This window comes from Xanthomarina sp. F1114 (assembly GCF_026410255.1).
Taxonomy (GTDB): Bacteria; Bacteroidota; Bacteroidia; order Flavobacteriales; family Flavobacteriaceae; genus Xanthomarina.
In genome coordinates, this window is sequence record NZ_JAPMLL010000009.1 from 1 (window position 1) to 57,671 (window position 57,671).

At 31.9% G+C, this 57,671-nt stretch carries 49 protein-coding genes, 3 tRNA genes and 1 other RNA gene (1 of these 53 running past the window's edge); 23 read left to right on the top strand and 30 right to left on the bottom strand.

What is annotated here, in order from left to right:
- Both OS188_RS08485 and OS188_RS08490 read right to left on the bottom strand, forming a co-directional pair.
- Positions 1-2,858, bottom strand: a 2,858-nt coding sequence (locus OS188_RS08485) for a SprB repeat-containing protein (protein WP_267148405.1), incomplete at its 3' end; no start/stop codon positions are given.
- A 31-nt stretch (positions 2,859-2,889) separates the two neighbouring features.
- Entirely contained in the window at positions 2,890-3,396 is a 507-nt protein-coding gene (locus OS188_RS08490; protein WP_267148406.1) for a hypothetical protein, read from the bottom strand.
- A gap of 475 nt (positions 3,397-3,871) precedes the next feature.
- Between OS188_RS08490 and OS188_RS08495 the strand changes: the two genes are divergently transcribed.
- The 4 genes from OS188_RS08495 to OS188_RS08510 all read left to right on the top strand — a co-directional run bounded on the left by OS188_RS08495 (position 3,872) and on the right by OS188_RS08510 (position 8,161).
- Positions 3,872-4,360, top strand: coding sequence for a SixA phosphatase family protein (locus tag OS188_RS08495; RefSeq protein WP_267148407.1), 489 nt, complete (start codon positions 3,872-3,874; stop codon positions 4,358-4,360).
- Positions 4,361-4,562: 202 nt separating this feature from the next.
- A complete protein-coding gene (gene ppk1 / locus OS188_RS08500; RefSeq protein WP_267148408.1) occupies positions 4,563-6,629 on the top strand; it encodes a polyphosphate kinase 1 in 2,067 nt (688 codons plus the stop codon).
- Between the two features lies 1 nt (position 6,630).
- Positions 6,631-7,533: a Ppx/GppA phosphatase family protein gene (locus OS188_RS08505; protein ID WP_267148409.1), complete on the top strand. Its 903-nt coding sequence runs from the start codon at positions 6,631-6,633 to the stop codon at positions 7,531-7,533.
- 100 nt (positions 7,534-7,633) lie between these two features.
- Entirely contained in the window at positions 7,634-8,161 is a 528-nt protein-coding gene (locus OS188_RS08510; protein ID WP_267148410.1) for a porin family protein, read from the top strand.
- A gap of 92 nt (positions 8,162-8,253) precedes the next feature.
- Here OS188_RS08510 and OS188_RS08515 read toward each other — a convergent pair whose 3' ends face one another.
- Genes OS188_RS08515 through OS188_RS08525 form a run of 3 tightly spaced genes read right to left on the bottom strand, consistent with a single transcriptional unit; the run spans position 8,254 to position 11,232 of the window.
- Complete coding sequence (locus OS188_RS08515) at positions 8,254-8,835, bottom strand: MiaE family protein (RefSeq protein ID WP_267148559.1); 582 nt, start codon at positions 8,833-8,835, stop codon at positions 8,254-8,256.
- 32 nt (positions 8,836-8,867) lie between these two features.
- Positions 8,868-9,443 carry a hypothetical protein gene (locus OS188_RS08520; RefSeq protein WP_267148411.1) on the bottom strand — a complete coding sequence of 192 codons (576 nt, stop codon included), beginning with the start codon at positions 9,441-9,443 and terminating at the stop codon, positions 8,868-8,870.
- Between the two features lie 40 nt (positions 9,444-9,483).
- Positions 9,484-11,232: a DNA polymerase III subunit gamma/tau gene (locus tag OS188_RS08525; RefSeq protein ID WP_267148412.1), complete on the bottom strand. Its 1,749-nt coding sequence runs from the start codon at positions 11,230-11,232 to the stop codon at positions 9,484-9,486.
- Between the two features lie 247 nt (positions 11,233-11,479).
- On the opposite strand from OS188_RS08525, the gene rnpB reads away from it, so the two are divergent.
- An RNA gene (gene rnpB / locus OS188_RS08530) (RNase P RNA component class A) lies at positions 11,480-11,859 on the top strand.
- 44 nt (positions 11,860-11,903) lie between these two features.
- Here the strand turns inward: rnpB and OS188_RS08535 are convergent.
- From OS188_RS08535 to OS188_RS08545, 3 genes are read right to left on the bottom strand one after another with little or no spacing between them, the layout of a single operon-like run.
- Positions 11,904-12,461: an RsmD family RNA methyltransferase gene (locus tag OS188_RS08535; protein ID WP_267148413.1), complete on the bottom strand. Its 558-nt coding sequence runs from the start codon at positions 12,459-12,461 to the stop codon at positions 11,904-11,906.
- Positions 12,461-13,282: a DUF3822 family protein gene (locus OS188_RS08540; protein ID WP_267148414.1), complete on the bottom strand. Its 822-nt coding sequence runs from the start codon at positions 13,280-13,282 to the stop codon at positions 12,461-12,463. The genes OS188_RS08535 and OS188_RS08540 overlap by 1 nt, the downstream gene beginning before the upstream one ends.
- Positions 13,266-14,000, bottom strand: coding sequence for a hypothetical protein (locus OS188_RS08545; protein WP_267148415.1), 735 nt, complete (start codon positions 13,998-14,000; stop codon positions 13,266-13,268). The genes OS188_RS08540 and OS188_RS08545 overlap by 17 nt, the downstream gene beginning before the upstream one ends.
- Before the next feature lie 123 nt (positions 14,001-14,123).
- Here OS188_RS08545 and OS188_RS08550 point away from each other — a divergent pair, with 123 nt between their 5' ends.
- From OS188_RS08550 to OS188_RS08570, 5 genes are all read left to right on the top strand, one after another.
- Complete coding sequence (locus OS188_RS08550; protein WP_267148416.1) at positions 14,124-15,551, top strand: ATP-dependent DNA helicase; 1,428 nt, start codon at positions 14,124-14,126, stop codon at positions 15,549-15,551.
- A 111-nt stretch (positions 15,552-15,662) separates the two neighbouring features.
- Entirely contained in the window at positions 15,663-16,391 is a 729-nt protein-coding gene (gene kdsB / locus OS188_RS08555; RefSeq protein WP_267148417.1) for a 3-deoxy-manno-octulosonate cytidylyltransferase, read from the top strand.
- A gap of 59 nt (positions 16,392-16,450) precedes the next feature.
- Positions 16,451-17,155, top strand: a complete 705-nt coding sequence (locus OS188_RS08560; protein ID WP_267148418.1) for an HAD family hydrolase — start codon at positions 16,451-16,453, stop codon at positions 17,153-17,155.
- A gap of 27 nt (positions 17,156-17,182) precedes the next feature.
- Positions 17,183-18,265 carry an iron-containing alcohol dehydrogenase family protein gene (locus tag OS188_RS08565; protein ID WP_267148419.1) on the top strand — a complete coding sequence of 361 codons (1,083 nt, stop codon included), beginning with the start codon at positions 17,183-17,185 and terminating at the stop codon, positions 18,263-18,265.
- A 1-nt stretch (position 18,266) separates the two neighbouring features.
- A complete protein-coding gene (locus OS188_RS08570) occupies positions 18,267-18,815 on the top strand; it encodes a 1-acyl-sn-glycerol-3-phosphate acyltransferase (protein WP_267148420.1) in 549 nt (182 codons plus the stop codon).
- A gap of 189 nt (positions 18,816-19,004) precedes the next feature.
- Here the strand turns inward: OS188_RS08570 and OS188_RS08575 are convergent, their stop codons facing one another.
- From OS188_RS08575 to OS188_RS08610, 8 genes are all read right to left on the bottom strand, one after another.
- On the bottom strand, positions 19,005-20,471 hold the full coding sequence (locus OS188_RS08575) for a carboxypeptidase-like regulatory domain-containing protein (protein WP_267148421.1): 1,467 nt from the start codon (positions 20,469-20,471) through the stop codon (positions 19,005-19,007).
- A gap of 115 nt (positions 20,472-20,586) precedes the next feature.
- Positions 20,587-21,306: a YebC/PmpR family DNA-binding transcriptional regulator gene (locus OS188_RS08580; protein WP_267148422.1), complete on the bottom strand. Its 720-nt coding sequence runs from the start codon at positions 21,304-21,306 to the stop codon at positions 20,587-20,589.
- Between the two features lie 145 nt (positions 21,307-21,451).
- Positions 21,452-21,742, bottom strand: coding sequence for a 4a-hydroxytetrahydrobiopterin dehydratase (locus OS188_RS08585; protein ID WP_267148423.1), 291 nt, complete (start codon positions 21,740-21,742; stop codon positions 21,452-21,454).
- Between the two features lie 54 nt (positions 21,743-21,796).
- A complete protein-coding gene (locus OS188_RS08590) occupies positions 21,797-22,639 on the bottom strand; it encodes a sugar nucleotide-binding protein (protein WP_267148424.1) in 843 nt (280 codons plus the stop codon).
- A gap of 28 nt (positions 22,640-22,667) precedes the next feature.
- Complete coding sequence (locus tag OS188_RS08595) at positions 22,668-23,582, bottom strand: glutaminase (RefSeq protein WP_267148425.1); 915 nt, start codon at positions 23,580-23,582, stop codon at positions 22,668-22,670.
- A 3-nt stretch (positions 23,583-23,585) separates the two neighbouring features.
- Positions 23,586-24,668: a glycine cleavage system aminomethyltransferase GcvT gene (gene gcvT, locus OS188_RS08600; RefSeq protein WP_267148426.1), complete on the bottom strand. Its 1,083-nt coding sequence runs from the start codon at positions 24,666-24,668 to the stop codon at positions 23,586-23,588.
- A 306-nt stretch (positions 24,669-24,974) separates the two neighbouring features.
- The gene (locus OS188_RS08605; RefSeq protein WP_267148427.1) at positions 24,975-25,787 is read right to left on the bottom strand and encodes an alpha/beta hydrolase; all 813 of its coding nucleotides are present in this window, start codon (positions 25,785-25,787) and stop codon (positions 24,975-24,977) included.
- A 76-nt stretch (positions 25,788-25,863) separates the two neighbouring features.
- Positions 25,864-26,382 carry a GNAT family N-acetyltransferase gene (locus OS188_RS08610; protein WP_267148428.1) on the bottom strand — a complete coding sequence of 173 codons (519 nt, stop codon included), beginning with the start codon at positions 26,380-26,382 and terminating at the stop codon, positions 25,864-25,866.
- A 121-nt stretch (positions 26,383-26,503) separates the two neighbouring features.
- Between OS188_RS08610 and OS188_RS08615 the strand changes: the two genes are divergently transcribed.
- Positions 26,504-28,081: an NAD(P)H-hydrate dehydratase gene (locus OS188_RS08615; RefSeq protein ID WP_267148429.1), complete on the top strand. Its 1,578-nt coding sequence runs from the start codon at positions 26,504-26,506 to the stop codon at positions 28,079-28,081.
- Between the two features lie 48 nt (positions 28,082-28,129).
- Here the strand turns inward: OS188_RS08615 and OS188_RS08620 are convergent, their stop codons facing one another.
- Positions 28,130-29,173 (bottom strand): TlpA family protein disulfide reductase, encoded by a 1,044-nt coding sequence (locus OS188_RS08620; RefSeq protein WP_267148430.1) that lies wholly within the window; start codon positions 29,171-29,173, stop codon positions 28,130-28,132.
- Positions 29,174-29,300: 127 nt separating this feature from the next.
- Here OS188_RS08620 and hutH point away from each other — a divergent pair, with 127 nt between their 5' ends.
- Entirely contained in the window at positions 29,301-30,809 is a 1,509-nt protein-coding gene (hutH, locus tag OS188_RS08625) for a histidine ammonia-lyase (protein WP_267148431.1), read from the top strand.
- Between the two features lie 5 nt (positions 30,810-30,814).
- Here hutH and OS188_RS08630 read toward each other — a convergent pair whose 3' ends face one another.
- Positions 30,815-31,186: a hypothetical protein gene (locus OS188_RS08630; RefSeq protein WP_267148432.1), complete on the bottom strand. Its 372-nt coding sequence runs from the start codon at positions 31,184-31,186 to the stop codon at positions 30,815-30,817.
- 112 nt (positions 31,187-31,298) lie between these two features.
- Positions 31,299-33,848, bottom strand: a complete 2,550-nt coding sequence (locus OS188_RS08635; RefSeq protein WP_267148433.1) for an ATP-dependent Clp protease ATP-binding subunit — start codon at positions 33,846-33,848, stop codon at positions 31,299-31,301.
- A 259-nt stretch (positions 33,849-34,107) separates the two neighbouring features.
- On the opposite strand from OS188_RS08635, the gene gyrA reads away from it, so the two are divergent.
- Positions 34,108-36,660, top strand: a complete 2,553-nt coding sequence (gene gyrA, locus OS188_RS08640) for a DNA gyrase subunit A (RefSeq protein ID WP_267148434.1) — start codon at positions 34,108-34,110, stop codon at positions 36,658-36,660.
- A 28-nt stretch (positions 36,661-36,688) separates the two neighbouring features.
- Positions 36,689-37,933 carry a tetratricopeptide repeat protein gene (locus OS188_RS08645; RefSeq protein WP_267148435.1) on the top strand — a complete coding sequence of 415 codons (1,245 nt, stop codon included), beginning with the start codon at positions 36,689-36,691 and terminating at the stop codon, positions 37,931-37,933.
- Between the two features lie 50 nt (positions 37,934-37,983).
- Here OS188_RS08645 and OS188_RS08650 read toward each other — a convergent pair whose 3' ends face one another.
- Together OS188_RS08650 and OS188_RS08655 are read right to left on the bottom strand one after the other, a co-directional pair.
- On the bottom strand, positions 37,984-38,733 hold the full coding sequence (locus OS188_RS08650; RefSeq protein ID WP_267148436.1) for a C40 family peptidase: 750 nt from the start codon (positions 38,731-38,733) through the stop codon (positions 37,984-37,986).
- 119 nt (positions 38,734-38,852) lie between these two features.
- On the bottom strand, positions 38,853-40,031 hold the full coding sequence (locus OS188_RS08655) for an acetyl-CoA C-acyltransferase (RefSeq protein WP_267148437.1): 1,179 nt from the start codon (positions 40,029-40,031) through the stop codon (positions 38,853-38,855).
- A gap of 128 nt (positions 40,032-40,159) precedes the next feature.
- On the opposite strand from OS188_RS08655, the gene OS188_RS08660 reads away from it, so the two are divergent.
- The 5 genes from OS188_RS08660 to OS188_RS08680 all read left to right on the top strand — a co-directional run bounded on the left by OS188_RS08660 (position 40,160) and on the right by OS188_RS08680 (position 42,885).
- Positions 40,160-42,208, top strand: a complete 2,049-nt coding sequence (locus tag OS188_RS08660) for an HD family phosphohydrolase (protein ID WP_267148438.1) — start codon at positions 40,160-40,162, stop codon at positions 42,206-42,208.
- Positions 42,209-42,307: 99 nt separating this feature from the next.
- A tRNA-Ser gene (locus tag OS188_RS08665) sits at positions 42,308-42,396 on the top strand.
- A gap of 26 nt (positions 42,397-42,422) precedes the next feature.
- Positions 42,423-42,497: transfer RNA gene (locus OS188_RS08670), tRNA-Pro, on the top strand.
- An 18-nt stretch (positions 42,498-42,515) separates the two neighbouring features.
- Positions 42,516-42,589: transfer RNA gene (locus tag OS188_RS08675), tRNA-Arg, on the top strand.
- Positions 42,590-42,630: 41 nt separating this feature from the next.
- Positions 42,631-42,885 (top strand): GIY-YIG nuclease family protein, encoded by a 255-nt coding sequence (locus tag OS188_RS08680; protein WP_267148439.1) that lies wholly within the window; start codon positions 42,631-42,633, stop codon positions 42,883-42,885.
- 129 nt (positions 42,886-43,014) lie between these two features.
- Here OS188_RS08680 and OS188_RS08685 read toward each other — a convergent pair whose 3' ends face one another.
- The 9 genes from OS188_RS08685 to tsaD all read right to left on the bottom strand — a co-directional run bounded on the left by OS188_RS08685 (position 43,015) and on the right by tsaD (position 50,342).
- On the bottom strand, positions 43,015-43,452 hold the full coding sequence (locus OS188_RS08685) for a 6-fold beta flower protein (RefSeq protein ID WP_267148440.1): 438 nt from the start codon (positions 43,450-43,452) through the stop codon (positions 43,015-43,017).
- Positions 43,453-43,655: 203 nt separating this feature from the next.
- The gene (locus OS188_RS08690; protein ID WP_267148441.1) at positions 43,656-44,315 is read right to left on the bottom strand and encodes an HAD family hydrolase; all 660 of its coding nucleotides are present in this window, start codon (positions 44,313-44,315) and stop codon (positions 43,656-43,658) included.
- A 37-nt stretch (positions 44,316-44,352) separates the two neighbouring features.
- Entirely contained in the window at positions 44,353-45,537 is a 1,185-nt protein-coding gene (locus OS188_RS08695) for a THUMP-like domain-containing protein (RefSeq protein ID WP_267148442.1), read from the bottom strand.
- Positions 45,538-45,544: 7 nt separating this feature from the next.
- A complete protein-coding gene (locus tag OS188_RS08700; RefSeq protein ID WP_267148443.1) occupies positions 45,545-46,636 on the bottom strand; it encodes an AI-2E family transporter in 1,092 nt (363 codons plus the stop codon).
- A gap of 22 nt (positions 46,637-46,658) precedes the next feature.
- Positions 46,659-47,183, bottom strand: a complete 525-nt coding sequence (locus OS188_RS08705; protein ID WP_267148444.1) for a TrmH family RNA methyltransferase — start codon at positions 47,181-47,183, stop codon at positions 46,659-46,661.
- Positions 47,184-47,189: 6 nt separating this feature from the next.
- The gene (locus tag OS188_RS08710; RefSeq protein ID WP_267148445.1) at positions 47,190-47,846 is read right to left on the bottom strand and encodes a DUF4159 domain-containing protein; all 657 of its coding nucleotides are present in this window, start codon (positions 47,844-47,846) and stop codon (positions 47,190-47,192) included.
- Between the two features lie 27 nt (positions 47,847-47,873).
- Positions 47,874-48,581: a 16S rRNA (uracil(1498)-N(3))-methyltransferase gene (locus tag OS188_RS08715; RefSeq protein ID WP_267148446.1), complete on the bottom strand. Its 708-nt coding sequence runs from the start codon at positions 48,579-48,581 to the stop codon at positions 47,874-47,876.
- Positions 48,581-49,210 carry a peptidylprolyl isomerase gene (locus tag OS188_RS08720; protein ID WP_267148447.1) on the bottom strand — a complete coding sequence of 210 codons (630 nt, stop codon included), beginning with the start codon at positions 49,208-49,210 and terminating at the stop codon, positions 48,581-48,583. Before OS188_RS08720 ends, OS188_RS08715 begins: the two co-directional genes overlap by 1 nt.
- 109 nt (positions 49,211-49,319) lie before the next feature.
- Positions 49,320-50,342 (bottom strand): tRNA (adenosine(37)-N6)-threonylcarbamoyltransferase complex transferase subunit TsaD, encoded by a 1,023-nt coding sequence (gene tsaD / locus OS188_RS08725; protein WP_267148448.1) that lies wholly within the window; start codon positions 50,340-50,342, stop codon positions 49,320-49,322.
- Positions 50,343-50,504: 162 nt separating this feature from the next.
- Here tsaD and OS188_RS08730 point away from each other — a divergent pair, with 162 nt between their 5' ends.
- The 4 genes from OS188_RS08730 to OS188_RS08745 all read left to right on the top strand — a co-directional run.
- Complete coding sequence (locus tag OS188_RS08730) at positions 50,505-54,842, top strand: translocation/assembly module TamB domain-containing protein (protein ID WP_267148449.1); 4,338 nt, start codon at positions 50,505-50,507, stop codon at positions 54,840-54,842.
- A 122-nt stretch (positions 54,843-54,964) separates the two neighbouring features.
- Entirely contained in the window at positions 54,965-55,951 is a 987-nt protein-coding gene (pfkA, locus tag OS188_RS08735) for a 6-phosphofructokinase (RefSeq protein WP_267148450.1), read from the top strand.
- Between the two features lie 65 nt (positions 55,952-56,016).
- Complete coding sequence (gap, locus tag OS188_RS08740; RefSeq protein ID WP_267148451.1) at positions 56,017-57,018, top strand: type I glyceraldehyde-3-phosphate dehydrogenase; 1,002 nt, start codon at positions 56,017-56,019, stop codon at positions 57,016-57,018.
- A 92-nt stretch (positions 57,019-57,110) separates the two neighbouring features.
- A protein-coding gene (locus OS188_RS08745; protein ID WP_267148452.1) for an N-acetylglucosamine kinase crosses the window boundary here: on the top strand, positions 57,111-57,671 show its 5' portion. The gene runs 312 nt beyond the window's last position; only the first 561 of its 873 coding nucleotides appear in the window; it begins with the start codon at positions 57,111-57,113; the stop codon falls past the right edge of the window.

Genomic DNA, 57,671 nt, shown 5'->3' on the forward strand with positions numbered 1-57,671 from the left:
CCATCACATAAAAGTGGAGCAGTAGGAGTTCCGTAATCTCCAGTAGCGTTACAACCACCAGATACAGTAAATCCGTCTAACCAAGTATTGAAAGCAGCATCTACAGCAGCTTGATCTGCATAGTCGCAAGCATCAGTAGTCATAGCAGTAGGAGCGTTAGCAAGAACTTCAGGTGAGTTTATTGTAATAGTTTGTGTATCTGTTGCAGTCGCATCACATGCATCTGTAACAGTAAATGTTCTAGTTACTACTAAAGGACAAGAACCAGACGAACTATCTTGGTAAGAAACACTTACTACATTATCATCTGTAATTGTTCCACCTTCGGCTAAAAACTCAGCCTCTGTAATTGTAATAATATTTTCATTATAAGGTAAGGATGTTAAATCTCCAGTAACAACATCTACTTCGGAGCATCCATCTACTTCAAATCCATTAGGAACGGTAATTATAGGCGTATCGTTTTCTTCTTCAAGAACTTCAATACTAGCTGTAGCTGTACAATTAGAAATTGTATTGCTAACTGTTACAGTATAAGTACCAGCCGCCAGGCCTGAAATATCCTGAGTCGTCGAATTAGCAGGATCGTCCCATGTATAGGTATAATCTTCGGAACCTCCTGTAACTGAAATATCTATTGCTCCAATAGTGGTTTCTAAACAAGTTGTTGGAGTAATGCTTTCTAAAGTAATTTCTATTTCGTCATAGACAGTTACTGTTATAGGTGTTTTTTCACCCACACATGTTGTACTAGGACCTTCAGCAACGTAATAAGTAAAAGTTCCAGCTGTACTTGTAGAAGGTGTTAAAGTTAATAAACCTGGTGTACTTGGATCGTTATCAGGATAGAAAAGAACTACATAATTAGGATCTGTAGGAGTTGCAGTCAAGTCAACAGCTGTTTCATTTAAACAATAAACAACATCTTCTGTAGTAGGCACTGTATTAACCTCAGTAATTTCAATAGTAAAAATATAACTACATCCTGTATCTCCTGGAGGTACTGCGTAGTACGTGCTTACCCCAATAGTTGCAGGAAAAGGATTGCTTGTAGTGTATTCTATAGAAGAATCTGTTACTGGATAAGAATCATAGAATCTAGATCCTGCAGGGAAGTTTCCAGACACAGCTGAAATAGGTATAGAATTATTATCAAAATCGCAATAAAAGAAGTCTCTTTGAACAGATACATCTGTACAGTTATCAATTATATATTGTGCAGAATTAATATCAATTTCGATAGGGTTTACATTAGGTTCACCTTGGCAAACACCTTCTAATTGATATCCTTGAATTAAAGGTAGACTGTAATCATTTCCAGAAACAACACCTGTTCCAGATATTTCGCCACCCACGATAACAATTTTAGGTGCACAGTCGTTATTAACTAAAATAGAACAATCTGTAGTGGTCGATATTTCAAATTGAATATCGGCCATAAGTTCCGAAGCATCTATAGGGTTTAATGGAAGATAAGAAATGTCCCAAACTACAGCACCGGTAGCCCCTTGATTTGGAGCAAAATATGGTGGTGACGCTTGAAATAATGGGTTGTATTCGTTATAGGTTATACTTCCCGGAACAAAATCTGCAGTATATGGAATAGGTATAATTAATTTACCATCTTCGATAGCTTCCGTACCAAGGTTTCTTATTTCTACACCATATTCAACAACATCTCCAGGTTCTACCACATACGGGCTAACAGGAGGCATTCCATTTATAGCATTTGTTGTTAATAAACCTTCAGATTCTGGGATATATGCATCTACAGAAAAAGTTATATTAAAAATAATATAGGTGTCTTGGGTTGAACCGTAACGGAACTGAGTTGATGTTTGGTTATTCCCTATTACACTATTGTTTAAATTGGGTACATCGAACATGGCAATATCTAAACCGGTATTATTATTTAAATTTGGATTTCTAGAATTACCACCAGTTTCTATAGAAGAGTTAAAGAAGTTTCCTGTATAGTTTCCTGAGTGATTTAAACTTTGGAATTGATTGTCAGATTGTCTTCTAATTTGAAAATAATCGCCAGAAATACTAACATCACCTTCACCGGCCATCATACCTAATCTAACATTTACATCACCATTTTGAACGGTATTAAATCCAGAAACGTTTAAAGTATGGTTAATAGACGTAGAACCTTGTACATAAGCATAACCATCAAAAACAGTTACGTCTCTCCAATTCATTTTAGAGTTTTCGTAAACAACAACCATTCCCCAGCCACCATAGTAACCAGTTCCTCCTCCAGAACCTTGGGTTAAAGCTATGTCGGCAACAAAATACTCACCTAATCCACCATTTCTTACAATATGCGTTACCTCTTTATAAGCAGCAAACATGTTACTGTCTCCAGGATATCTTATATCATCGGCATCGGCTACTATAGTTTGATAAGATTGATTAGGTCCTCTAAATTTAACAGTTCGTCTTTGAGTATTTGAAAAACTACTACTATTTCTACCGGTCCAATATAAACCAGCATAAACAATATTAGAACATTCAGGGTTTGCACCGTTTTCTGTTGACAGAGCAAGTGTTGAACTCGATGAGTTTGACGTATTTGGATCTCCATCTACATCAACAAATCTCATATCGTTAAAACCATTATCTCGTGTGTCTGAGTAATTAACCAATGTTAAGTTGGTATTACCAATCATAGTGAAGTCTCCCTTTACATTATATACCGTTTGCCCCGGGGTATAATCTGAGGTTCTTGGTGTAAAAGGAACTCTAACCTGGCTATAGCTCATAAAACTAGCGCTTAATAACACAACAGTTAATAAGATTAATTTTATAAACCTTTTGTTAGCTTGAAATTTAATAGCGTATAATTTTTTCATCTGTATAATAATTAAATATTATAATTTTTATTTATGAAGGATTAACAACTTTATAAAACACGGTTGTTACAGACTCAGCGTTTAATAAATAATTATTTATTTGTTGCTCTGTACATTCAAATAAGGATTTGATATAAATATATTTTAACGAAGAAAACCCGTTTAAACGAGAAAGGTCAAAGCGGGTATTTAAATCGGAAGGTCTACGTAGAATAATTGTAATTAGTTCTACTTGGTTGTATTGCGGATTTGCACCTTCTATAGCAGAAACAGAATTACCATCTAAAAGTTTAATAACTTTAGGAGAGTCTCCACCTGTGTTGTTAATTACTCGAGCGTTCTCGATATATACAGAAGGATTAAGACCATGCAATAAATTATCTGGTATATCAATAGAAGATCTTAAATTTCTAGTTTCATTTCCATCGTCATATATTCTGAGAATACGTTCTTGAGCAAAACTGACATTAAAAAATAAGAGGGAGAATACACAAACTGCAAGATAGTTTGAGAATGCTTGTTTAGTTAATTTTTTCATAATGAGTCAAGTTTAAATGTTTAAACCTTAAATGTTAAATATGTAAAATCTTAAGTTTTAACTTAATGTGTTAATAATACAACTATGTGTATGTTTACTGAGGGAAGTACATTGACGCATCAATGCATCATGGATTAAGTGTCTCTTTCGATTTTGGGTTAATTTTTAATAAATAGCTTACACAACAAATAAATAGCGATTCTTTATTGTAATCAAATATAAATGTTAAAGAACTCATAAATTCGATAAGAGGCTTTTTCAAAACACGTTGTCGATGAAAAAACATAATTAGCCGAACAGAATAATGCCCAAAATTTTGAAATTTATATACTGATAGAACTTTTTCTTACAGTTTGGAATGTTTGATAATTTAATTTTATAGTTTTATAATAGCTTAACTTGAGGATACCAAAATATATTATTTAACCGACAAAAGCAACACTTTGTCGATAATAAATGCTTTTAATCGTATAAAATGAAAAAATTAATACTTGTTAGACATGCAAAATCTTCTTGGAAAGAAGATGTTAAAGACCATGATCGTGGACTTAAGGCTAGAGGATGTACCGATGCAGAACTTGTTTCCTTAAAATTTAAGGAATATTCATTATTACCCGATAAAGTGCTTTCTAGTACCGCAAAAAGAGCGAAAACGACTGCTCAAATATTCAGTAAAAAGTTAAATTTAGATTCTGAGCTAATAGAGTTAAACAAAAATATTTACGACTTTTCTGGAGAAAACCTTATTAAAACCATAAAAGAGACTTCGGAGAATTATGACGTTATTATGGTTTTTGGGCATAATTTCGCTCTTACAAATTTTGTAAATACCTTTGGAGATATGCCTATTGAAAATGTACCTACTAGTGGTCTTGTAGTAATAGAGTTTCAAGTGGATTCTTGGAAGTTTATTTATAAAGGAGAAACTATTAAAGTAATATTTCCTAGAGATTTAAGACCATAATCTGTATAGTAAACGGAAAAATTTCTATAAACAAATATTTAAAATTACTTTTCTATTTAACTCTGGACATTACATTTATTTAAGACTATTTTATGGTCTCTATTATATAAATTTACACCAAAACACTTATAGAAGTTAGTTGTTATTCTATTCAATATTATATATTAATGGAATATATTTGTAACAGTTAAACCCACTTTTAATGACCAAAAGAGAAAAACCTAATAATAGTTATATAAACAGAGAAATAAGCTGGTTACAGTTTAATGCTAGAGTTTTGCAGGAAGCTGCGGACAAGAATGTACCATTAATTGAAAGGTTGAGATTTTTGGGGATTTTTTCGAATAATCTAGACGAATTTTTTAAAGTAAGATACGCCACAGTTAAACGAATTGTTGAAGCAGGAAAAGGAGCTAAAAGTGAATTAGGGGGAATTAGAGCAGAAAAACTACTTGAAGAAATAACAGAGATAGTTATAGATCAGCAAAGCTTAAGTTTAGAGATTTTAAGCAATATTGGACAAGAACTTGAAAAAGAAAATATTTATATCATTAAAGAAGATAATATAAATGAAAGTCAACATAAGTTCATTAAACAATATTTTATTCAAAAGGTTAGCCCAGCTTTAGTAACAATTATTTTAAGTAATCAGGTAGAGCTCCCTAACCTTAAAGATAGCGCATCCTACTTAGCGGTTAAAATGTCTTCAGATACACAACAAGAATGTCAATATGCTCTTATTGAAATTTCTAAAGCCATGGATCGTTTTGTGGTCTTGCCAGAACAAAATGGAAAGAGCTACATTATTATGTTAGACGATTTACTGCGTTATTGTTTAGACGATATATTTAATATTTTTGAATACGATCATATTTCGGCTCACATGATTAAAATTACTAGAGATGGAGAATTAGACTTCGAAAGTGATTTAAGTAAAAGTTTTATCGAAAAAATTTCGGATAGCGTCAAGCATAGACAAATTGGAGAACCTGTTCGTTTTGTATATGATAAAACCATAGATTTAGAAACGCTAACATATTTATTGTCGAAAATGGGTATAGATTCCCATGACAGTATTATTCCGGGAGGAAGATATCATAATCGTAGAGATTATATGGGGTTTCCTAGCTTAGGTAGAACTGATTTACTTTATAATAAAATTGAACCATTACCAATTAAAAACCTTAGTTTAGAAACTAGTATTTTTGATAGTGTTGCCAAAAAAGATTATTTACTTCATGCCCCTTATCAAACATTTTCCTATGTAGTTAAGTTTTTAAGAGAAGCAGCATTAGATCCAACAGTTATAACTATAAAAATTACTATTTATAGATTAGCTCAAATTTCTCATGTAGCTAGTTCTTTAATTAATGCAGCTAAAAATGGGAAAAAAGTTACGGTTTCTATAGAAATACAAGCACGTTTTGACGAACAAGCAAATATAGATTACGCCGAACAAATGGAAAATGAAGGCATAAATTTAATTTTTGGAGTTCAAGGTTTAAAAGTGCATAGTAAAATGTGCGTTATTGAACGGGAAGAAAATAAAAAGTTAAAACGTTACGGATTTATAAGTACAGGAAACTTTAACGAGTCTACAGCTAAAATATATACGGATTATACCTTGTTTACATCGGACCAACGAATATTAAAAGACATTAATAAAGTCTTTAGTTTCTTTGAGATCAATTATAGAATTTACAGATATAAACATATAATTACATCACCGCATTATACACAAAAAGCCTTTTTTAAACTTATAGATACCGAGATTCAAAATGTAAAAGCAGGGAAACCCGGTTATATTAGGTTAAAAATGAATAGTCTCTCTAGTCTTAAAATGGCAGATAAGTTATACGAAGCAAGTAGAGCAGGTGTTAAGATTCAAATGATTGTAAGAGGGCTTTGCTGTTTAATTCCTGGAGTAAAAGGTATGAGCGAGAATATTGAAGCTATAAGTATTGTCGATAAATTTTTAGAGCATACCAGACTCTTTATTTTTTGTAATAATAATGATCCAAAAATATATATATCCTCTGCAGATTGGATGACAAGAAATATTGAAAATAGGGTGGAAGTAAGTTGTCCTATTTATGACGAAGACATTAAAAAAGAACTTATAGAAACCTTTAATATCTCATGGAGCGACAATATTAAAGCTAGAATTTTTGATGAAACTCAGCAAAATAAATACAGAAAAAGTAAAGCGCCAAAAGTGCGTTCGCAATATGCTTTATACAATTATTACTCAAAAAAATTAGAAAATTAATATGCTTACCATTAAAAAGTATGCCGCAATAGATATTGGTTCTAATGCCATTAGACTTCTTATTGCCAATATTATTGAAGAAAAAGATAAAGAACCCAGATTTAAAAAAAGCTCTTTAGTACGTGTTCCAGTTCGTTTAGGTTCTGATGTGTTTTTAGAAGAGACAATTTCAGAATATAATAAAGAAAGAATTGTAGATACCATGAAAGCTTTTAAGTTATTGATGAAAACCAATAATGTAGTCAAGTATAAAGCATGTGCAACTTCTGCCATGAGAGAAGCAAACAATGGTCATGAAATTGCAGATTTAGTATATAAAAAAACAAGAATTAAAATTGATATTATTGGAGGTGAAGAAGAAGCAGCAATAATTGCTGCAACAGATTTACACACGTTTATAGACAATAGTAAAACATATTTATATGTAGATGTTGGAGGAGGAAGTAGTGAGTTTACTGTAATTAATAAAGGAAAAACAATAACATCAAAATCTTTTAAAATTGGCACAGTTAGGCTGTTAAATGATATTGTTAAAAAAGAAACCTGGAGCAAACTCGAAAATTGGATTAAAGACAATACCTCTGCCTACGAAAAAATTGATGTTATAGGTTCTGGAGGAAATATTAATAAAATTTTTAAAATTTCTAGAAAATCTTTAGGTAAGCCTTTAACCTATTTTTATTTAACCTCATATTATAAAACATTACAGTCTTATTCTTACGAAGAACGTATTACAGAACTAGATTTAAATCAAGACCGTGCAGATGTAATTATTCCTGCTACCAGAATTTTCTTGTCATCTATGAAATGGAGTGGGGCTAGGGATATTTATGTACCAAAAATTGGGTTGTCCGATGGAATTATAAAAAGTATCTACCATAAAACCGTTTCTAGCAATACATAGTAAAAAAGGTGCATTTGGTCTTTATTTTATATCTTTTTTAGACAAAACATATATATTAGCCTCATAAGTAACCCTAAACTGCTTTTTAAATTATTTTATTATGAAAAAAACATTACTTCTTTTAACCTTTATTATGGTTTCTGTTTTCACTTATGCTCAAGATAATATGTATGGTGTTCGTGTAGGATTAAATATTTCTAATTTAGATTTTGAACCTAATCCAACTTTCGATAATACACATAGAAATGGTTTTGCCATCGGTTTTTTTGGTGAATACGATTTATCTAAGTCCTTCGCCATTGCACCAGAAATTCAATTTTCTGCTGAAGGCGCAAAAGACAAAGATTTAAGAATAGATTATATTCAAATTCCTGTATTATTTAAATATAGAATTGGAGAGAATTTTTTAATTGGTGCTGGACCAATGGCAGGTGTTAAAGTATGGGAATTCGAAGATGCTAGCGCTAACTTTGCCTTTTCAATGGTTGGAGGTATAGAGTTTTTTATTACAAACGATATCTTTATAGATGCTAGATACCATTACGGGTTTACCAATGTAATGGATAAGGACTCATCGTTCGAAGCTAAAAACAGCAACATTCAAATAGGTGTTGGTGTAAAGATTTAAAAATAGAACACAAAATAAAAAAAACTCCGATAATTTTTTAAGTTATCGGAGTTTTTTGGTTTTAAAACACTTCTCAAAATAAGACTGCTTTCTTAACCGTGAATAGTTTCTTTTTTACCTAAATCTTTCATGATATCCGCTTCAAATTCAAGAAGCTCCTGCCACTTTTTGTCCACCTCTTCTCGGTCTCCATACTGTCTGGCAAAACCTAGAAACATGGTATAATGATTGGCTTCACTTACCATTAAGTTTCTATAAAATTCAGCAAGTTCTTTATCTTCCAATTCTTCCGAAAGTAATCTAAAACGTTCACAACTTCTGGCTTCAATTAATGCCGCATATAGCAATCTATGTACAAGTTGTGTGGTTCTACTGCCTCCTTTTGGAAAGAAGGTTATTAGTTTTACAACATACTCGTCTTTTCTGTCTCGACCTAAGGTCCAACCATTCTCTAAAATACGATCGTGAACCATCTTAAAATGACTGATTTCCTCTTTTACCAAGGCAACCATTTCTTGCACAAGTTCTGTGTATTCTGGAAAACTTACTATTAAAGAAATAGCCGTACTTGTTGCTTTTTGTTCGCAATAAGCATGGTCGGTTAAAATATCTTCAATATTTTTTTCTACAATATTAACCCAACGTGGATCTGTTGGTAATTTCAATCCTAACATGATTTTTTGTTTAGTCATCTTCTTAAAATTAACTAATTTATATATGCATAAAGTTCTTTCACTTCCTTTAATTTAAAGTTCCCTTCAGAATCTATAATTAGATCACAAAATCTTATTTTTTTACTGTCTATTTTTTCAATCATCACAGATAAAACAACGGTATTAGCTTTATAAGAAATAGTTTGATCAAATATCAATTTAATGATGGAATTGTTTAGTTTCAGGTTATTTTTGAAAGCGTTAAAAAACTGTTTGTCAATTGTTTTATTAAAAATTTCTTCTGAGTTTTTTGTTATAACAACTTCTGAAACAAATTCCCTATAGTACTCTTTATAGTTTATACTGTCTTGTCTAAACTCTTTTAAAACATTCTGCTCCATATGGGAGAAGGTTTTTATTTTTATATGAAATCCATTGTTTAAAATTGTATCAGTTATAACTTCAGAATATGTTTCAGGAATATAACTGATATTTTCAGAAAAGGAATCTAATAGTTTGTTTTCCTTTAAAACCTCAGAATTAGATTTATAGACACGATCTCTGCCATCGCAACTTAAAAAAGCAAGTCCAACACAGATAAAAGCCAATAAAAAAGATAATTTTTGCATAAGTACTTTTATAAATATAATCTTTCTAAGCTTATTTGTATTAAATGTCTAAATCAAAAGTTTTTCTTAAAGTCTCAATAGCTGGATTCTTTTCTAACAATTTTTCGTATTTATCTCTAGTTGTGTAAGCGTATTGCTTCTCCATTTCTTCATTGATGGAAATAGATAAATGTAAATTGTAATTATTGAGAGACTTTTTCATATACATCATCAAATCGTATTGCTGACGTTCTAACTCTACTTTATTAGTAGAATTTGGAAACTCCAAATAAATAGTAGTTCCCTCAATTTTTGGAGTATCTATAGATAGAATGGAAGCTAGATTAAATTGGCCTTTTTCTTCTAATTGCTTGACAAAAGTATTCCAATAAGACATAAAATCTTCTGCAGTAAACTTGTCGGTTGGCAGGTTTTCTTCATCGACAACCACTTCCATCTGTTTAATTTGATGTTCTTTTTTTGCTCTTATGCTTTTTAGAGATAAACCAGAGGTAGCTTGTTTTCCACTATTTAATGAAATTTTTGGAGTGTCTGCTTTTTTAGGCTCGGCAACTGCTTTTTCAACTTTAGTTGAAGTCAATGTTTTAGTTGAATTAGCTTTGTTATAAGCTTCCTTCTCCGGTTCTTTTACTGTTGTTTGCTGTTTCTGTTTAGATATAGCTACAGGTTTAATACCTTTTTTAATAAAGTAGCTAGCAGGAATTATGTAGTTTTTGCTATTTTTTTTTTCTCCATCAAAAGTGATAGAGGCAAGCTGCATTAGGCATAATTCAACGAGTAGTCGCTGATTTTTACTGGATTTAAACTTGAGGTCGCAATCGTTTGCTAATTCAATGCCCTGAAGTAAGAATGATTGCGAAGCTTTTTGAGATTGTATAAGATACTTTTCTTGAGTTTCTTCGCCTACTTCTAATAACTCTATGGTCTCCGAGTTTTTACAAACCAATAAATCTCTAAAATGAGATGCTAAACCAGCTATATAATGATGTCCATCAAAACCTTTGGCTAAAATACTATTAAACTGAATTAATAAGCTTGGTATATCATTTTCTAAGATGTAATCTGTACTTTTAAAAAAGGTTTCGTAATCAAGTACATTTAAATTTTCTGTAACAGCCTGTCTCGTTAAATTCTTTCCAGAAAAACTAACCACACGATCAAAGATAGAAAGGGCATCACGCATAGCGCCATCTGCTTTTTGAGCAATAATATGTAGCGCATCATCTTCGGCTTCTATACCTTGTTCTTTGGCAATATATTTTAAATATTCTTTAGCGTCTTTTACTGTAATTCTTTTAAAATCGAATATCTGACAACGCGATAAAATAGTTGGAATAATCTTATGCTTCTCGGTAGTAGCCAGAATAAAAATACAGTGTTTAGGCGGTTCTTCTAAAGTCTTTAAAAAGGCATTAAAAGCTGCTTGAGAAAGCATATGTACCTCATCGATAATATATACCTTGTATTTTCCAACTTGTGGCGGAATTCTAACTTGATCGGTCAATTCTCTAATTTGATCTACACCATTGTTGGATGCAGCATCTAATTCGAAAATATTAAAAGCAAAGTCTTCATCTTCTTTTTCCGTACCATCGCTATTAATCATTTTAGCTAAAATACGAGCACAGGTTGTTTTACCAACACCTCGAGGCCCAGTAAACAAAAGCGCTTGTGCTAAATGATTGTTTTCAATGGCATTCAATAAAGTATTTGTAATAGCCTGCTGCCCCACAACATCTTTAAATGTTTGAGGTCTGTATTTACGTGCAGATACTACAAAATGTTCCAATTTTCTTGAATTTATTTTAGCATTTTAATCATGCTAGGCCATAAAGTAACAAAGTTAAAAATAAGGTTTATAAAACCTGCTATTCCTGACTAAATTTAATAGGAGTTATTAACAAATATCCAACTAAAGTAAATAAATTATTTAGCTGAGTTAAAGTTATTAGTTTTGATATTAGAGATTTTGGAAATTATAAAATTGCAAAACTATAAAAACTTATAATTTAAAATTGTTTTAGTTAACTTTGCAGTAAGTAGATTGCCTTATCGCTGTTCTATCTAGATATCTATTTGGATAGAGTGGAGGAAAGTCCGAACACCAAAGTGCAACATAGTGGTTAATGGCCACCAGCCGTGAGGTTAGGAAAAGTGCAACAGAAAGTATGTACAGGTAATGCTGTAGTGAAACCAGGTAAACTCTATGTGGTGCAATGTCATGTAAACCAACGTCTCGTCCTCAATTTTTATTGGGTACAACGAGAAAGAGCTGCTCGCTCGATGTTGGAGGGTAGACAGCTAAAGTGTTTTGGTAACAAAACACTCAGATAAATGATAAGGGCTTTTTGTTTTTTGGTATTTATTATCAAAAAATTGAGAAGTACAGAATTCGGCTTATAGATTTACTTAAATAAACAATCCCAATTAGAGTTTTCTATTTGGGATTTGTTTTATAACCTATGCTTCTTCTTCCTTACTTATTGTTTTAAAAAAACTAAACATATTTCCGCCATAAATTTTAGAATGACTATAGTTTTTAGTCTGAGATAAGTCGGTATGCTTAGAATGCTCAACGATTAATACGCCATCTTCTTCTAATAAATTGTTTAAAAAAACAAGTTCTGGAAGCTTAGAGAAATTCTCTAAAGAAAACCCATAAGGCGGATCTGCGAAAATAATATCCGATTTTTGAGTTGTTTTTTCTAAAAATGAAAACACATCACTTTTAATAGTTTGTAAAGGCATTTCGAAACTTTTAGCGGTTTCGTTTATAAACTTGATGCAGCCATAATCTTCATCTACACAAGTAATATTAGTTGTTCCTCTAGAAGCAAACTCATAACTAATATTTCCAGTTCCAGCAAAGAGGTCTAAAACAGAAATATCGTCAAAATAAAACTGATTGTTTAAGATATTAAATAGAGCTTCCTTAGCCATATCGGTTGTTGGGCGAACAGGTAGTTTTTTTGGAGCAGTAATTCGTCTGCCTTTAAATTGTCCAGAAACAATGCGCATTAAAAACTATGTATTAGAGTAAAATCAGAATAGTCGGATTTTGGATTATTAAGGTATTTATAAGTATCGGCTCTGTTGCCAAAACTAATATGTCTTATGTATTTATACAAGATTGCATACAAATCGGATTCTTTTTCTATATCTCCTAAAAGTATGATATTTAGTTTTTCAGGATTTAACTGTAATTGTTCCATTGTAAAGAGAATATAATAGATAAAATCTTCTTTACTGGAATATTCGAAGCTATTAAAAAGCACCAATTTTCCCTGGTCTGAAACAACTATTTCAAAATGATCTTTATTAACATGTACGTACAATTTAACAGTATCGGCATGTTTTTCAAGTTGCAATATCTTATCAATTAAAATAGAGGAGTAGTGATTGTAGGTAAAATTGCCAAAGGTTTCGTAAATATAGTTGTTAACGTTTACATAAGGTACATAAACACATACGCTATCATTAATCTCCAAATTATCGTAAGCAATAAAATCCGATTTCAGGATTTTGGAATTAAACTTTAAATAATCGGCTAGATACTCTTCGTTAAATAAAGCTTTTGGCACAATAGTAGCTAATTCGTTTACATAAACTACATGGACATTATTAAAGTCTTTTTGGAGAGCCTCTTCGGTATTAAACAGATGTTTTAAGTAGTTTAGAGCATCAAAAGGAGAGAGCTTTCTATCTTTCTTAAAATGTTCTAAATAAACAATACTATTTGCTTCCTTGTTTAGGATACAAAAAGAAAGTCCATTCAAACTTATTTGAATGGACAAATCTAAATGAGATTGTTTATATTGGATTTTAGTCGCTTTCTCCATAAGTTATTGGCCAATTTCCATTGGTTTTAACTTCGTTCATAGATCCTACTTTTAAAGCGTCGCCATTAACGCCATCTACAGAAATCACTTGGTTTTCTTGAATAACTAGATCTTGATCTTGATCACTAAGAATAACATTCTTCTTAACGCTAGCTTCAAAAACTGGAATTTTAATATCGTTTTGATCTAATAATCCAGCTTCCATTTTAAATTGATCGTTTGTATTAGGAACATTCATCATGGTTTTATATCTATCAGAATTCCTAAATAAAGAATCTTTAACAGATTTAAATCCTAATGTATCAATAATGGTAATTTCTTTAGTTGTTTCAACACCACCGTATCGTTTTGTTAACTCTTCATCTATTACGGTAGAATCTCTACGCTGAGTAATAGTGAATTGTGCAGTATCAATAAATTTCACCAAATTATCGAAAGTTGGAGCAAATTGCCCTGTTACTTGTTGGTGTGCTAATTGAGAGTCTCTAATGTCTATTAACCTTTCAATAACGGCAGCATAACGCTGTTTCTTTACTTTGTTAAATTGAATTGGTTCGTATATCGACATAAAGGTTAGATATCCTAAATAGAAAATCAAAGCCCAAAGAGCAATAGTTAATACTGGTTTAACTTTAGATGGGACATACTTGTCAATTAGCCATACTAAACCAATTGTTACTAATATTACAGCAACAGCTATAAGAATTATTTTAAACATAGTGTCAGTTATTAAATTTAATTAAGGTACAACGCAAATCTACAATTTTTTTTTAATCGTAAAAACCAAAGGACGGAAAAATCATTGCTATCTTTGATGAAATTTCAAAAATTAACAACTTTCATGACATCTTCAGAATTTTATTCTCTTATAAAACAGCAATTTCCATTCCAACCAACCCAAAAACAAGAAATTGTTTTATTGCAGCTTTCTGAGTTTATTTTTTCTAAAGATCCAAATGCACTTTATTTATTAAAAGGATACGCCGGAACAGGAAAAACAACTATTGTTGGTACTATTGTTTCAAATTTATGGAAAATAAAAAAAAGTGCAGTCCTAATGGCACCAACGGGTCGCGCGGCTAAAGTAATTTCAAACTATTCAGGAAAAGAGGCTTTTACAATTCATAAAAAAATATATTTTCCCAAAAAAGAAAAAGGAGGAAGTGTAAAATTTGTTATGCAACCAAATAAGCATAAAAACACTATTTTTATTGTAGACGAAGCTTCAATGATCCCAGATACGCCAGGAGAATCTAAATTTGTTGAAAATGGATCCTTACTAGACGATTTAATGCAATATGTATATTCTGGTTTTAATTGTAAACTCTTATTAATTGGAGATACCGCGCAATTACCACCAGTAAAATTGGATTTAAGTCCAGCTTTAGACGATAGAACTTTAAGTCTAAATTATAACAAACAGGTTTCTAAAATGGAATTAGACGAAGTTGTTAGACAAGAACAAGATTCTGGAATCTTGGCCAATGCTACCCATTTAAGAGAAACCTTAACAGGCAGCTTTTTTGATAGTTTTAAATTCGATTTAAACAATTATACAGATATTGTTAGACTGGTTGATGGATATGAAATTATGGATGCCATAAACGATGCTTATAGCCAATTGGGTAACGAAGAAACTGCCATTATTGTTAGAAGTAATAAACGGGCTAATTTGTATAACGAACAAATAAGAAATAGAATTCTGTTTAACGAAAATGAATTAACCACAGGCGACTATTTAATGGTGGTTAAGAATAATTATTTTTGGGTAAAACCAACAACTGAAGCCGGATTTATTGCCAATGGCGATATTATTGAAGTTTTAGAAATCTTTAATATTATAGACTTATATGGATTTAGATTTGCTGAAGTTAAAATCCGAATGGTAGATTATCCTAAAATGAGACCTTTTGAAACTGTTTTGCTTTTAGATACTATTTCTGCCGAAACCCCTTCGCTTACATATGAAGACTCTAATAGACTTTATCAAGAGGTAATGAAAGACTATCAGAATGAAACTAGTAATTATAAAAAGTTTCTAAGTGTAAAGAAAAATAAGTACTTTAATGCCTTACAAGTTAAGTTTTCTTATGCTATAACTTGCCATAAATCTCAAGGTGGACAATGGAATACCGTATTTGTAGAACATCCTTATTTACCAGAAGGTATTAACAAAGATTATTTACGTTGGTTATACACAGCTGTAACCCGAGCCAAAGAAAAACTCTACCTGATTGGTTTTCCAAACGAATTTTTTGAAGAAGATTAAGTCCGTCTAAACCCTTCCGTTTAATACTTATTAAAAAGAGAAAAAGTTTCAGTTACTAAGAGGATAATATCTTTTAAAAGCCTTATTTTTGAAAACACGCATAAAATATATATGAAAATAATTTCCATGATACCTGCACGCTATAGTGCATCTCGTTTTCCAGGCAAGCTAATGCAAGATTTAGGAGGAAAATCTGTTATAAGAAGAACTTACGAAGCAACTGTAAATACCAATCTATTTGACGATGTATACGTAGTTACAGACAGTCAGGTTATTTTTGATGAAATTACAAGCCATGGCGGAAAAGCTATTATGAGTATAAAAGAACACGAATGTGGAAGCGATAGAATTGCAGAAGCCATCGAGTTTATGGATATTGATATTGTTGTAAATGTGCAGGGAGATGAGCCATTTACTGAAGTCTCTGCTCTAAGAAAGCTAATAGATGTTTTTAAATACGACGATAAAAAAGAAGTTGATTTAGCTTCTCTAATGGTTAAAATAACCGATTGGGACGAGATTACAAACCCAAATACTGTAAAGGTAATTGTAGATAATAATAACTTTGCATTATACTTCTCACGGAGTCCAATTCCTTATCCTAGAGACGAAACTGTTCAGGCAGTTTATCATAAACACAAAGGAGTTTACGCCTTTAGAAAAGAAGCTTTATTAGATTTTTATAAACTTCCAATGATGACTTTAGAAGCATCAGAAAAAATAGAATGTATTCGATATTTGGAATACGGAAAAAAAATTAAAATGGTCGAGACAGATGTTCAAGGCGTAGAAATAGATACTCCTGAAGATTTAGAGCGTGCTAAAAAATTATGGAAATAAAAAGATATTCTAAATTATGAGACTGTCTTAATATTAGTTCAAAAACAATTTGAAGAAAATTGAGTAAAGATTACAAAAATATAAAAGTCATAGGTTTCGATGCAGATGATACCCTTTGGGTAAACGAAACTTACTTTCGCGAAGCAGAAAAACGCTTTGCCCAATTATTATCTAAATACGAAACTTTAAATAAAATAGATCAAGAGTTATTTAAAAAGGAAATCGATAATTTACCACTATATGGTTATGGAGTTAAAGGCTTTGTACTTTCCATGGTAGAAATGGCTTTAGAATTATCGCATAACCAAGTTTCAAGCAATACTATACAAGCTATTTTAGATATTGGAAAAGATATGTTGAATAAGCCAGTAGAATTATTAGATGGCGTAGAAGAAGTTTTAAAAACACTTTCAGGAAAATACAAACTTATTCTGGCAACCAAAGGCGACTTACTCGATCAGCAACGAAAATTAGAAAAATCTGGTTTGACAGATTATTTTCATCATATAGAAGTTTTAATAGACAAACAAGAAGCAAATTATTCTAAGCTTTTAAACCATTTAGATATTAAACCTTCCGAATTTTTAATGATAGGAAACTCATTAAAATCGGATGTGTTACCATTAATAAACATTAAAGCACATGCTATTCATGTGCCTTTTCATACAACTTGGGTTCACGAAGAAGTGGACCAAAAAGAAACCAACGGTAAAACATATAAAACAGCTGCAAGCTTATTAGATGTTTTACCTTTATTAAACTAATTAGATAATTATAGTTATTACATAGTCATGAGTTATAAAAATTTCCCAATGGTGTCCAAAGTTGTATTTGGACGAGGTAGCTTTAATCAGTTAGAGGAGGTTCTTTCCCCAAAAAGATTAAATGTAAAAGCGCCATTTATTTATATTGTGGACGATGTGTTTCAAGGTAATTCTTGGTTAACTTCAAGAATTCCATTGTCTTACGATGATAAGATATATTACGTCTCTGCAAACGAAGAACCTAGAACGTCTCAGGTGGACAAGATGGTAGAAGATATTATTGTAAAATTTAAAGCGCTGCCTTCTGGTATTATTGGAATTGGAGGTGGTACAGTTCTAGATTTGGCAAAAGCTATTTCCATTATGCTAACTAATAAAGGCGAATCTAAAGATTATCAAGGTTGGGATTTGGTTAAAAAACCGGCTGTTTATCATGTTGGAATTCCAACAATTTCAGGTACAGGAGCAGAAGTATCTAGAACAACTGTTTTAACTGGTCCCGATAAAAAATTAGGAATAAATTCAGATTACACTCCTTTCGATCAAGTAGTTTTAGATCCAGAATTAACTAAAGATGTTCCTGTAGATCAATGGTTTTATACAGGAATGGATTGTTATATTCATTGTATAGAATCTTTAAATGGAACCTTTTTAAATGCCTTTAGTCAAAGCTATGGCGAAAAAGCTTACGAACTCTGTGTTGAGTTATTTTTAGACAATAATTTAAGTGAAGAAGAAGCTCAAGATAAACTTATGATGGCTTCTTGGCACGGAGGAATGAGTATTGCTTATTCTCAAGTTGGTGTAGCGCATGCAATGAGTTACGGATTAAGTTATTTACTGGGAACCAAGCACGGAATTGGAAACTGTATTGTTTTTGATCATTTAGAAGAGTTTTATCCAGAAGGCGTGAAGCTTTTTAAACAAATGAAAGAAAAACATGGAATTGAATTACCTAAAGGAATTTGTTCAAAGCTAACAGATAAAGAATTCGATATTATGATAGATGTTGCTTTAAGTCTTGTGCCTTTATGGGAAAATGCTTTAGGAAAACATTGGGAAAAAACCATAACACGAGGTAAATTAAAAGAACTCTACTTGAAAATGTAAGATGCAAAGAATCGCTAGTTTTATCTATTTTAAGGTTATTGGATGGAAATTGGTTGGCAATACCAATATGTCTAAAGACACCGTTAAAAAAGCAGTTTTAATAGCTGTGCCACATACCAGTTGGCACGATTTCTATATTGGTTTGCTCTTAAGAACTGTTATTGGAATAAAAGCCAATTTTATTGCTAAAAAAGAATTGTTTACTTGGCCTTTAGGTTATTATATGCGTTCCATTGGAGGTAGGTCTATAGATAGAACCTCAGGACAAAATAAAGTAGAAGCAATTGCTAAACTTTTTGATAAAAACGAAGAGTTTAGATTAAATATAGCACCAGAAGGTACAAGGAAAAAAGTATCGGAATGGCGAACCGGTTTTTACTATATAGCCAAGGCAGCAAATGTGCCAATTATTATGTTTACTCTTGATTTTAAAAATAAACAAAATAAAATCTCTGAACCTTTTTATCCAACAGATGATATAGCTGCCGATTTTAAATATATGAAACAGTTTTTTGAAGGAGTAGTAGGGAAGGTTCCAGAATATTCATAGCGTTTTAAAATTACTTTTCTTTTACTATTATAAAAAAACCAATCAGAAAGCAGTAAATTATAATCTTTTAAAAATGTATTTTCTTAAAAAACAAAAAGCTACTTATGTTTAAGTAGCTTTTTGTTTTATAATTATTAGAGTTCACTATTCTTAAACTAAATGTTCTAGGAGTTTTTAATAACATAATAATTAGTCCATAACCTTAAACTCTTTCATCTCTTTTAAAGGTTCCAGAACATTGTAATCTTTCCAGTAATTTGGATCGAAAGCATTAAGAGTTGTATAATCTATTTTTCTTGCTTCGGGAGCTGCTTTGTACTCCATACTAGTAATGTTCTCTTCACTCATAACTAAAATTTCATTCTTTTCTTTAAAAATCCCTTCTACTTTAAAATCGAAAGATACTTTATCCCGGCTAGCGTTATCTTTAAACTTTATAGGTCGGTCTACATAGAAATATCTATCCAATTGGTCTATCATGTAGTTTGGATGATATGTATTGTCTTCGTGTTTTTTATAAATAACAGAACCTCTTTTGTTTTGTTCAACATACTTAACACCCAATAGAAATTTTAAATTAAATTTCTCTCCTCGTCGGCCTTTGGCATATTTATAATCTGCTTTTAAAACAGCAAAGGTTTCATTAGACACATAAAAGGTGCCTTCAAAATCTGCTGAACCTCTTTTTGGTTCATATTCTATTATATACACTAATTCAGGACCAATAAAGGTAATGTCCTTAATTTCGTATTTGTACTTTCTGGTATCTGTTATAAAGTTTAGAATTGTTTTAGAAGAAAAACTATGTTCATTAATTTCTTTATGCACCATATCTCTAATAAATTGTAAAGAGTTAATAGTGTCTTCCATTTTATTATTATTTTCTTTTAAAGACACAGAATCCGACATTTTAAACCAGCCAGATTTAACAGTGTACACTTTATCTTTATCTAAGTGATTTAAAACAATATCTTTAGCTTTTTCAGTAAGTTTCTCAACAGATTGATCATTGCGCTCGTCCAATAATCTTATAGCTTTTGTTACTTCTAATTTTGAATTATCTTCATCTTTAATCTTTAAATTTCCAACAAATTCGGTGTATTGTTTAGATTTATTTTTTAGAAGAGAAGCGCTTAATTTGTCTAAATCCTTATTAAAAGCCTCTAATTGTTTCTTTTTAAATCCAGAAGATTTATCAATTTTAAAATCGGCATCTTTTCCTACTATATACTCGGTTCTACGGCTAAAAATATCATAAGACACCAAATTGTTTCTATAATTGCTTTTTAAGTTTCTATTTACATAATACATAATAGAATCTATGGTTAAAGGTTTGTTGGTTAAATATACCTCGTGAAGTTCGTTAACCTGTTCGTTTAAATTATATGTTTTTGACGTGAAATTTTGTAGTTGTAAACCAAGTTTTTCAAAACCCAGGCAAGAAATATGTACTGAATCCGTAGGTTTAAAACCTTCAGTTTCTATAGAGAAACTACCTTCTTCGTTGGTAATAACTCCGTGGTCTTCTCCAATTACAATAGCAGCAAAGGGAATAGGTTCGTTAGTTTTAGTGAGGACTTTTCCAGACACTTGTTGAGCAATAGCAGTTGAAATAAATCCGAAAGCTAAAACTAGAAATAGATATTTGTTATGCATAGGTTTTATTATTGAGACGATAGAATTACTATAATGTTACCTATAAAGATGAAAAATCCCAAACGATTTGTTTGGGATTTTTAGAAATATTTATGAATTTAATTAAAAACTTCTTCTATTCAGAACTTTCTTCCATAGTATGATACACATTTTGCACATCGTCATCTTCTTCTAATTTTTCAAGAAGTTTCTCTACATCTTCCATTTCTTCTGCAGAGATGGTTTTAGTAACTTGAGGAATACGTTCAAAACCAGAAGATAGAATTTCTATTTCTCGAGACTCCAATTCTGCTTGAATAGCTCCAAAACTTTCAAAAGGTGCGTAGATTAATATACCATCATCATCTAGAAAAACTTCCTCAGCACCAAAATCAATTAATTCTAGTTCTAATTCTTCTGGATCTATCCCTTCACTTGGAATTCTAAAGTTACAGGTATGGTCAAACATAAAGACTACAGATCCGGCAGTTCCAAGACTACCATCGCATTTATTAAAATAACTTCTAACGTTGGCTACGGTTCTTGTATTATTATCTGTGGCAGTTTCAATTAAAACGGCAATTCCATGAGGCGCATATCCTTCAAAAATAACTTCTTTATAATCTCCCTGATTTTTATCGCTTGCTTTTTTAATGGCCCTTTCTACATTGTCTTTTGGCATATTTACAGCCTTAGCGTTTTGTATAACCGCTCGTAATCTAGAGTTAGTAGCCGGATCTGGGCCACCTTCTTTTACTGCCATTACAATGTCTTTTCCAATACGAGTAAAAGCTTTACTCATAGCAGACCAACGTTTCATTTTACGTGCTTTACGAAATTCAAAAGCTCTTCCCATTTAAAAAATATATTTTTTTGCTTCCACAAAGGTGGAAAACTCTTTTAGTAATTATTTGTTTGACAAATTTAAAAAAAAATGATTGTTGAAAGTGTTTGTATTTAGAATTTTCACATACATAAAAATAAAATACTTACACTTTAGTCTAGTCTTGTACTTCCACAATCATTTCAATTGCTTCTGCTAACTTAAAATCTTTGTTTGTTACCCCTTGAGCATCGTGAGTGGACAGAGCAATGGATAAAATATTATAAGTATTTGTCCATTCTGGATGATGGTTTAGAGCTTCGCACTCAAAAGCAATTCGGCTCATGGCGCTAAAGCAATCTTTAAAGTTATCGAATTCGAATTCAGCATGAAGGGCATTGTCAAAATACTCCCAATCTGGAAAACGTAATAATTTTTTTTCTATGTCTTCTTTTGATAATTTACTCATGATTATTTGATTAAAATTAGTTCTAAATTTAATCATTTTGAATGAGACAGTCAACTAAACAGCTAATTCTGTTAAAATATCCTCGCTAGACACTTGCAGATGTTTTGGTAATAGGTTTTTTTGTGGTAAAACAGCTAAATATCGTTCGTCGTTAGTTGTGTAAACGCGTTTAATAATGGGGCTAAAGTTTCCAAAATTTCCAATGGTTTTTATAATATCTTCTATAAACTCATCGTGGTGTACTAAATCGTTGCTACCTAAGTGGTAAACTCCATTTTTATTTCGATTTATGATATAGTGTATTTGCTGTGTTAACTTATAATCTGAAGTAACATTCATCACTAAATTTGGAAAAACTTCAATAGGTTCGTTAGAACTTAATAAATCCTTGATTTCTTGAATTCTTGGAGATTGCGCACCAAAAACCATTGGTAATCTTATAAGCGCGACTTGTTTTTTTGGCAATCGCATCAGCATGTTTTCAATTTTTATTTTAAAATGTCCATAAACACTATGACTAAGAGTTTTATCCTGTTCGTAGCTTGGGTATTTACTGTAACCGTCGAATACATTAGCAGATGAAAGAAAGATAATTTTACATGCTTTATGCGTTTTTAAATAGTCGCAAATATGGGTATGTGCAATTACTTGGGCTGAGAAATCTCCTCGTAAAGCTGAAATAATAATAGTTGGTCTAACGGCTTCTAGTACTTCAAAAACATCATCTTCTTCAACATTGTATTGAAAAAAATGTTTGTTTTGTTCAAAAAAAGGATGTGAGATATTATAAGTACCAAAAGTTCTAAAATAGGAGCAGAGTTCTTTGTAAATAGCATTTCCTAAAAACCCGCTTGCGCCTAAAATTAATATGCGATGTTTATCTTCTCTTTCTTTCATGTCTCTCTCTAAAACGGAAGATTTCTAATTAAAATATAGATTGATTGGTTAATGTTGTGAATTTTTCTAAAGCTTCCATGCCTAACTTAGAGTTTCCTCTTTCATTTAAACCTGGAGCCCATACCGAGATAACAAACTCATTAGGAAGAAGCGCAACAATTCCTCCCCCAACACCACTTTTTCCTGGAAGTCCAACCTCGAAGGCAAACTCTCCTGCTTCATCGTAAAAACCACAGGTTAACATAATGGCATTTATACGCTTGATTTGGCTTTTTTTAAGTCTTGTTTTTCCTTTTATATTATTTCCTTGATCGGCAAAGGTGTAAAAGGCTCTTGTTAACTGCGCACAAGACATTTCTAAAGAACACTGATGAAAATAGAAGTCGAGCACGTCTGAAACATCATTATGTAGGTTGTCAAACGACTTTAATAAATTGGCAGCTGCAAAATTATTAAAACCGGTTTGCATTTCAGAATCGGCCACCGTATAATTGTAATCAATGCTGTAATCTCCCGTTAGTTCTCTAACAAAATCTAAGAAATCTTCCTTTGGATGCTCCAATACAGATAATAAAATATCTGCAATAACAATAGCTCCTGAATTGATAAGGGGGTTTCTAGGAATTCCTTTTTCCATTTCTAATAAGGCTAAATGGTTAAACGGGTTTCCTGAAGGCTCAACATCAATTCTATTCCATATTTCTGAACCTACGTGAGATAATGCTAAAGCTAAAGTAAGTACTTTGGAGATACTTTGAATAGAGAATTTTTTTTCTGAATCTCCTACCGAAAATGCATCTCCAGAAACTAATTGTAAATGGATTCCAAAGGTGTTTTTATCTACATTAGCTAACTCAGGAATATAAGAGGCAATTTCACCTTTATCCGTTTCTTGAATTATTTCTTGATATATAGTATTTAAAACACCTTTGTAATCAATCATATATTACACTTTATAAAATGGTAGTTTAACAATTGTTGCCGGAACTGCTTTTTTTCTAATTTGAATATGAATTTTAGTATCCACATCGGCAAATACTTTTGGTACATAACCTAGACCAATACCAATTCCTAAAGAAGGAGACATGGTTCCTGAAGTTACATGGCCAATTTTTTTACCTTGACTATCTACAATATCATAACCTTGTCTTGGAATTCCACGATCATCAATTTTAAAGGCTATTAATTTATTTTCTAAGCCATGAGCTTTTTCAGCTTCTAGAGCTTCCGAATTTGTAAATTTTTTGGTGAATTTAGTCACCCAACCTAAACCAGCTTCAAAAGGAGAGGTGGTTTCGTCTATATCATTTCCATAAAGGCAATATCCCATTTCTAAACGAAGTGTATCTCTAGCAGCTAAACCAATAGGTTTAATACCATAAGAAGCACCGGCTTCGAATACTTTGTCCCAAATTTGTTTTACCTCGTTGTTTTTACAATAAATTTCAAATCCACCACTACCTGTATAACCTGTTGCAGAAATAATAACATTATCGATACCAGCAAAATCTCCAACTACAAAATTGTAAAATTTGATTTCAGATAAGTTATGACTACTTAAACTTTGCATCGCTTCAATAGCTTTTGGCCCTTGAATAGCAAGTAAAGAATAGTCTTCGCTTAAATCTCTCATGGTTGCACCAACATCATTTTTTGCAGAAATCCAATTCCAATCCTTTTCAATATTTCCAGCATTTACAACCAATAAATAAGTTTCTTCCTTAAGACGGTAAATAATTAAATCGTCTACAATACCACCATTCTCATTAGGCAAGTAGCTGTATTGCGCTTTTCCTATACTTAATTTACTGGCGTCGTTACTACATGTTTTTTGAATAAGTTCTAAAGCATGCGGGCCTTCAATTAGGAATTCTCCCATATGCGACACATCAAAAACACCAACAGCTTTTCTAACGGTTTCGTGTTCTATATTTACGCCCTCATATTGAACAGGCATATTAAAGCCTGCATAAGGAACCATTTTTGCTCCCAGAGCTTCGTGAGTGGATGATAAAGCGATATTTTTCATTGAAAATATTTTTTTAGTTCCGTGCTTAAATGTAGTTAAACATAAAGAAGGAAACCTTATTAATTAAACTTCGATTAAACCACAAAAGTATTGAATTAAATCTATTTTGTTCAACCAATAACCGGATAATATGGCATTAAAAATTTGTTAAAGATTTATTTGATTTTCTATAAATTATAGATAAAGTCTGTGTTTAAAAAAACTTTAAAAATCAGAAAATAAAATAAAGTGTAGACTAGAAAACAGGAGGAAAGAAAGTAAACCGGCATAAGCTAATTATTGATTAAAATAACACTATCCTGTTTCTTAGTTGTTTAAAGTCCAAATAAATGCTTTTTCCTTGGTTGCTCTAAAAATAGTGTTGTGTTTTTCGTTTGGCTCATTAGAGTACTTCCAAGTTAATGTTTCAGGAGCATTAGTTGTTAAGATTGTTGCTAGTTTATTGGTGCTGTCCGAAATATCTACAGGACTAGAACCCGCAAACCAAAATTTAATATTCTTGTTTGGAAAACGTGCTAAATTGTCTTTTGCTGTAGTTGTTAAATGCTTATTATTCCACCATAGAGAAGGATCCATCGCAATATAAAAATCGAATAAATTTGGAGTTATAAACAAGGTTTCCACAACAAAAAGTCCAGCTAGCGACTCGCCCACAAGTCCTTTTTTACCCGTTACCCTATAACGTTTAGCTATTTCTGCAAATAATTCGTTAGAAATAAAGGCTCTATAGTTCTTAGCTCCATCGGTTTGCGGAGCATATTGTTTATCGTATTCTGTATTAGAAAGCCCAGTCAAATCTCTGCGTCGATCTGTGTTTGCAATTCCAACTAAAATAATAGGAGGAATACTTTTATTTTTTACAAGCTTTGCAATGGTATTAGCTATATGAGGAAAATCTTCTCCCTCAATGCCTCCATCTGGCATATATAAAACGGGGTATGAAATATCACTTTTCTCATAGTCTTCTGGAGTCCAAATATTGATAGTTCTGGTTTCGTTAACTTCTTCAGACTCTATATTAAAACTGTCATGTTTAGGAGTGGGATCGTTATATTGTGGTTTGTTAGAACAGCTTAAAAATAAAAACGGAAGGAATAAGAGGAAGCTAAGGTTTTTCATATTTAAAATTATTAAAAAGTAATATTTCAGGTTTGTGTTCCACGAAAATAAACTTTTTTAGTTAAACTTTGCGTAACTAATTGTAAATCAAAAGCATCTGATGATTTGGATTTGAATGTGTTTCAGAAATCTTGAAATTGTATTTATCTATAATTTTAAACCCTGCTTTTTTATAAAAATTAATGGCTTTATGGTTTTCAATCCATACGTATAACCATATTCCGGTTTGTTGGTTTTTTTGAGATAAATCCAGGTTAAAATTTAAAAGTTCTAATCCTAATTTTAAATGGTGATACTCTTTTAAAATATAAAGTCTTTCTAACTTTGTAATACCTTTAATTTGAATGTTTTCTTGAGAGCTATTTAAGATTATTTTAGAATATCCAACAGGTGTTTTGTTATAATAAATAATATGAAAGATATTATCAGCATTGTTTAATTCAGCCTTAAAAACTTGCTTTGTAAACTTCGAATCTACGTAGTTTGATACGTCTTTTTCTGGAGCACTCATGCCGTGGGATTCTAGAAAAGTCTGTTTTCCAAGAATTGAAAGACAACGAGCATTATCAATATCCGCTTTATTTATTGTGGTCATTAGATAAGGTTTTTGTTTGTTTTTCGAATTTCAAAAGTATAATTTTAGTACCTATAAAATTAACTGTATTTTTGAGAGACGTATTGTTTTATTCACATAATTCTAATCGAGAAAATTTGCCATGAAAATATTATCAAAAGAACAAATTTACGAAGGCGATAAATTAACTGCCCAAAGACAAGGTATTTCTTCTACGGAATTAATGGAACGCGCGGGTGTTCAAATTTTTAATTGGTTACATACCAGAATGCAAGGTGCTCAAGTACCAATTCATGTGTTTTGTGGAATTGGTAATAATGGTGGAGATGGGTTGGTAGTTGCCAGACATTTAATTACTTATGGGTATAATGTGCATGTTTATGTAGTTAATTGTAGTAAAAAACGTTCTAAAGATTTTTTAAATAATTACGACAGAATAAAACAGGTAACAAAGAAATGGCCAATTTTATTAAACTGTAAAGAAGATTTTCCTGCTATAGATGCGAACGATATTATTATTGATGCTGTTTTTGGTATTGGTTTGAATCGAGAAGTTGGGGTATGGGTAAAACAACTATTTCAGCATTTTAAGACTTCTAAAGCATTTACTTTGGCCATAGATATTCCCTCAGGTTTGCATACCAATCAAGTGCCAAAAGATGAAAATGGCGTTGTTTGGGCAAACTATACTTTGAGTTTTCAATCGCCTAAATTAATTTTCTTTTTACCGGATACAGCAAAATACTCCATAGAATGGGAGGTTTTAGATATAGGAATTGATAGAGAATTTTTAATTAAAATAGAAACTGAAGCTGAATTAATTGGTAAGGATGAAGTGCTCTCACTCTATCAGCCTAGGGAAAAATATTCCAATAAAGGTGATTATGGTCACGCTTTAATGGTTGGAGGAAGCTACGGCAAAATGGGTGCTGTAACTCTTGCTAGTCGTGCTACTTTAAGTTCGGGAGCAGGCTTGGTAACGGCTTATATTCCTAAATGCGGATATCATGCTCTCCAATCTTCTTTTCCAGAAGCTATGGTGTTAACTGATACAGAAGAAAAGGTACTGAGTAAAATAGAATTAGATTTTGTTCCCACGGTTGTAGGGATTGGCATTGGTTTAGGTACAGATACTAAAACTATAAAGGCTTTAGAAGATTTTTTAAAAACTAATAAATTACCTTTAGTAGTTGACGCTGATGCTATAAATATCTTATCTAAGAAAAAAAACCTAATTAAATTACTGCCAGAGGGAACTGTTTTAACACCTCACCCTAAAGAGTTGGAGCGTTTAATTGGTAAATGGGAAGACGATTTTGATAAGCTTAAAAAAGTAAAAGCTTTTACAAAAAAATACAATGTAATTATAGTTATAAAGGGAGCCAATACAATTACTGTTTTGGAAGATAAACTTTATGTAAATACTACAGGAAATCCTGGTTTGGCAACGGGTGGGACAGGAGACGTATTAACAGGGATTATTACAGGTTTAATTGCTCAAGGGTACAATCCGTTAATAGCTTCTGTTTTTGGAGTATATTTACAAGGTAAATCGGCAGATATTGCTGTGCAGCACACAGGTTATCAAAGTTTAATTGCCAGTCATGTTATTGAAACTATAGGAGATGCTTATCTAGACTTGTTTAGTCAACCAGAGCCTGTAGAACAGGAGCCAAAAACAAAAGAAAACTCCGGTAAGAAAAGGAAAGAAAAGAAATAAAAAAGCCACTCTTTCGAGTGGCTTTTCAGTTTTATAATTTTAAAACTATTAGATATCTAAAGTATTGAATAGCTCTTTAAGTTTTTCACTTGAAGGTCTTGGAGCATCTGGAGTTACAATATTTCCAGCTGGATCGATCAAAATAAATCTTGGAATTCCGTTAATTTTATAATCTCTTATAAAAGGTGTTTTCCAACCTTCTGGAGCAAATATTTGAATTCCACTTAATTCTTCATCAGCAATCATAGCTTTCCAATTTTCACGAGCTTTATCCCAAGAACCACCATGAGCCTTGTCGTCATCAATAGAAAGACTTACAAAGTTAATATTTTTTCCATGATATTCTTTTTCCAAAGCTTTTAACGACGGGATTTCTGCCTTACATGGTCCGCACCAAGTAGCCCAAACGTCAATATATGTGTATTTTCCTTTTAAGTCTTCTAAAGAAGTTGTTGTTCCATCTATATTTTCATAATTCTCAAAAGATGGAGAAGGAGCTCCTTTTGGTAATTCTTTCTTCAAATTAATAGCATCGGCTATATAGCCTTTATAAAACTTAAGCATTGGCTCAAGATTTTTATTTGCATTTAAAATTAAAGTTGAATCTAAACCCGTTTTGGAGTTATAAAATTCATCTAGTTGAATTTTTATTTTGTCCATAGCAGTGTCAAGCTCGTCAATCTCAGTTATGGTACTCAACTCATCCATATTTAATAACTCTTCTTCTTTAAGTGATTTCTGAGCTAAAAAGTTACTATTATCAGAACCAGTTCCTGTATATTTAATGGTTTCATCAAATTCCTTAGTATTTAAAGTCAGGTTAATATCATAACCATTCTTTAAGAATAAATTCGTGCTTTCATTACCGTCATAAAAATTATATACCCCAGTTTCAACTTTTAGAGTATCGCTAAAACTCCCATCATCATTCACTTTAATGGTTTTAGAATAGGTTTTTGATCTTACAACAACAGAGTCGCTACTTTTGTTTGTAATTTTTCCAGAAAAGGTTACATAATCTTTTGGCTCTTTGGTTTCTTCCTTGCATGAAATAATTGCAATGGCACTTAATAGAAATAATATTTTTTTCATTGTTAGTTTTATATTTTTTATCAAAAGTAAAAGAATAATTATATTTTTCCTCATTACCGTTAATTATTAACAAATGTTTGCATAAACGATTTGTAATGCTGAATTTTGAATTTAATTTAAAAAGACCATGGATAACATTCATTTAATTTCTACCAAAACACTCGATTTAAAAACACTTTATAGTATTGTTACCGAAAGTAAGCAAATACAACTTTCAGATGAAGCTAAAGAAAAAATTACTACGTGTAGAAACTATTTAGATGAAAAATTAAAAAATCAAGACGATCCAATTTATGGAATTAATACCGGTTTTGGATCCTTATATAATGTAAAGATTACTAAAGATAATCTAACAAACCTTCAAGAAAACTTGATGATGTCTCACGCTTGTGGTACAGGAGATGAAGTTCCAGAATCTATAGTTAAATTAATGTTGTTACTTAAAATTCAATCATTGAGTTACGGTCATAGTGGTGTACAATTGGTAACAGTTGAACGTTTGGTAGAGTTTTATAATAAGAATATAATTCCAAAAATATATACCCAAGGTTCTTTAGGAGCTTCTGGAGATTTAGCCCCTTTAGCCCATTTAGCTTTACCTTTAATAGGAAAAGGAGAAGTGAATTATAAGGGAGAAACATTTTCTGGCAAATCTATTTTAAAAGAATTCGATTGGGAACCAATAACCATGCAGTCTAAAGAAGGTTTAGCGCTTTTAAATGGTTCACAATTTATGAGTGCTTATGGTATTAATTTATTATTTGAGTCTTATAAACTGTCTTATTTTGCCGATTTAATAGGAAGTATTTCTTTAGATGCTTTTGATGGCAGAATAGAACCGTTTAATGAATTGGTACATTTAGTTAGACCACATAATGGACAATTAAAAACAGCTGAACGTGTTCGGGAGTTTTTAGACGGCAGCGAATTAATTAAACAAGAAAAAGTACATGTACAAGACCCGTATTCTTTTAGATGCATGCCTCAAGTACATGGCGCAACTAAAGATACTTTGGCTTTTGTAGAAAAAACTTTTATTACGGAAATTAATTCGGTAACAGATAATCCTAATATTTTCTCTAAGGAAGATGAAATTATTTCTGGAGGAAACTTTCATGGACAGCCTTTAGCTCTTGCTCTAGATTATTTGAAAATTTCCATGGCTGAATTAGGAAATATTTCTGAAAGACGTGTGTTTCAATTGGTTTCAGGATTAAGAGGGTTGCCAGCTTTTCTGGTAGATAGTCCAGGTTTAAATTCCGGATTTATGATTCCTCAATACACAGCCGCAAGTATTGTAAGTGCTAATAAACAGCTAGCTTCTCCTGCAAGTATTGATAGTATTGTGTCTAGTAACGGACAAGAAGATCATGTAAGTATGGGAGCCAATGCTGCAACACAAGCATATAAATTAATTGAAAATGTAAAACGTGTATTAGCTATAGAATTGTTTAATGCATCTCAAGCATTAAGTTTAAGAACCTATTTAAAATCTTCAGAATTTATTGAAAGCTTTTTAAGCTTTTATAGAAAAGAAGTAGATTTTGTTTCTGTAGATAGAGAACTGTATAAAGATATAGAAAGTTCTATATGGTTTTTAGATACAATGCATGTAGATAGTAAAGAACTATTTTAATAAAACTAAGAATTAGGGTTCAATTCTTTGGCCCATTCAATTGCTTTATCTAAGGATTTAAAACTATGAAATGGTTTTGATAAAAACATTTTTTCTATTTCAATATTATCTAAGCGAATTTCATTTCCTAAAACTACTGCAAACCCAATTAGGTTAGGTATTTGAGAGGTTTTAAAATAAATATTTGGATCCACAGAATACGAATTAACTCTATGGGTGATATATACAAAGTTTTTGTCTTTAAAATGAGTCTTAGAGATATCCTCCAAAATACTATTGAGTTCTGGATCTACAGTAACACCTTCGTTCATTTTCGCAACCATATAAAAGTCGTGAATTGAAACAGTGCCAAACGGGAAAGTCAATATTTCTGACATATCTATAAATGTAAAAAAGGTATAGTAAAATTAGTAAATAAATAGATACTAAATTAAAAACGCCACTACTAAATTTGAGTGGCGTTTTTATAATTACTATAAACGGTAGGAATTAAGATTCCGTTGGTTTTTTAGCTTTTTCAATTTTAACTATTAATTCTTGCGACTTTTTATCTAAGTCCATAAAGATAGTATCTCCTTCTTCAATATTAGAATTAATAATTTCTTCGGCTAATTTGTCTTCAACATATTTTTGTATAGCTCTTTTTAAAGGTCTAGCACCATATTGTTTATCAAAACCTTTGTCTGCAATATAATCTTTAGCGCTTTTACTTAATTTTAAAGTATAGTCTAGAGACTTAATACGTTCAATTAGTTTTTCTAATTCAATATCAATTATTTTATTAATGTCTTCTTTTTCTAAAGCATTAAATACAACAACATCGTCTATTCTATTTAAAAATTCAGGAGCAAATGCTTTTTTAAGAGCGTTTTCAATAACACCTCTGGCATTAGCATCTTCTTGGGCTTTCTGAGAAGATGTTCCAAAACCAACTCCGGTACCAAAGTCTTTTAGCTTTCTTGAACCAATATTAGAAGTCATGATAATAATGGTATTTCTAAAATCAATTTTTCTTCCTAAACTATCAGTTAAATAACCATCGTCAAGAACTTGTAAAAGCATATTAAAGACATCTGGGTGAGCCTTTTCAATTTCATCTAAAAGTACTACAGCATATGGTTTGCGTCTAATTTTTTCAGTTAATTGACCACCTTCTTCATAACCTACGTATCCTGGAGGTGCTCCAACTAATCTTGAAATGGCAAATTTCTCCATATATTCACTCATATCTATTCTTACAAGAGAATCTTCGCTATCAAACAATTGTTTAGATAAAACCTTTGCTAATTGGGTTTTACCAACTCCTGTCTGACCTAAAAAGATAAACGACCCAATAGGCTTATTGGGGTCTTTTAGTCCGGCTCTGTTTCTTTGAATAGCTTTTACCACTTTAGCAACAGCTTCATCCTGACCAATAACTTTTCCTTTTATTAATTCTGGTAATTGCGCTAATTTGGAACTTTCTGCTTGTGCTATTCTATTTACTGGAATTCCAGTCATCATGGATACCACATCGGCTACATTTTCTTCAGTTACAACTTCACGATGTAATTTTGTATCCTCTTCCCATTTTTCTTGCGCTACGGCTAAATCTTTTTCTATTCGTTTTTCGTCGTCTCTAAGTTTAGCGGCTTCTTCATATTTTTGTTTTTTAACAACCGAAGTCTTAGATTCTTTAACTTCTTCTAATTGTTTTTCAAGTTCTAAAATTTGTTTAGGAACATTGATGTTTTTAATATGTACACGAGAACCTGCTTCATCTAAAGCATCAATAGCTTTATCTGGTAAAAAACGCTCTGTCATGTATCTATTCGTTAATTTTACACAAGCTTCAATAGCTTCAGGTGTATAATCTACATTGTGATGCGTTTCGTATTTGTCCTTAATATTGTTTAGTATCTCTATAGTTTCTTCAACTGTAGTAGGTTCAATAATTACCTTTTGAAAGCGACGTTCTAATGCACCATCTTTCTCAATATATTGACGGTATTCATCTAAAGTTGTTGCTCCAACACACTGAATTTCTCCACGGGCTAAAGCAGGCTTAAACATATTTGATGCATCTAAGCTTCCAGTGGCTCCACCAGCTCCAACAATAGTATGAATTTCATCTATAAACAATATAATGTCATCATTCTTTTCTAGCTCGTTCATAACAGCTTTCATACGCTCTTCGAACTGACCTCTATATTTTGTTCCTGCAACTAAGCTGGCTAAATCTAGAGTTACTACACGTTTGTTAAATAGAATTCTAGATACTTTACGTTTAACAATTCTATTAGCTAAACCTTCGGCTATGGCCGATTTACCAACACCCGGCTCTCCAATTAAAAGGGGGTTGTTTTTCTTTCTTCTACTCAAAATTTGAGAGACACGTTCTATTTCTTTTTCACGTCCAACAACTGGATCTAATTTTCCTTCTTCTGCCATGGCAGTTAAATCACGACCAAAATTATCTAATACTGGTGTTTTAGATTTTTTATTGGCTTTCGAGGAAGGAGAATTAAATAAGTTCTCTTTAGACGTATCGTCATCCATGTTCGCATCATCATCTTGAAATGATTCTGCTTTTGGTTCTATATAATCATCTTCGTTAGTAATCATAAACTTAAATTGTTCTTTTGCATTATCATAATCTACTTTCAGCTTATTTAAAAGCTTGGTTGTAGGGTCATTTTCATTTCTTAAAATACAAAGCAGTAAATGCGCTGTATTTATAGAAGTGCTTTGAAATAATTTTGCTTCTAAAAATGTTGTTTTTAAAGCTCGTTCTGCTTGTCTGGTTAAGTGTAGGTTCTTTTTTTCGTTCGAGACTACGGCTACATTAGGGTTTGCAGGACTTAATATTTCAACTTTACGTCTTAAATGGTTTAAATCGATTTCTAAAGCATTTAAAATGTTTATGGCTTTGCCATCTCCGTCACGCAGTAAACCAAGCATTAAATGTTCTGTGCCAATAAAATCGTGTCCTAATCGTAAGGCCTCTTCTTTACTATAGGCAATTACATCTTTTACTCTTGGGGAAAAATTATCATCCATATTTCAATCCTTTCTTCATTAAAAATACTAAATTCATCTCAATAAAATCAAAAACTATACCTTAAAATATAGGTTTTGTGCTAATAGACAAAAAAAACTTTACAAAATCAAAATATTTAACAGCTTACTTATTAAATAAATCGTCTGTAGATTGTTAATAAAAAACTTCAAAAAAAACATAAGAAAGACCTACTATGACTGATGAATTGGTTATATTAGCACGATTTGAAAAACTTGAAAAAACTAATTTAATTTATATATGACAGAAGGAGAAAAACTCATTCCAATTAATATTGAAGATGAGATGAAATCGGCTTACATTGATTATTCAATGTCAGTCATTGTGTCACGTGCCTTACCAGATGTAAGAGACGGTTTAAAACCAGTTCATAGACGTGTACTTTTTGGAATGCACGAACTCGGAATTAGGGCTACTGGAGCACATAAAAAATCTGCCAGAATTGTTGGGGAAGTTTTAGGTAAGTATCACCCACATGGAGATACATCGGTTTATGACACTATGGTACGTATGGCTCAAGAATGGAGTTTGCGTTATATGCTTGTAGACGGACAAGGTAACTTTGGTTCTGTGGATGGAGATAGTCCAGCAGCAATGCGTTATACAGAAGCGCGTATGCGAAAAATATCTGAAGATATGTTGGCGGATATCGATAAGGAAACCGTCGATCATAAGTTGAATTTTGACGACACGTTAAAAGAACCAACGGTATTACCAACAAGAATTCCTGGGCTTTTGGTTAATGGAGCTTCAGGTATTGCCGTAGGTATGGCTACCAATATGCCTCCGCATAACTTAAGCGAGGTTGTAGATGGAACTATTGCTTATATCGATAATCATGATATTGAAATAGATGAGTTAATTACATATATAAAAGCCCCAGATTTCCCTACAGGGGGAACCATTTACGGTTACGATGGCGTAAAAGAAGCTTTTCATACAGGTCGTGGACGAGTTGTCATGAGAGCCAAAGCCGTTATTGAAGAAGTTCAAGGAAGAGAATGTATTATTGTAACAGAAATTCCTTACCAAGTCAATAAAGCAGACATGATTAAAAAGACTGCCGATTTGGTTAATGAAAAGAAAATGGATGGTATTGCTAGTATCCGTGACGAATCTGATAGAAGTGGAATGCGTATTGTTTACGTGTTAAAAAGAGATGCCATTCCAAATATAGTTTTAAATAAACTTTTTAAATATACAGCTCTACAGTCTTCTTTTAGTGTAAATAATATTGCATTAGTTAACGGAAGACCACAATTGTTAAATTTAAAAGAATTAATCCATTATTTTGTTGAACATAGACACGATGTTGTAGTTAGAAGAACAACTTACGAATTACGCAAAGCAGAAGAACGTGCTCATATTCTTGAAGGATTAATTATTGCTTCAGATAATATAGATGAGGTTATAGCACTTATCCGTGCATCTTCTAATGCAGATGAAGCTAGAGCCAAACTTATTGAACGCTTTGAGCTTTCAGAAATTCAAGCTAAGGCTATTGTTGAAATGCGTTTGCGTCAACTTACAGGTTTAGAACAAGATAAATTACGTTCAGAATACGACGAATTGATGATAACCATTGAAGATTTAAAAGACATTCTTGCTAAAAAAGAACGTCGTATGGAAATCATTAAAACCGAATTAGAAGAAGTTAAAAATAAGTACGGAGACGATCGTCGTTCTGTTATTGAATACGCTGGAGGAGATTTAAGTATTGAAGATATGATTCCAGACGAGAAAGTAGTTATTACAATTTCTCATGCAGGATATATTAAACGTACATCTCTTACAGAATACAAAACACAGAATAGAGGAGGAGTTGGACAAAAAGCTTCGACTACTAGAAACGAAGACTTTTTAGAGTACTTATTTGTTGGTACCAACCACCAGTATATGTTATTCTTTACTCAGAAAGGAAAATGTTTCTGGATGCGAGTTTACGAAATTCCTGAAGGAAGTAAAACATCTAAAGGTCGTGCAATTCAAAACCTAATTAACATAGAACAAGACGATTCTGTTAAAGCTTTTATTTGTACACAAGATTTAAAAGACGAAGATTATATTAATAGTCATTACGTTATCATGGCAACCAAAAAAGGTCAGGTAAAGAAAACTTCTTTAGAGCAGTACTCTAGACCAAGAGCTAACGGAATTAATGCCATTACAATTAAAGATGATGACGAATTACTAGAAGCAAAATTAACTACAGGAGAAAGTGAAGTGATGCTAGCTTTAAAATCTGGTAAAGCCATTAGATTTGAAGAAGCTAAAACGCGTCCAATGGGAAGAAATGCCTCTGGAGTTAGAGGGATTCGTTTAGCAGATGAAAAAACAGATGAAGTTGTTGGTATGATTGCTGTAGACGATATGGAAAGCGATATTCTTGTTGTTTCTGAAAACGGTTATGGAAAACGTTCTAGTTTAGAAGATTACAGAATTACTAACCGTGGCGGAAAAGGAGTTAAAACCATTTCTATTACAGAAAAAACCGGAAACTTAGTAGCTATCAAGAACGTAACAGATAACGATGATTTAATGATTATTAACAAATCTGGTGTTGCTATTAGAATGGCTGTTCAAGATTTAAGAGTAATGGGAAGAGCCACACAAGGTGTCAAGCTTATTAACTTAAAAGGAAACGATTCTATTGCAGCCGTAGCTAAAGTTATGCATGATGAAGATGAAGTAGAGTTAGATGAAAATGGAGATGTCATTCCTTCCGAATCTACTGAAATCGAAAATCAAACTGAAGATGGCACAACTCTTGATAAATCAGACGAAGAAGAATAAAAAAAAATAATTTAATAAACTAAAAACAATGAAAAAACATTTTATAGCTGCTTTAGCAATCCTAATTTCTACTGTGACTTTTGCTCAGAAAAAGGAATTAAGAGAAGCGGAAAAAGCCATTAAGAAAAGTAATTTCGCAGAGGCTAAATCTATTTTAGGTCAGTTAGATCCCAATTCAATGGATGATAAGTATAAAGCCAATTATTATTATTTAAATGCTGAAGCTTTATACGCTAATGGTTCTGCAAATAACGACGATATAGCAAAAGCTCTAAAAAGCTTAGGTTTAATAGAAGAAGGCTTAGAAACCGAAACTGCCGAATTAAAAACAACTATGGTTCAATCGTTTGTTACACAGGCAAATGAAGCATACGAAGGTAAAGATTATAGTACATCTTCTAAGAATTTTGAAAATGCATATAGAGTTTCAACTAGAGACACTCTGTATTTATACTATGCTGCAATTACAGCCTCTGGCGTACAGGAGTTCGATAGAGCACTGGTTCTATATGAAGAGCTAGACGACTTAGGTTATACCGGAATTGAAGTAGAATATTATGCCATAATAAAAGACTCTGGAGAAGAAGAGGTTTTTGCTAGCAAAACTATGAGAGACTTATCTGTTAAAAGCGGAACTCATATTAAACCAGCAGAACGTATTACCGAATCTAAAAGAGAGGAAATAGTGAAAGCTATTGCATCTATCTACAAAAGTAAAGGAGAAAATGATAAAGCCTTAAATGCTATTTCTAAAGCAAGAAAAGAAAATCCAGAAGATTTAAACTTGTTAATTTCTGAAGCTAATTTATATTTTGAATTAGGAAATAATGAGAAATTTAAAGAATTGTTAGAAGTGGCTACGGCAAAAGATCCTAACAATGCTGAATTGCAATTTAACTTAGGAGTTTTATCTCAAGATTCTGGCGATTTAGATATGGCTAAGAAATATTATGATAAAGCTATCGAACTAGATCCATCTTATGTAAATGCTAAAATTAACATGGCGGCAATGATTTTAGGAAAAGAAAAAGCTTTAATTGAAGAAATGAACAGTCTTGGTGGTTCTCCAGCAGATAACAAACGTTACGATGAATTAAAAGCTCAACGTTTAGAAATTTATAAAAGTTCTATTCCTTACTTAGAATCTGTATTAGAAACGGATCCGTCTAATATCGATGCTGCTAAAACACTAATGAATATCTATAGTGCAACAGGTGATACAGCTAAACAAAAAGCAATGAAAGCTAAAGTAGAATCTTTAGGAGGAAATTAATTTCCTCTCCTAAGTGATATAAAAAAAGCTGCAATAATATGCAGCTTTTTTTATATCACTTTTTTTATAACTCGTAATTTATGAGTATGTCTGCGTATATCGTGATTGTAAATTCCAGAATGATCTAATCTGTCAATTCTAATTTTACCATGTGCGTGGATAATGTAGTTGTCTTCCATGATAATCCCTACATGAACAATTTGTCCCTCGCTATTATCAAAAAAGGCCAAATCTCCTGGCTCACTTTCTTCAATAAAACTTAAGGCTTCTCCTTGAGTTGCTTGCTGAGAAGCATCACGTAAAAGTTTGTAGCCATTTAGCTTATAAACCATCTGGGTAAATCCAGAACAATCTATTCCAAAAGGAGTTTTTCCTCCCCAGAGATAAGGAGCGTTTATATACATAAAAGCCGTTTCCAAAATATTAGACTTAGGCTTTTGCTCTTTAACAACATTGCCATCATGAGAATGACCTAAAATAGAAAGTGCGTTTAAAGAAGCTCCTAACGGAATGGCATAGAGTTGTAAATCCGTATCTTCTACAAATTCAATTAAATCGTGCGATAATATGGGTGTTTCTAAATGAAGACCTTGATATTGTTCTTCAGTAATTTCAACGTATTGCTTATTGTCTATCCAACCTTCATACGTGTCGAAACCAAGACGAATTTTGCTCCAATTTTTACGTTGTTCAAGCACTTTAAAATAATCGCCATACAGTACTTGCGAAACGAGTTCGCTAGTATCAGTTGGTTCAAATCTTAAAGGAACAATGCTTAAGTTACAAATTCCGTATTGCATAAAATGATTCTATCTTTGATATTACTATTAACTATTTTATGCACTTAAATAAGTAAAAAGTAATAAAAACATAATTTAGTTGATGTCTTATAATCAATAAATAATAACAATAAAAAATATTAGTTTCTTTCAATAACAACAGCCGAAGCCCCGCCACCACCATTACAAATGGCAGCTGCACCAATTTTGGCATTGTTTTGTTCTAAAACATTTAATAGAGTAATTAATATTCTTACTCCAGAACAACCTAGTGGGTGACCTAAAGAAACAGCACCACCGTTAACGTTTACATTGCTATCGTTAAGGCCTAAAATTTTCATATTAGCTAAGCCAACTATAGAAAATGCTTCATTAAATTCAAAGTATTCCACATCTTTTAGAGAAACTCCAGCTCGGTTTAAAGCTTTTGGTAGTGCTTTTGCTGGTGCGGTAGTAAACCATTCCGGTTCGTGAGCTGCATCTGCATAACCTGTAATTGTAGCTAGTGGCTTTAAACCTAATTCTAAGGCTTTTTCTTTGCTCATTAAAACCATTGCTCCAGCACCATCATTAATAGTAGAAGAGTTGGCAGCTGTTACTGTTCCGTCTTTTGTAAAAGCAGGACGTAAAGCTGGTATTTTATCTAATTTGACATTGATAAATTCTTCGTCTTTAGAAACAACAATAGCATCTCCACGACGCTGAGGAACTTCAACAGGAACAACTTCATTATCGAATTTTCCAGCTTCCCAAGCAGCAGCAGAACGTTTGTAGGATTGAACAGCAAAGGCATCTTGATCTTCGCGAGAGAACTTATATTCTGTAGCACAAGCATCGGCACAAACTCCCATGGCATTGTTGTCGTATGCATCAACTAGACCGTCTTTTTGCATTCCGTCTTCCATCTTTGCCGGACCAAATTTTGTTCCAGAACGTGCATGGTAATAATGCGGAATTAAACTCATGTTCTCCATTCCTCCAGCTACAATAATATCGGCATCTCCTAAAGCAATAGCTTGAGCAGCTTGCATAACACTTTTCATTCCAGAAGCACAAACTTTATTTACCGTTGTACATGGAACAGTATTTGGAAGTCCAGCATAAATAGCAGCTTGCCTAGCAGGAGCTTGTCCAGTTCCCGCTTGTACCACGTTACCCATGATAACTTCTTGAACTAAATTAGGGTCAAGGTTTATTTTATCTAAAGCACCTTTAATAGCTACTGCGCCCAATCTTGGTGCAGGTATACTAGATAAAGATCCTAAAAAACTTCCTATTGGCGTTCTTGCGGCAGACACTATTACAACTTCTTTGCTCATTTTATACGGATTTAAATTTTATTCACGCAAAATTAGTCATTTTTTCAGAGAATTTAGAATGTTTAGAATAATATAAGTAATCAATTTCGCTGTTATTTTTATTACATTTGAATACTTGAACCTTATCAATGAAAGACTTTACTAATTATCTATATAGAAATCATTCTCTTGCTTATAAACTGATTCTCTTTATAAGTGCCACGTTTTTAATTGTTTATTTATTCCCTAAGAGCGGTAAGTTTAAATATAATTTTGAAAGAGGAAAGCCATGGCAATCAGAAAATCTGTATGCGCCTTTCGATTTTGCCATTAAAAAAACTGATGAAGAAATTAATGCAGAAAAGAAAAACATTAGGGATAATTCTATTCTGTATTTTAATGTAGATACCAAAACAAAAGAAAGAGTTATTTCTGGGTTTAAATCTGAGTTTAAAATAGAACTACCTGATTCGTTGGTGACTTCAAATAAAAACGAATTATATAAGCTTGGACTTAACCTTATTAATACATTTTATGCCAATGGAGTTTTGGACGAAGATTACAGTTTTTCTGAAAATAAAAAGGTTGTTCTTCTAGAAGGCCGAATAGAGAAGCAAACCGTAAAATATTCTGATTTAATTAAGCAAAATAACATTAGAGATATAATAACTAAGGTGCTTGTTAAAGATGGTTTAACCGAATTTCAAATTCCTTTTATATCCTTGTTTTTTGATATTATAGAACCCAATCTTACTTATGATAAAACATTTACAGAAAAAGCGGTTCAAAGCGATATAGAAAAAATTTCTTACACCAGAGGTAGCGTAGAAAAGGAAACTTTAATTATATCAAAAGGAGAAGTAGTAGAAGGCGATAAATTTCAAAAATTAAAATCTTTAGAATCTGAATATGAGTCTCAGATTTGGACTAAATCTAATTATTATTGGATTGTTTTTGCTTATACATTATTAGTGTCTTTGGCTTTGCTTATGCTTTTGTTATTTTTAAGAAAATATAGGAACGACATTTTTGAAAATAATACCAAGGTGACATTTATATTTTTTAATGTCCTTTTAATGGTTTTTCTAACCACTTTAGTAATTAATTATAATTCACAATATATTTATGTAGTTCCTTTGTGTATTTTACCTTTAGTTTTAAAGGCGTTTTTTGATGCACGCTTAGGTTTATTTACTCATGTAATTACTGTTCTTTTGTTAGGTTCAATTGTGCCTAATAGTTACGAATATATGTTTCTTCAAATAATTGCAGGAATAGTAACTATACTAACGGTATCTGAACTATATAAACGAGCCAACTTGTTTATTTCAGTGGGTCAAATTACACTTATTTATATAATTGCATATTTTGCTTTTTTTGTTATTCATGAAGGAAGTGTAGATAACCTACAATGGGAAACCTTTGGAATGTTTATACTTTGTGGTTTAGCCACTTTATTTGTTCAGCCTTTAATTTATGCGTACGAAAAACTTTTCGGATTAGTTTCAGATGTGTCACTTTTAGAACTTTCCGACACCAATACAAAGCTACTAAAAGAATTATCTAATAAAGCTCCTGGAACTTTTCACCACTCTTTAAATGTCGCTAATTTGGCTGAGGCTTCTGCTAACGAAATTGGAGCAAATGCCATGTTAGTTAGAGTAGGGGCATTATATCACGATATCGGAAAAATGATGAATCCTACATATTTTACCGAAAATCAATCTACAGGAATTAATCCGCACGATGAGTTGTCTTCCAGAGAAAGTGCAAAAATTATTATCGATCATGTAATTAATGGGATTGAAATAGCTAAAAAGAACAATTTACCAGATCGAGTTATCGATTTTATAAGAACCCATCACGGAACTAGTGTGGTTTATTATTTTTATAAAAAGGAAAAAGATATAGATGAATTAACAGATAAGCGGTTATTTACTTATCCTGGTCCAAAGCCTTTTAGTAAAGAAACAGCTATTTTAATGATGTGTGATAGTGTAGAAGCAGCTTCAAAAAGTTTAAAGGAGCCAACTTCTACAAAAATTGATGCTTTTGTAGAAAAAATCATAAATAAACAGATGGTTGACGAGCAATTTTTAAATGCGAACATAACTTTTAAAGAAATTCAAACAATAAAAAAAGTGCTAAAACGCAAGCTTGCAAACATTTATCATTTGCGAATTGAATATCCCGAATAATTATTAAAAATTTTAGAGAAAAGATTTGCGTTCTTTAAGAAGAAGATATACATTTGCATCCGCATTCAAAAACAAATGCTGAGTTCATACAAATTTACTGGAGAGGTGCCTGAGTGGCCGAAAGGAGCGGTTTGCTAAATCGTCGTAGGTGGAAACACTTACCCAGGGTTCGAATCCCTGTCTCTCCGCTTTATTTTTAACAGATAACTGTTATCGGGGTGTAGCGTAGCCCGGTTATCGCGCCGCGTTTGGGACGCGGAGGTCGCAGGTTCGAATCCTGCCACCCCGACAAATTTTTAAGAGTTACGGGCTCGTAGCTCAGCTGGATAGAGCACCTCCCTTCTAAGGAGGCGGTCACAGGTTCGAATCCTGTCGGGCTCACACAAGACTTCACTAGTAATAGTGGGGTTTTTTTGTTTTATATGGAATTCTATACTTATATACTTTATTCAAAAAACATAGATAGTTATTATGTTGGTCATACTGGCGATTCGTTAGAAGAGCGCTTACGTAAACATAATACAAACCACAAAGGCTATACTGGTAAAACAAACGATTGGGCTATTGTTTATAAAGAACTTTATGTTAGCAAAACTGAAGCCTACGCAAGAGAAAGGTATATTAAAAAACAAAAGTCCAGAGTTTATATTGAGCAATTAATAAGTTCTGCTAAATAGAGCATCCCGATTCATCGGGACGGTCACAGGTTCGAATCCTGTCGGGCTCACACAAGACTTCACTAGTAATAGTGGGGTTTTTTTGTTTTTATGAGAAATAAAATTACTATTTCTAAGAATTCGCTTTTATTAACTCACAATAAAAATTAAAACCTCAATGGGAATATCCCCCGTAATTGTATACAAAACGGTGTTATAGCTTCCTTTTCCTTGACGCAGATATTTGCCATCAAAAGTGTATAGAACTTTTTTATAATCGCCCTTACCTTCTCTAATAAATTCTCCATCCCAAGTAAAAAGTACGTCTTTATAGTCTCCTTTCCCTTTTCTTAAATATTTTCCATCCCAAGTCGCTAAAACGAGATTGTAATCTCCTTTTCCTTTTCGGAAATATTTGCCGTCATAAGTGACTAATACATTGTTATACATGCCTTTACCTTGTCGTAAATATTTTCCATCCCATGTAAATACAACTTCCTTATAATCACCTTTGCCTGCTCTAATATATGTTTGAGCATCTATTAAAAAAGATGAAAATAGAAGTGTAAGAGTTAAGATAAACCTCATGTTTTGTTTAATTGACAAGTTTTAGATGAGATATTCTCATTTTAATATTCATTTTCAATAGTTATCTTCTTCTTAATAAAAACAAAATGTAGTCTAAAACATCAGAAATAGCTATTACTTGTTTAAACCATATTAAATGTAATTATCATGCTATTATTTTTATAGGCAAGAGGAAAAAGAATATAATTTCAAGACTTTCTGATTTATAAAAATAATTTTTTAATACGATTGTAGCTTATTTCTTTAAAGTCGTTAATAACATAATCAGCCTTACTATAGTCTTGGTTTTTAGAATTTACACTTTTATAGCCTACGCAGAAGATATCTGCAGCATGGGCTGCTTGAATGCCATTTGTAGAGTCTTCTATTATTAAACAGTTGTCTTTGTGATGGCCGCTAACTTGGGCTGCATTTAAAAATATTTCTGGATGTGGTTTAGAAGCCTTTAAATCGGCACCACTCAATTTATCTTTAAAAAATTGATCCAATTCAAATCTATTGAAAACCCCTTCAATAGTTCCCATAGACGCAGACGATGCCAAAACAAGGGTTAAACCATTATAATGATAATCTTTAATAAGTTCTAAAACACCATCAATTAGTTGCAGATCAGGATCGTTTTTAAACAGGTCTTTAAAAATGTTTCTTTTAACTTGAACAAGATCAGCTGGGTTATGTGTCAATTTAAAATAATTGCAAAGACTACGACAAACATTTATAGTAGATTGCCCAGTGAAACTTTGGTAATGTGAGTCGCTAACCTCCAGTTTGAGAGAGTCAAACATTCCGTAATAAGCTTTGTGGTGCAACGGTTCTGTATCCACAATAACACCATCCATATCGAATAAAACTGCTTTTAACACGTTGATTTTTTTTTCAAAGATACTGAAGCTTTAATTTTTAGGAGAATTTAGAGCATATAATTAGTAGTTTTTGACCCTCTAAATTAGTTGTGGCAAAAATATAAATATCTCCTCCATTTTTAACTCCTAATTTTTTTCTGATGTTTTCTACGGAATCCGGAAAGTTTCTAGTAGTAATATTAGCTTTGGTAATTCCCGATTTTCTGAATTGTTTTTTGTTATAAGATAAAATCTTATCAATTTTAAAGGCTCTTCCCGGAAACGCAATAATTTCGTTGGATGTATATAGATGAGAGTGCTGTCGTAGTTTTTTTGCCTTCAGTTGCTCTGATACACTATTAAATCCTCCTGATTTAAGAATAGCAGAATTAGGTTCGTATAGGTAGGTTAGAGGTAGGCTATACTGGACTTTAGCAGAGTTTTCTTTATAAAAGTTGAAACGAAAAAACTCTTTGTGGTTGTCTTTTATATTAACAGTTTCAATATTAATTTTTTGGGTGTTTATATCTTTTTCTAAAATCCAAAGTAATTCTTTTACTTCGTTATTTACAGCTACAATATGAATGCTTTTTACATGTTTCAGCTCAATAATTCCAACAGATAAATCTAATAGTGGAGAAGTTTTTATAAGAATATTTTCAGAATAACTAAATAATAAATCAAGATGCTCTGGTACGTTTGGTAGGCAATCTTTTAAGAAAAACACCTTTCCTTTGCTATCATGTCTTCTTGACGGATCTATATAAATCCAATCGAATTTAGAATTGACTTTTTTTAAATAGGAAATTCCATCAGCAGCTACTGTTTGAATATTTAGTGTTTTTAATTGCTGATAATTATGTTTGACAATTTCTGAGAGTTGTGTATTTATTTCACAATGCGTAACCTTCCTAAACTGCTTGGCAAAATAAAAACAGTCCACACCAAATCCTCCTGTTAAATCGATGATGCTGTTCCCTGAAATAATTTTGGATTTATATTCTGCTGTAACTTCTGAAGAAGTTTGTTCAATATTTAATTTATTTGGATAGTATATGTTTTTGGTTTGAAACCAGCTAGAAAGTTTTTTTTTACTGCGTTTTTTAGCTTCAATTTGCTCTAAAAGTAATTTGATGTCTATTTCTAACTCTGAATGACTTCTCAATAACAAAAAGGCAATATCAGTATCTATATGTTTATTTATAAAATCCTGATTTACAGTATTTAGAATGCCTTTATTCAAAGTAAAACTACAATCCTTTAGTTAGTTTTTGAACGACTTTATTTTCAGATAAAAACTCCTTTAAAATAACCTTTAATGCGGTATAAGTTGGAATGGCGATAATCATTCCTACAATACCAAATAATAGACCAGCTATAATAATAACTAAAAATATTTCTAATGGATGAGATTTTACGCTTCTTGAAAAAATTAACGGTTGACTAATAAAGTTATCTATTAATTGACCAATAGCAATCACTATAAGTACATATAGAGTTTCAGGTAAAATAACTTCACTAAAACTATGTCCTAGATTACTTGTCATGGTTAATAAAATCATAATACATCCACCAATTAGAGGTCCTAAATATGGGATTAGATTGATTAGCGCACATAAAAAGGCAATAACTACAGCGTTTTCTACACCTACAACTAGCAGTCCAATAGTGTATATTAAAAATAAAACAGAAATTTGAAATACTAAACCTACAAAATATCTTGAGAGTAGGTTTTTAATTTTATCAATAGAAGATTTTAAACGTGTTTTTTTGTTATCTGGAATTACAATCATTAAGCTGTTTTCAAATAACTTGCTATCTTTTAAAAAGAAAAAAGAAATGAATAATACCGAAAATAATCCCATACTAAAGGTTCCTAAGCTACTAACAACCGAATTTAAAACCTCTGGAATTACCGCAAAATCAATTTTAGATAATAAAGTTGAATTACCTAATGGGTCATCCTCTGTAGGAAGATGCTCTAGTCTAAAATGAGAAAGAAACTCTGTATAAATATTTTGGATATTCCCACGTAATTGATCAATATTAAGTAAGGATAAGTTGTGTCCTTGCTCCACTATCAATGGGATAAATAAGCCTATTAAACCAAAAATAACACCTAACAACATAATCATTGTTACAATGACAGCAAGTAAGTTGTTAAGTTTTAAACGATTTCTTAAAAAGCCTACAATTGGTCTACCGGTAAGAGAAATAACGGCAGAAATAGCAATATAAACTATTACTGATTGTATTTTAAATAGAAACAATAATAAGATGCAAATCCCTACTATAGTGGCAAGAGCTCTTAAAATCCCGTTTGAAATATCTTTTGAATTCATCTGACAAATATACATTTTGCTTTTAACTGTCCAAGCAATTATTTTCTAAAGCCTGTTTCGTTATCTCATAAAGTGCAATACTGGTTGCCTGAACTACATTCATGCTACTGTTTTGTCCAAACATATCAATATGAATAATAGTATCTGAAAGGTTCAATACAGCTTCAGAAACACCAAAATTCTCATCGCCAATTACGAGAGCTATTTTTTGTTGTTTTGGTTTTATAAACGTTTTTAAAGATTGGCTGGCATTTGTAATTTCTAAGGAAATAATCTGATGATTATTAGCCTTTAACTGTTCAATTACGGTTAGAATAGACTCTTGCTCTTCGTATAAAACCACTTTCTCTGTGGCTCTAGAGGTTTTGGTCATTTTTCTACCACTAGGAATTGGAGAACCACAAAATATTATTTTTTCAATACCAAAAGCATCTGCTGTTCTAAATAAACTGCCGATATTTGGTGCACTTGTAATATTATCGCAGACTAAAATAATTGGAAAAGTCTGTTTGGTGAAATTAGTATTATAATGATTTAGTTGTTTCACAAGTATTTAATTTTCAAAAACATACTTAATAATATTGGCTCCCATTTTCAATGCTTTTTCTCTCACTTCCGGAGGATCGTTATGGACAATTTCGTCTTCCCAACCGTTGCCTAAGTCACTTTCGTACGTAAAAAGAAGAACCAATCTGTTTTCAATAAAAATTCCTAAAGCCTGAGGTCTTTTGCCATCATGCTCATGGATTTTTGGTAAACCTTTTGGAAAGGAATATGCGGTATTAAAAATTGGGTGACTTGCTGGGAGCTCAATTAATTCATTTTCTGGAAACACTTTAACTAATTCTTTAAGAAGATATGGTTCTAAACCATAATTATCGTCTATATGCAAAAAGCCACCAGAAACTAAATAGTTTCTTAAATTCTCGGCATCCTCTTCACTAAAAAACACATTTCCATGTCCTGTCATATGAATAAAAGGATATTGAAAAATTTCTGTGCTACCAGCCTCTACAGTCTCTGGTTTTGCCGTTATTTTGGTGTTAATATTAGAATTGCAATAAGAAATTAAATTAGGCAAAGAGGTAGGGTTTGCATACCAATCTCCGCCACCTTTATATTTTAAAACAGCTATTTCTTGCGAAAACCCTAGTACAGAGAAAAGTACAAAGAAGAAAAAAAACAAGCTTGTTTTATTTAAGTTTTTCATGAAATAACTAAAGTAGATATAATTCATTTAAGATTCATTTATAAAAGCAACAGAATGACAAGCAACTATTGCAGCTGTTTCTGTTCTAAGTCTTGTTTCTCCCAAAGTTACAGGAATAAATTGAGAGCTAAGCGCTTGCTCGATTTCTTTATAACTAAAATCGCCTTCGGGTCCAATTAAAATAGTGATATCCTGATTTGGTATAATTTGACTTTTTAGAGACTTTTTATCAGTTTCTTCACAATGAGCTATAAATTTTTGTTTAAATTGTGGAAGACTTACAAACTCTTTAAAAGTTATAGCTTCTTGAAGTTTAGGTATATAACAAGAAAGAGATTGTTTCATAGCTGCTTGTAATATTTTTTCAAAACGTTCTGGCTTAATAATCTTTCGTTCGCTGTTATCACAAATAATAGGAGTAATAATATCAATGCCAATCTCTGTAGCTTTCTCTAGAAACCATTCGTATCTATCGTTCATTTTAGTTGGCGCCACAGCTAAGTGTACTTGATAGCTTCTCTTTTCTTGTTTTTCTTTATCCCTAATAATTGCTACACAATTTTTTATGTCAGCCATCGATATTTTAGCTGTAAATAGCCAACCACGTCCGTTGGTAATATGGAGAATATCTCCTTCAGACTTTCGCAAGACCTTTATAATATGTCTGCTTTCATCTTTTGGAAAAATAATTTTAGTGGTCTCTTCTGTAATATCTGGATTATAAAATAACTGCATTAACTTCTTGGTTCTACTACTTTTAAAGCTTTAATTTCCTTTATTTCTTTAGGTTTATAAGTGTTTAATATAATGTAATATAAACCTTTCTTGTCGTTTTCTAAAGTGTATAACTCTTTTTCAATATACTGACTTTCTGTAACATCTATATTTAGAATTGAAGGCAGGTCTTCTTTTATAAACCAGCCAGAATCACCACCTCTAGTAGCATTATCAGCATCTGAGAATTTTTTTGCTAAAAAATCAAAAGGTGTACCTTTATCATAATCAGAAATTATTTGATTAATTGTTGCCTGAACGCTAGAAGCTTCCTTGTTTCTTCTATCTAATAAAATATAGCTTAATCGGTAATGGGTTACTTGATTTTTTTCAACAACTTTATAGGTGGTTTTTTCAAAACCATTTTGACTTGTTGTTGTACCACCAACTGGCAACTTAAGAAGTTTTTTAGCTAAAACAGATTTGTGTTTTTCTTCGTTAAAAACAATTAATTTATTGCTTTTGTTTTTGTTTGTTTTTAGAAATTCTTCGGCAGAAGAAGTATCTGTAATTAAATCTAATTCAATAGCTGCTTCTTGAGCATGTGAAACAGTTGTAAGTAAACTAAGTAAAAGTAATAATTTTTTCATTTGGGGTTGTTTTGAAAGTTTAGTTAGACAAAAAAACAAAAATATCAGCTCGAAACAGCACAATTTTGTAAGATTATTTATAGCGTTTGAAAGACCTGTTTAGCTAGGATTAAATTTTTAATCTAGCTGATGCAGTGACATTTTGTTCAGAAAAATTGTTTTCAAGATATTTTAGGTAACCTACAATGGCTATCATGGCGGCATTATCTGTGGTAAATTCAAATTTTGGAACATAGGTAGTCCATCCAAATTTAGATTCTCCATTTTTTAGGGCTTGTCTAATACCAGAATTTGCCGAAACTCCACCACCAATAGCAATATGTTTTATTCCAGTCTGCTTTGAAGCTAGTTTTAGCTTATCTATTAAAATACCTATAATTGTGTATTGGATAGACGCACAAATATCGTTGATGTTTTCTTCAATAAAATTTGGATTTACTTTTGTTTCCCTTTGAATAAAGTAAAGAATTCCTGTTTTTAATCCTGAAAAACTAAAATTTAAACCAGCAACTTTTGGTTTGGTAAATTGAAAAGCTTTCGGATTTCCTGAATGAGCAAGTTTATCTATTTCTGGCCCGGCAGGATAACCTAAACCTAAGATTTTTCCACTTTTATCATATGCTTCTCCAACAGCATCATCTATAGTTTCACCAATAACTTCCATCTCAAAATAATTAGAAACCTTGACAATCTGCGTATGTCCACCAGAAATAGTCATTGCAAGAAATGGAAAAGGTGGTTTATTAAAACCTTCTTCATCTATAAAATGTGCTAAAATATGAGCTTGCATATGGTTAACATCTATTAAAGGGATGTCCAATCCCATGGCTAGAGATTTTGCAAAAGACGTACCAACTAGCAAGGAACCCATTAATCCAGGACCTCGAGTAAAGGCAATAGCATGAAGATGCTCTTTAGTAATATTTGCCTTTTTTAGGGCTTGATCTACCACTGGAACAATGTTTTGTTGATGGGCTCTAGAAGCTAATTCTGGAACAACACCACCATATTCTTCGTGTATTTTTTGGTTGGCGACAACATTGCTTAAAATTTTCCCGTTGTATATCACGGAGGCAGCAGTATCGTCGCAGGATGACTCAATTCCTAGAATATAAATATTTTGTGAAGACATTAGTGAGTTTTAGGCACAATAATTGTTAATTTTGACTTCAAAGTTATAACTTTAAAACGTATCAAAAAATTTTTAAAAATACTATCTAAACTAGTAGCAATTATTTTGCTGCTTTTCATCATTTTAGTGTTGTTGCTCTCTATTCCAACTGTTCAAACGTATATGGGGAAAAAGGTAACTACTAGACTAAATGACGATTTTGGTACAGATATAAATATAGGGAGAATAGGTCTTCAATTTAATGGAGATGTCCAATTAAAAGAAGTCCTAATAAGAGATTATAAAAAGGATACTTTGTTTGCTGCAAACGAATTAAATACATCTATTCTTAGCTTTAAAAATATTGTTAATAACAAGTTAGTTTTTGGAGATATAAGTTTAGAAGGATTGATTTTTAATTTAAAAACTTATAAAGGGGAAGAGGATACAAATCTTGATATTTTTGTGGCTAGATTTGACGAAGACAACCCCTCACCAGATAAAAGTAACTTTCTACTGTCGTCAAGCGATGTATCTATTTATGATGGTGTTTTTAGATTGATTAATCAAAATAACGAAACTCCTACAATTTTAGAATTCACAAATATACAGGCTAATACCACAAATTTGTTAATTAATGGAAGCGATGTAAGTACCCGTATAAATACATTAGCTTTTAATGATAGTCGTGGGTTAGAGGTTAAAAACTTGGTAAGTAATTTTACATACACTCCTAGTAATATTTTACTTGAAAATTTAAGTATTAAATCGGCAAACTCTTCGTTGGAAGGTGAGGTTAAATTCTATTTTGATAGAGAGGAACTTAAAAACTTTACAGATAAGGTTAAAATAGACGCTACTTTTACAAAAAGTGATATAGCATTAAATGAATTAAACACTTTTTATAATGAATTTGGTGTTAATCAAAGAGCCAAACTTAGTGCTAAATTTAGCGGTACTCTTAATGACTTAATGGTTGATAATCTAGAAGTATTTACCAGTACAAGAAGTAAAATTATTGGTAATATTCATTTTAAAAACCTGTTTAAAACTGAAACCGAGAGCTTCTATATGAAAGGAGATTTCGATCAGTTAAACTCGAATTATAGAGATTTAAAGGCTTTGTTGCCTAATATTTTAGGGGCATCTATTCCTTCATCTTTCGATAAGCTTGGTAACTTTAATATTATTGGTAAAACCGAAATTACCAAATCTACCATTTTTGCTAATTTATTGATTAATACAGAAATTGGACTTATTGATACCAATTTAGATATGCATAGAATTAACGATATTGATAATGCATCATACTCTGGGAATGTGGTGTTAAAAGATTTTGATATTGGAGAGTTTATTAACGACAAAACTCTAGGGAAAACCTCCTTAAATCTAGATGTAGATGGCTCTGGGTTTACTAAAGAAAACGTGAACACGCAATTAAACGGAGATATATTCTCACTTATTTATAATAATTACACATACGAAAACATTGATGTTTCTGGAATCTTGAGAAATAAGATTTTTAATGGAAGACTAATTTCTTACGACAAGAATTTTCAACTTGAATTTAATGGTTTAGCTAATTTTTCAGAAGATATTAATACTTTCGATTTTGTAGCAGACGTTTCTTATGCCAATTTGAATGCCTTAAATTTTGTAAAAAAAGATAATGTTTCTATTTTTTCTGGTGTGGTAGATATGAAAATGGAAGGAACTACTATTGATGACGCCATTGGAAGAATTCAGTTTAATAAAACATCCTATAAAAATCAAAATGACGAATATTTCTTCAACGATTTTGAAATAACCTCTTCTTTCCAGGATAATGAAAGAAATATTAGTGTGAATTCTCCAGATATTATAGAAGGAGAACTTAGTGGTGAATTCGTGTTTGCAGATATAGGAAAGTTATTTGAAAATGCCATTGGAAGTATTTATACTAATTTTAAACCTCATAAAGTAAAAGAAAATCAATATATAGATTTCAATTTTAAAATTTATAATAAGATTGTTGAAGTATTTGTGCCAGATTTAAAACTTGGAAAAAACACCTATGTGCGTGGGCGGGTAGAAAGCGATGAAAAGGAGTTTAAACTTACTTTTAAATCGCCAAAGATTAAACTCTTCGATTATTTTGCTAATAAAATAGAACTTCAATTAGATAATAAAAACCCGGTATTTAATACATATGTTGAGATTGATAGTCTAAATACCAAATTTTACGATGTTTCCAAATTCAATTTAATTAATGTTACACTTAATGATACCTTATATGTGCGTACGGAGTTTAAAGGAGGAAAAAGCAATAAGGATATTTATAACTTAAATTTCTATCATACAATAAACCCTAACAATAAATCGGTTGTTGGTTTAAAAGAATCGGACGTAACTTTTAAAGGGAACACCTGGACTATTAACGAAAATAGAGATCATCTACATAAAATTGTTTTCGATAATAAGTTTTCGAATATTAATATTGAGGAAATAATAATGAATCATAAACATGAAGAAATAAGGCTTTCAGGCGTTTTAAGAGATTCTACTTATAAAAACATTAACCTCAATTTTAACGATGTGGATTTATCTAAAATCACTCCAGAAGTGGATGGTCTGGAAATGTATGGAAATGTTAACGGCAGGCTAGAGATACTTCAGAAAAGAGGTGCCTATTTACCAAGTTCACAGATTTCTATAGATAACTTTACGGTTAACGAATTGGCTTTAGGCTCTTTTGATGCAGCCATTACAGGCAACGAGAACTTAACAAATTATGCAGTAGATATTAGAATTAAAGATAAAAGAGCACAGTCTTTGGCTGTTGTTGGAAATATTGGTTTAGTAAATGATGTTTCCACAATAAATGTTGATTTTCTGTTTAATAAATTCAAATTAGATTTTCTAAATCCATTTTTAGAAGACATTTTAAGTGATATAAGAGGAGATGTTACCGGAGTAGCTAATGTATCTGGAAAACTTGAAAAACCCGATATAAGTGGTAATTTAAGACTTAATAACTCCGGACTAAAAATCCCTTATCTTAATGTTGATTACAATTTTGCAAATAACTCTCAGGTAAGTTTAAACAATCAGAGTTTTGTTTTTAATTCTTTACAATTAGAAGACACTAAATACAACACCAATGGAGTGTTAAATGGCTCTTTAAGTCATACTAATTTTTCTAATTGGGAATTAAATTTAGATGTATCTACAGATAATTTAATTGTACTTGACACCCATGCAGACGACGACGAAGAAGCCTTATACTATGGAACAGCATTTATTGGTGGTTCGGCTAAAATTATAGGACCGGCAGAGCAACTAACTATTAGTGTTATTGCCGAAACAAAACCCAATACTACTTTTGTAATTCCATTAAGCGATATGGAGTCTTTTGGTGATAACTCTTATATTCATTTTTTAACCAGAGAGGAAAAAGAAGCTAAACTTAAGGGAGAAGATTTAATTACTCAAGAAGTCTCTGGATTAGAGTTAGATTTTGATTTAGATATAACCCAAGATGCAGAAATAGAAATTGTTATAGATAAAGATTCCGGAAGTACTATTAAAGGGAAAGGAGAAGGAGGTTTGCTAATTGAAATTAACACCAATGGAAAGTTTAGAATGTTTGGGGATTTTATTGTTTTCGAAGGGGTTTATAATTTTAAATATGGCGGAATTATAGAAAAGAAATTTATAGTTCAAGAAGGAAGTTTAGGTTGGGATGGAGACCCAATGAGTGCTAGAATTGATATAAAAGCACTATATGCCACTCAAGCTAATCCATCGCCATTACTGGATAACCCTATAAATAGAAGTATTCCGGTTTATGTCGAAACCTCCCTTACCGGACAATTAGAAAAACCAGATATTGATTTCGGATTTACCTTCCCTAATTTAAACTCAACCGTAAAATCTGAAATACAATACAGACTTAGCTCGAAACAAGATAGAGACAACCAGGCTATTTACCTGTTGGCTACTGGAGCTTTTTCTAATAGGTTAAACGAAGTTAATTTTACAGGAACTATCGCCGAACGTTTAAACGGGATTATCAATGGGTTATTTACTAGTAGCAACAATAAATTAAATATTGGGTTAAATTATGAAGCTGGAGAGAATACTCCTGAATATCATACAGACGATAGGCTTGGAGTTACTCTGCAAACAAATATTTCTGAACGCGTTATAATTAATGGAAAAGTTGGGGTTCCTGTTGGAGGTGTTAGCGAAACTGTTGTAGCTGGAGATGTGCAAATAGATTTCCTTTTAAATGAAGAAGGTACTCTAACGGCAAAGGTTTTTAATAGAGAAAATAGTATCCGTAATTTTGGTGAAGAAATAGGCTATACTCAAGGTATTGGTATTGCATATAATGTAGATTTCGATACATTTAAAGAGTTGTTGAATAAGATTTTTAAGGGTAAAGTAAAAACTCCAAAACAAACTTCTAGCAAGAGCACTGAAGATCAAGAAAACCCTCTTCCTGACTATCTTGGTTTTAAGAAAGAGGCTCTAGATTAAGTGATAAAAATCATAGTATTATAAAATAACTGTTTTCCTACAGGATTAGTCTTAAATTTATTGTAAATCCAAGTCTTTATTGGTGATTGTTTATTAAATTTACTATAATTATTAGCAAATAAATGAGTGATAAAATAACTAAAATAGGCGTTTTAACTTCTGGAGGAGATGCGCCAGGTATGAATGCGGCCATTCGTTCTGTTGTTAGAACCTGTGCTTATCATAATATTGAATGTGTTGGTATCTACAGGGGTTTTGAAGGCATGATGGAAGGCGATTTTAAAGACTTTACGGCCAGAAACGTCAATCATATTATTAATACAGGGGGAACTATCTTAAAATCGGCTCGTTCTAACGAGTTTAAAACTAAAGAAGGAAGAGCTAAAGCACATAACTATTTAGTCAAAAAAGGGATTCAAGCACTTGTTTTAATTGGAGGAGATGGAACTTTTACGGGAGGTATGGTTTTTAATAAAGAGTTTAATTTTCCAATTATAGGTATTCCAGGAACCATTGATAACGATATTTATGGAACCAATTTTACTATTGGTTACGATACAGCCATTAATACGGTTGTGGAAGCTATAGATAAAATTAGAGATACTGCTAGTTCGCATAAGCGTTTGTTTTTTGTTGAAGTTATGGGCAGAGATGTTGGCCATATAGCTTTAAATGCTGGTGTTGGAGCAGGAGCTGAAGAGATTCTAATTCCTGAAGAAGATTTAGGCCTGGACAGACTAGTTGAATCTTTAAAACGTAGTAAAGCTTCTGGGAAGTCTTCCAGTATAGTAGTGGTTGCAGAAGGCGATAAAATTGGTAAAAATGTTTTCGAACTTAAAGATTATATAGATGAAAATATGCCGGAATACGATGTTCGTGTCTCAGTGTTAGGTCATATGCAACGTGGAGGATCGCCTAGTTGTTTCGATCGCGTATTGGCAAGTAGAATGGGAGTAAAGGCTGTAGAATCTTTATTAGAAGGGAAATCTAATTATATGGTTGGAATTTTAGATAATAAAATGGAATTGACTTCTTTGAATAAAGCTGTAAAAGGAAAGTCAAAAATAAATTTAGAATTACTTCGTGTGTCTGATGTCATGACAACATAAATAGTTAAAAGTCATTTTTTAAGCTAAAAAATAAAATTAAGAATTAAAATAAATAAAATTATATAATGTCAAAAATTAAATTAGGAATTAACGGTTTCGGAAGAATTGGAAGATTAGTCTTTAGAGAAGCAATAAAACAAAATATAGAAGTTGTGGGAGTAAATGATTTATTAGAAGTAGATCATTTAGCTTACTTATTAAAATACGACTCCGTTCATGGAAGATTTAATGGTAGTATAGAAGTTAATAATGGACAACTTGTTGTAAATGGAAAAACCATTAGAGTAACTGCCGAAAGAGATCCAAGAAACCTAAAATGGAATGAGGTAGAAGCAAATATAGTTGCAGAATGCACAGGAGTTTTTAAAACTATGCAAACCGCCAACTATCATGTAGAGGCAGGAGCAAAAAAAGTTGTTGTTTCAGCTCCAAGTAAAGATATTCCAATGTTTGTAATGGGCGTTAACCACAAAGATATAAAAGCCTCAGACAAGATTATTTCTAATGCTTCTTGTACTACAAACTGTTTAGCTCCAATGGCTAAGGTTGTTGATGATAACTTTGGAATAGAAGAAGCATTAATGACAACCATTCATGCTACAACAGCATCACAATTAACGGTAGATGGCCCTTCAGCAAAAGATTATAGAGCTGGTAGAAGTGCTTTAGTAAATATAATTCCTGCTTCAACTGGGGCTGCAAAAGCAGTGGGAAAAGTGATTCCAAAATTAGATGGAAAACTAACAGGAATGGCTTTTAGAGTCCCAACTGCCGATGTTTCTGTTGTGGATTTAACTGTAAGAACTCAAAAAGAAACTTCTTTAGATGAAATTAAAAAAGCATTTAAGAAGGCTTCAGAAAATGAGATGCATGGTATTCTAGGTTATACTGACGAAAAAGTAGTTTCTCAAGATTTTGTAAGTGAAACTAGAACTTGTGTTTTTGATGCAGACGCTGCTATAGAATTAAACTCAAGATTCTTTAAACTTGTAGGTTGGTATGACAATGAATATGCCTATTCGGCGAAACTAGTAGAATTGGCAGAACTAGTACATTCCTTAAAATAAAATACAATCTTAAATAACATTTCATAAATAATTCCACAGAGTAATTCTAATAATAAAAGAGTTTATCTGTGGAATTTTTTTAATTTTAACGCATGATATTAATTGCCGATAGTGGTTCTACAAAATGCGATTGGATTTCCGTCGATTCTCAAGGAAATCAACTTTTAGATAAATTGGATACTAAAGGACTTAACCCTGCACTTTTAACAGAAAAAGAACTTTCTGAAATTATACAAGCCAATCCAAATTTAATAAGGGTTAAAGATCAAGTTTCACATGTATTTTTTTACGGAGCAGGTTGTGGTACAGAAAACCCCAGGCTTTTATTGAAGGAGGTTTTACAAAACATCTTTCAAAAAGCATTTATTGAAGTTAAAGAAGACACTTTAGCAGCAGTAAGAGCAAGTTTAAACCATAAAAATGAAGCGGCTGTAGTATGTATTCTTGGAACCGGTTCCAATTGTAGTTTTTTTGATGGAGAACAAATACATCAACGCGTAGCTTCTTTAGGTTATAGTATTATGGACGATGCTAGCGGAAATTATTACGGCAGACAATTAATTAGAGGATATTACTTCAATCAGATGCCAGAAAAATTGAAAGTTTTATTTGCTGAAAAATTCAATTTAGAAGCAGACGCTATAAAAAATAAA

Bases quoted from the DNA above. Each gene is read 5' to 3' on its own strand.
- OS188_RS08535 (WP_267148413.1), bottom strand. From the start codon at position 12,461: ATGCGCATTGTTTCTGGACAATTTAAAGGCAGACGAATTACTGCTCCA.
- kdsB (WP_267148417.1), top strand. From the start codon at position 15,663: ATGAAAATAATTTCCATGATACCTGCACGCTATAGTGCATCTCGTTTT.
- OS188_RS08730 (WP_267148449.1), top strand. From the start codon at position 50,505: ATGGGGAAAAAGGTAACTACTAGACTAAATGACGATTTTGGTACAGAT.
- OS188_RS08550 (WP_267148416.1), top strand. From the start codon at position 14,124: ATGACATCTTCAGAATTTTATTCTCTTATAAAACAGCAATTTCCATTC.
- OS188_RS08510 (WP_267148410.1), top strand. From the start codon at position 7,634: ATGAAAAAAACATTACTTCTTTTAACCTTTATTATGGTTTCTGTTTTC.
- OS188_RS08515 (WP_267148559.1), bottom strand. From the start codon at position 8,835: ATGTTAGGATTGAAATTACCAACAGATCCACGTTGGGTTAATATTGTA.
- OS188_RS08620 (WP_267148430.1), bottom strand. From the start codon at position 29,173: ATGAAAAAAATATTATTTCTATTAAGTGCCATTGCAATTATTTCATGC.
- tsaD (WP_267148448.1), bottom strand. From the start codon at position 50,342: ATGTCTTCACAAAATATTTATATTCTAGGAATTGAGTCATCCTGCGAC.
- OS188_RS08630 (WP_267148432.1), bottom strand. From the start codon at position 31,186: ATGTCAGAAATATTGACTTTCCCGTTTGGCACTGTTTCAATTCACGAC.
- OS188_RS08545 (WP_267148415.1), bottom strand. From the start codon at position 14,000: ATGTTTAAAATAATTCTTATAGCTGTTGCTGTAATATTAGTAACAATT.
- OS188_RS08610 (WP_267148428.1), bottom strand. From the start codon at position 26,382: ATGACCACAATAAATAAAGCGGATATTGATAATGCTCGTTGTCTTTCA.
- OS188_RS08570 (WP_267148420.1), top strand. From the start codon at position 18,267: ATGCAAAGAATCGCTAGTTTTATCTATTTTAAGGTTATTGGATGGAAA.
- OS188_RS08585 (WP_267148423.1), bottom strand. From the start codon at position 21,742: ATGAGTAAATTATCAAAAGAAGACATAGAAAAAAAATTATTACGTTTT.
- OS188_RS08710 (WP_267148445.1), bottom strand. From the start codon at position 47,846: ATGAAAAACTTAAATAAAACAAGCTTGTTTTTTTTCTTCTTTGTACTT.
- pfkA (WP_267148450.1), top strand. From the start codon at position 54,965: ATGAGTGATAAAATAACTAAAATAGGCGTTTTAACTTCTGGAGGAGAT.
- OS188_RS08660 (WP_267148438.1), top strand. From the start codon at position 40,160: ATGAAAGACTTTACTAATTATCTATATAGAAATCATTCTCTTGCTTAT.
- OS188_RS08580 (WP_267148422.1), bottom strand. From the start codon at position 21,306: ATGGGAAGAGCTTTTGAATTTCGTAAAGCACGTAAAATGAAACGTTGG.
- OS188_RS08495 (WP_267148407.1), top strand. From the start codon at position 3,872: ATGAAAAAATTAATACTTGTTAGACATGCAAAATCTTCTTGGAAAGAA.
- OS188_RS08680 (WP_267148439.1), top strand. From the start codon at position 42,631: ATGGAATTCTATACTTATATACTTTATTCAAAAAACATAGATAGTTAT.
- gap (WP_267148451.1), top strand. From the start codon at position 56,017: ATGTCAAAAATTAAATTAGGAATTAACGGTTTCGGAAGAATTGGAAGA.
- OS188_RS08615 (WP_267148429.1), top strand. From the start codon at position 26,504: ATGAAAATATTATCAAAAGAACAAATTTACGAAGGCGATAAATTAACT.
- hutH (WP_267148431.1), top strand. From the start codon at position 29,301: ATGGATAACATTCATTTAATTTCTACCAAAACACTCGATTTAAAAACA.
- OS188_RS08520 (WP_267148411.1), bottom strand. From the start codon at position 9,443: ATGCAAAAATTATCTTTTTTATTGGCTTTTATCTGTGTTGGACTTGCT.
- OS188_RS08700 (WP_267148443.1), bottom strand. From the start codon at position 46,636: ATGAATTCAAAAGATATTTCAAACGGGATTTTAAGAGCTCTTGCCACT.
- OS188_RS08575 (WP_267148421.1), bottom strand. From the start codon at position 20,471: ATGCATAACAAATATCTATTTCTAGTTTTAGCTTTCGGATTTATTTCA.
- gcvT (WP_267148426.1), bottom strand. From the start codon at position 24,668: ATGAAAAATATCGCTTTATCATCCACTCACGAAGCTCTGGGAGCAAAA.
- OS188_RS08590 (WP_267148424.1), bottom strand. From the start codon at position 22,639: ATGAAAGAAAGAGAAGATAAACATCGCATATTAATTTTAGGCGCAAGC.
- OS188_RS08595 (WP_267148425.1), bottom strand. From the start codon at position 23,582: ATGATTGATTACAAAGGTGTTTTAAATACTATATATCAAGAAATAATT.
- OS188_RS08540 (WP_267148414.1), bottom strand. From the start codon at position 13,282: ATGGAGAAAGCGACTAAAATCCAATATAAACAATCTCATTTAGATTTG.
- OS188_RS08490 (WP_267148406.1), bottom strand. From the start codon at position 3,396: ATGAAAAAATTAACTAAACAAGCATTCTCAAACTATCTTGCAGTTTGT.
- OS188_RS08685 (WP_267148440.1), bottom strand. From the start codon at position 43,452: ATGAGGTTTATCTTAACTCTTACACTTCTATTTTCATCTTTTTTAATA.
- OS188_RS08645 (WP_267148435.1), top strand. From the start codon at position 36,689: ATGAAAAAACATTTTATAGCTGCTTTAGCAATCCTAATTTCTACTGTG.
- gyrA (WP_267148434.1), top strand. From the start codon at position 34,108: ATGACAGAAGGAGAAAAACTCATTCCAATTAATATTGAAGATGAGATG.
- OS188_RS08650 (WP_267148436.1), bottom strand. From the start codon at position 38,733: ATGCAATACGGAATTTGTAACTTAAGCATTGTTCCTTTAAGATTTGAA.
- OS188_RS08720 (WP_267148447.1), bottom strand. From the start codon at position 49,210: ATGAAAAAATTATTACTTTTACTTAGTTTACTTACAACTGTTTCACAT.
- OS188_RS08605 (WP_267148427.1), bottom strand. From the start codon at position 25,787: ATGAAAAACCTTAGCTTCCTCTTATTCCTTCCGTTTTTATTTTTAAGC.
- OS188_RS08505 (WP_267148409.1), top strand. From the start codon at position 6,631: ATGCTTACCATTAAAAAGTATGCCGCAATAGATATTGGTTCTAATGCC.
- OS188_RS08655 (WP_267148437.1), bottom strand. From the start codon at position 40,031: ATGAGCAAAGAAGTTGTAATAGTGTCTGCCGCAAGAACGCCAATAGGA.
- ppk1 (WP_267148408.1), top strand. From the start codon at position 4,563: ATGACCAAAAGAGAAAAACCTAATAATAGTTATATAAACAGAGAAATA.
- OS188_RS08565 (WP_267148419.1), top strand. From the start codon at position 17,183: ATGAGTTATAAAAATTTCCCAATGGTGTCCAAAGTTGTATTTGGACGA.
- OS188_RS08635 (WP_267148433.1), bottom strand. From the start codon at position 33,848: ATGGATGATAATTTTTCCCCAAGAGTAAAAGATGTAATTGCCTATAGT.
- OS188_RS08715 (WP_267148446.1), bottom strand. From the start codon at position 48,581: ATGCAGTTATTTTATAATCCAGATATTACAGAAGAGACCACTAAAATT.